The following is a 41358-nucleotide window of genomic DNA, read 5'->3' as shown; positions in this document are numbered from 1 at the left end:
CCCCCAGCCTCGGCGGGCGGGCGTGGCCGATGCACAAGGGGCAGAACAGTCATTCGTACAACGGCTTTCACCGCGCTTATTTACCCGAAGTACTCAAACCCGACGCGTCCAAACCAGACGAGCTCAAGGACAAGGAATAACCATGCCGGTCATCCAGTCTCAGGTAGATCCGTTCAGCGAACCGTTTGCCCGTAACCGCGCGGCCATGCTGGCCGGCATCGAGCAGGTCCGTCAGCTCGAACAGAACCTGCTGAACAAGGCCGCCGAAGCCAAGCCCAGGTTCGACAAGCGCGGGCAACTGCTGCCCCGAGAGCGGCTTAACCTGCTGCTTGACCCCGGTGCGCCGTTCCTCGAACTGGCGAGCCTGGCCGGCTACAAGCTGCACGACGACAAGGACGGCAGCTCGGCCGGCGGCGGTTTGATCGCCGGCATCGGTTACGTGTCCGGCGCACGGGTATTGGTGGTGGCGAACAACAGCGCGATCAAGGGTGGAACCATTTCCCCCAGCGGTTTGAAAAAATCCCTGCGCCTGCAGCAGATCGCCATGGAAAACAAACTGCCGGTGATCACCCTCGCGGAGAGCGGGGGCGCCAACCTCAATTACGCGGCGGAGATTTTCGTCGAAGGCGCGCGCAGCTTTGCCAATCAGGCGCGGATGTCGGCCATGGGCTTGCCGCAAATCACCGTGGTCCATGGCTCGGCCACGGCGGGCGGTGCTTATCAGCCGGGGTTGTCGGATTACGTGGTGGTGGTGCGCGGCAAGGCCAAGCTGTTTCTTGCCGGGCCGCCGCTGCTCAAGGCCGCCACCGGAGAAGTCGCCACCGATGAAGAACTGGGCGGCGCCCAGATGCACGCGCAAACCGCCGGCACCGCCGAATACCTGGCCGAAAACGATGCCGATGGCGTGCGCCAGGTGCGCGAGATCATGAGCCTGTTGCCGTGGAACGATCAGCTGCCATGGTTACCCGAACGTCAGTGGGAAGAACCGCTCTACCCCATCGACGAACTGCTGGGCCTGATCCCGGATGACCCGAAAAAACCCTACGACGTGCGCGAAATCATCGCCCGGATTGCCGACGCTTCGAACTTCCTCGAATTCAAGGGCGAGTTCGACGCGCAAACAATCTGCGGGCATTTGCAGATTCAGGGTCGAGCCTGCGGGTTCATCGGCAACAACGGCCCGATTACGCCCAAAGGTGCGAGCAAGGCCGCGCAGTTCATTCAGCTCTGCGACCAGAGCCAGACGCCCCTGCTGTTTTTCCACAACACCACCGGTTTCATGGTCGGCACCGAGTCGGAACAACAAGGGGTGATCAAGCACGGCGCGAAAATGATTCAAGCGGTGGCCAATGCCCGAGTGCCCAAACTGACGATCGTCGTCGGCGGCTCCTACGGCGCTGGCAACTACGCGATGTGCGGCCGTGGCCTCGACCCGCGCTTCATCTTCGCCTGGCCCAACAGCCGCACCGCGGTGATGGGCGGCGCCCAGGCCGGCAAAGTGTTGCGGATCGTCACCGAAGCCAAACAGCTCAAGGACGGATTGGTGCCCGATCCGAAAATGCTCGACATGCTGGAACAGGTCACCGCGCAGAAACTCGACAGCCAGTCCACCGCACTGTATGGCAGCGCCAATCTGTGGGACGACGGGCTGATCGATCCGCGGGACACCCGCACGTTGCTCGGGTATTTGCTGGACATCTGCCATGAGGCCGAGGTTCGTTCGCTGCAATCCAACAGTTTCGGCGTAGCCCGTTTTTGATGACGCGGAGCGTCTAAGGCTGCATTCCCATGCAAAGCGTGGGAACGATCACAGGAGAACAATAAAAAATGATCTTCACCCAGGAACACGAAGCACTGCGCCGCACCGTCCGCCAATTCGTCGATCACGAGATCAATCCTCATGTCGAGGAATGGGAAAAGGCCGGGCGCTTTCCGATCCATGAGATCTTCCGCAAGGCCGGCGACCTCGGTCTGCTGGGGATTTCAAAGCCGGAAAAATTCGGCGGCATGGGGCTCGACTACAGCTATTCGATTGTGGCCGCCGAAGAGTTCGGCACCATTCATTGCGGCGGCATTCCGATGTCTATCGGCGTGCAGACCGACATGTGCACCCCGGCCCTGGCGCGTTTCGGCTCCGATGAACTGCGCGAAGAGTTCCTGCGGCCGGCGATCACCGGTGAACAGGTCGGCTGTATCGGCGTCTCCGAAGTTGGTGCCGGCTCCGATGTAGCAGGTTTGAAAACCAGCGCCCGCAAGGACGGCGACGACTACGTGATCAACGGCAGCAAGATGTGGATCACCAACTCGCCGAGCGCCGACTTCATCTGCCTGCTGGCCAACACCTCGGATGACAAGCCGCATATCAACAAGTCGCTGATCATGGTGCCGATGAACAGCCCCGGCATCAGTCTCAGCTCGCACCTGGACAAGCTCGGCATGCGCAGCTCGGAAACCGCCCAGGTGTTTTTCGACAACGTGCGCGTGCCGCAACGCAACCGCATCGGCCATGAAGGCGCGGGGTTCATGATGCAGATGCTGCAGTTCCAGGAAGAACGATTGTTCGGCGCGGCGAACATGATCAAAGGCCTGGAGTACTGCGTTGACAGCACCATCGAGTACTGCAAGGAGCGCAAAACCTTCGGCAATGCGCTGATCGACAATCAGGTCATTCATTTCCGCCTGGCCGAGCTGCAAACCGAAATCGAATGCCTGCGGGCGCTGGTCTATCAGGCCACCGAGCAATACATCAAAGGCCAGGACGTCACCCGTCTGGCGTCCATGGCCAAACTCAAGGCCGGGCGCCTCGGTCGGGAAGTCAGCGACAGTTGCCTGCAATATTGGGGTGGCATGGGCTTCATGTGGGACAACCCGGTGGCCCGTGCTTACCGCGACGTGAGGCTGGTGTCGATCGGCGGCGGTGCCGACGAAATCATGCTGGGGATCATCTGCAAACTCATGGGCATCCTGCCGGGAAAAAAGAAATGAGCACCCTCCCCATTTGTCAGACCCTGTTGCTCGAACGGCATAACGGCGTCCTGCACATCACCCTCAATCGCCCCGACAGTCGCAACGCCATGAGCCTGCAAATGGTCGCCGAGCTGCGCGCGGTGCTGGCGGCGGTTCGGGATGACCGGCAGGTTCGCGCGTTGGTGATCGGCGGTGCCGGCGGGCATTTTTGTGCCGGTGCCGACATCAAGGACATGGCCAATGCCCGCGCGCAAGGCGCGACCGCCTACCGCGAATTGAACCGTGCGTTCGGCACCTTGCTGGAAGAAGCTCAGCATGCGCCGCAAGTGGTCATCACGGTGCTGCAAGGCGCGGTACTTGGCGGCGGCTTCGGTCTGGCCTGCGTCAGTGACATAGCCATGGCCGATCATCAGGCGCAATTCGGCCTGCCGGAAACCAGCCTCGGCCTGTTGCCGGCGCAGATCGCACCGTTCGTGGTGCAGCGCATCGGCCTGACCCAGGCCCGCCGACTGGCCCTGACCGCCGCACGGTTCGATGGCACCCAGGCTCGGCGGATGGGACTGGTGCATTTCGTCGAGCATGACCCGCAAGCCTTGGCCGAGCGCCTCGATGAGGTGCTGGCCCATGTGTTGTGTTGTGCTCCGGGGGCGAATGCGGCGACCAAAAAACTCTTGCTGGCGAGTGCGGTGCAACTTTCGGATGGCCTGCTGGATCAGGCGGCCGAGTGGTTCAGTGAAGCAGTGACCGGGGATGAAGGAGTCGAGGGGACCATGGCTTTTGTGCAGAAGCGAAAACCGGGTTGGGCCATTTAAAAGCTTCGCGGGCAAGCCTCGCTCCTACAGGGGTATCACGCAGTCCGTAGGAGCGAGGCTTGCCCGCGAAGGGGCCATCACATTCACCGCAAAAACCAAGGGAACAACCCATGCCCGCCTTCAGCAAAATCCTGATCGCCAACCGCGGTGAAATCGCCTGCCGCATCCAGCGCACCGCGCAAGCGCTGGGCTACCGCACCGTCGCCGTGTTCAGTGATGCCGACGCCGATGCCTTGCATATGCAGATCGCCGACGAAGCCGTGAACATCGGCCCGGCCCCGGTGCAGCAGTCTTATCTGAACATCCCGGCAATCATCGACGCCGCCCGGCGCACCGGTGCCGATGCGATCCACCCCGGTTACGGCTTCCTCTCGGAAAACGCAGAATTCGCCCGCGCCTGCCAACAGGCCGGCATCATCTTCATCGGCCCGAGCCCCGAGGCCATTGAACTGATGGGCAGCAAACGTCTGTCGAAACTCGCCATGATCAAAGCGGGCGTGCCCTGCATCAAAGGCTATCAGGGCAGCGAACAGGACGACGCGACTCTGAGTCGCGAAGCCGAACGCATCGGCTACCCGCTGATGATCAAGGCCAGTGCCGGTGGCGGCGGTCGTGGCATGCGCCTGGTGCACAGCGCTGGAGATTTGCTGGAGCAACTCCGTACCGCACGCTCCGAAGCGCAGCATGGGTTTGGCAGCGACGAACTGATCCTCGAGCAAGCCTTGATCGCCCCCCGTCACGTCGAGGTTCAGGTGTTCGGCGATCAGCACGGCAACCTGATCTACCTTGGTGAGCGCGATTGTTCGATCCAGCGCCGGCATCAGAAAGTCATCGAAGAAGCGCCCTGCCCGGTGATGACTGCCGACTTGCGCCAGGCCATGGGCGAAGCAGCGCTCAAGGCGGGGCGCGCGGTGAATTATGTCGGCGCTGGTACTGTGGAATTCCTGCTGGATACTCGCGGGCAGTTTTACTTTCTGGAGATGAACACCCGGCTGCAAGTGGAACATCCGGTGACAGAGCTGATCACCGGCCTCGATCTGGTGGCCTGGCAGTTACATGTCGCCGAAGGATTGCCACTGCCGTTGCGACAGGAGCAGGTGCAGCTCAACGGCCATGCCATGGAAGTGCGCTTGTACGCCGAGGATCCAGCCCAGGGGTTTCTGCCGCAAACCGGGCGAATCGCAGCCTGGGAACCTGTGTTGCAGGGCAGCGTGCGAATCGACCATGGCCTGATCGAAGGCCAGTCTGTCAGTCCGTTTTATGACCCGATGCTGGGCAAGCTCATCGCCCACGGTGCCACCCGCGAAGAAGCCCGGCGCAAGTTGTTACGGGCGGTGCAGGACAGCGTGCTGCTGGGCGTGCAAAGCAATCAGCGCTTGCTCGCCTGTCTGCTGGAACATCCGCAGTTCATCAGTGGCGAGTTCAGCACCGGGTTCATCCCCACGTACTTCGCCGATCATCCTTGCCTTCATCCCTACCCGCCGAGCAGCGAAGAACTGGCCATCGCCGCGGCGCTGTTTTATCAGGCTTCAGCGCAGGCTCACCGCGCCCCGCTGGCCGGTTGGCGCAACAACGCCAGCGTGCCCTTGCACTACCGAATCGGCCTGGAGGATCAGGATTGGCCGGTGGAATTGAACGCTGAACCTGGCAAACCCTACCGCGCTCAGATCGGTGCTCGTGCCCTCGAACTGAAGGTCATCCAGTGCGACGGACGTTGGGCCACGCTGGAAATCGACGGCATCCGCCAACGCCATGCCTACCGCCTCGAGGCCGGGCAACTGTGGTTGTTCACGCGCCCCGGCAGCCTGCGGCTGGTCGATCGAACCCAGGCACTGGTCAGCAGCCAGGCCAGTGTCAGTTCCGGTACGCTCAAGGCGCCGATGGACGGGGCGATCGTCGATGTACTGGTCAGTGAGGGCAGCCCGGTCAGCAAAGGTCAGCTACTGGTGGTGCTTGAAGCAATGAAAATGGAGCATCCACTCAAATCGGGTATCGACGGAGTCCTCAAACGGTTGCAGATCAAGGTAGGTGATCAGGTCAAAAATCGTCAGATTTTGTTAGAGGTCGAATAAGCCGCTAGGCGGATCCGCCGGGTTTGGCTACGCTCAAGCCCTATCAGGACGCGGATACCAGGAACCCTGCGATGCCTCACTGGTTGGTCATTGATCTGGAAGCCACCACCGATGAGGGTGGCTGGCCAGTAACGGAAATGGAAATCATCGAAATCGGTGCCACCCTCGTGGACCGCAAGGGCCAGGAACTGGATCACTTCCAGTGCTTCGTGCGCCCGTTGCGCCGGCCCTTGCTGACGCCGTTTTGCCGGGAACTGACCCACATCACCCAGGCCAATATCGATGCCTCACAACCGCTCACCGACGTCTGGCCGTTGTTCGAACGCTGGCTCGGCCAACATCACGCGAGCCTGGAAGGCTGGGCCAGTTGGGGCGATTACGACCGCAAACAGCTGCTTCAGGACTGGCAGCGCCTGCAACTCGACAGCGCCCTGAGCCGGGTGCCGCATATGAACCTCAAGCAACGCTTCGCCAAGGCGCGTCGGCTGGAGCGCCCGCTGGGGCTTAATGGTGCCTTGCAGCTGGCGGGCCTGCAGTTCAACGGTCAGCAACATCGGGCGCTGGAAGACGCGCGCAATACTGCGCGTTTGTTACCGCTGGTTTTCCCCGCTAATCCTTGAGTGCAGGAGGTGACGCCTATCGACACCTTGTGCATACTGGCCGGCCCTTTTTAGCCCTTTTCGAGGAACCGCCCATGTTTAAAGTCAACGAGTACTTCGACGGCACCGTCAAGTCGATCGCCTTTGGCACCGCTGAAGGTCCAGCGACCATCGGCGTCATGGCACCGGGCGAATACGAATTCGGCACCAGCCAGCGTGAAATCATGCACGTGGTGTCCGGCGCCCTGACCGTCAAACTGCCTGACAGCGATACTTGGGAAACCTTCGCCGCCGGCAGCCAGTTCAACGTGCCCGCCAACAGCAAGTTCCAGCTGAAAGTGGCTGTCGACACCGCTTACCTGTGCGAATACCGCGGCTAACCCCCGGGGTTTCACAGCGACAAAAAAAATGCCCGTGTCCTTGGACGCGGGCATTTTTTATTTTGAAGGGCTTTTATTCGAGGATCGTCACGGGCATGCCGACTTCAAGCCGACCATTGCCGTCATTGACCAGGTTCTGACCGAACATCGCGCCGTCGGCCTCGGTGCGGTATTTCTGCAACGTGGCCAGCGGTTCACGATCTTCGCTGCGTTCGCCGGTCTGCGGGTCGATGGTGGTCAGAATGCAGCGTGAGCAGGACTTGACCACGCGGAACTCGACATCGCCAATGCGGATGCGCTTCCAGCCATCCTCGGCATAGGCCTCGCTGCCCTCGATCACCAGATTGGGCCGGAAACGCAACATCTCCAGCGGCCGCCCGACCTTGCTCGACAAGTCTTCCAGCGACGCCTGACCAATCAGCAACAACGGAAAACCATCGGCAAAAGCCACCTGATCATCGTCCTTGCCATAACCGGCCTGGGTGGTCCGCGCGCGATCAAGCGGCACTTGCACCAGACGCGTCGGTTTGCCGATGAACTCACTGACCCAGGCGCCCGCCGCATCGCCGGCATCGGGAACGCGCAAAGTGTCGCGCCAGATGGTCACCCCACGCAGATCGACCTCAGCGTCAGGCAACGCAATATCGATCGGTGAATGGCCCGGGGCACTGAGGGTCAAGCCGCCGCCGGCATTCCACAACGCCGACAGCTGACTCATTTTCGCGACCGCGCGCTGGGTCAGAAAACGCCCACTGGCCTCGTCCACCAGCATCCAGCGTCGATCACCGTCCAGTCCCAGCTTGTCCAGGCTGACCTGATTCAGGGTCTCGCCCTTGCCGGATTTCAACGGATAACGATAAAGCGCGCTCAGACGCATGGCCAGCTCCCTGGTAGGTAAAAACGTCACCCTATACGAGCTTGATTGCCGAATCAAAGCCCCCGTGACGAGGGGGGCTTGCGCAGAATCTGTAGGAGCGAGGCTTGCCCGCGAAGAACGATGACGCGTAATACCTGAAAAACCGCGGTGCATTTTTCGCGGGCAAGCCTCGCTCCCACAGGGTTTTCGTCGCGCAAAATTCTTGACTTACCAGCATCGGGGCTTGCCCCCGCTGGGCTGCGCAGCAGCCCCAAACCCTTGCCACTGCACTTTTCCAGATTGTTGTCAGGCAGGTACTGCGTCGAGCATCAGGCGCTGGCGCACCACGTCGACGAGTTTGTCGGGCTGGAACTTGGAGAGGAAGTTGTCGCAGCCGACCTTCTTGACCATCGAGTCGTTGAAGCTGCCCGACAGCGAGGTGTGCAAGACCACATAAAGGCCGCGCAAACGGGGGTCATTACGTATTTCGGTGGTAAGGCGATAGCCGTCCATTTCCGGCATTTCCGCATCGGTGAAGATCATCAGCAGCTTGTCAGTCATGACTTCGCCCGTATCGGCCCAGGCCTTGAGCATGTTCAGCGCCTTCAATCCATCGCTGGCGATGTGCATCTTCACGCCCAACTGACCCAAGGTGTCGCGCAATTGCGACAGGGCCACGTTCGAGTCATCCACCAACAGCACTTCACGACCACGGGCAAGTTCCAGAACCGGATCGTCGAGTTTTTCGCGCGATACCTTGGCGTTGTACGGAACGATTTCGGCCAGGACTTTTTCGACGTCGATGATTTCCACCAACTGATCATCGACCTTGCTAATGGCAGTCAGGTAATGCTGGCGACCGGCGCTGGTTGGCGGCGGCAAAATGGCTTCCCAGTTCATGTTGACGATGCGGTCCACGCCACCCACCAGGAACGCCTGCACCGAACGGTTGTATTCGGTGACGATGATGGTACTGGTGGGGCTTGGCACCAGCGGACGCATGCCGATGGCTTGGGACAGGTCGATCACCGGCAGCGTCTGGCCACGCAGGTTGACCACGCCGCAGACAAAGGGATGACGTTGCGGCATCAGGGTCAGCTTCGGCAGCTGCAGCACTTCCTGGACCTTGAAGACGTTGATCGCAAACAATTGCCGTCCGGCCAGCCGAAACATGAGAATTTCCAGGCGATTCTCACCCACTAGTTGCGTGCGTTGGTCTACCGTGTCGAGAATGCCGGCCATTAATGACTCCTGGGCTTGTTCTGATGAATTCACTAAAGGGAGTTATCGGCTGTTCTTGCCGGACCTTGACCCCCAGACAAAATGCCACGATCAAGCATTGATGTCACATTAACATCATGCTTTACTGGCTCCGTGATTTTCATCTGCTTCATTCCCTGCGGCGCGACCTCGGTTTGCACGTTAGGTTCCCCTGCGTAAGGGATTCCCCTAGTAACAATCAGGCCCAACCTGATATTCGCAATATCCAATAGCCATTAATGTGACGCCATTCTCATTGCATGAACGGAGTCAGGCTTTTGTGTGCGATCGCAGGTCAGTGGCCATCCACCCTCTCGAGTTCCCCAGCCGGCGCTCAAACCTGCCGGAGCGCGATCTCACGAAGGCTTGGCAGCGCCGGGACGCGTATGGTTCCCGTTGGCACACACGACATTCCCTCATCTGACATGACGTTGTGGAGATAAGCATGCCGAACGACACCAAAGAGTGGGCTCAACGATTTCCAGAATTTCTCGTCGAGGCCGAAACACTCTTGGCCAAATCCGAGGAATGCCTGAGTCATTTGCAACTGATCAGCAATGACAAGGACGCCATCGATTGCATGCTCAGCACCCTTCTCAAGCTGTCCAGCAAGGCTGATGCCTTGGCCCTGGCGGCGGTCTCGGAGTTCTCGCTGCATATTCATGGATTGCTGAGCCACGCGCAGAACCACATGGATCTGCACGATCAAGCCCTGGACGCGCTCAAGGACTGCTTCACCTTAATGGCCTGGCAACTCGAACTCATCGATCAGACTACCGGCCAGCTCGGTCTGGATGACAGTGAACAGACCTCACTGATTGAAGCGTTTGCGTTTCAAGTGGGACATAGTCAGTTTCAACCGCCCAGCCACTCCAGACCGTTCAGGCTCGTTTCGTTCGCGGAACGACAAGCCTGAGATCACCTTGCCTCTGGCTGTGTTGCAGTTTTTATGGTCATGTTGCTGCCATATAACTTGGTGCGCTCATGTCGCAATTGAATATTTCTGACCATTCGACGACAGCGCGAAACAAATAGTTATCCCTGTCTCGACTTCAGATAATGCCAGTCCAATAAAACCAAAATGCCTGGCAATCGATATCTTCCTACGATAAAAACTCGACAGTTTTTCCATTATGGAACCATCGTCCAAAAACTATATTTCCTGACTGTATAGCGTTATATACCGAACGCGACCGACGGTATCTTAAGTGTTATTATGCCGACCATTAATTGACGTCCATTAATGACAGAGTGACTCCAGACGAGCACATTGAAGTCTGTATTTCGAGCACTGCACCGCAGTCATTGAAGCTGACTTCGCACAACGATTTCCACACACAGACCCGTCAGTCCTTACGGCCGGTCTGCCCGCAGCGAACATCCATTGGCTCCATCCGCTATGTACGCCAGCCTCAAGTCAAATACCCTGTGGCCACCTTCCCGAAAAAACGCGCGCCGGTTTACGCTTTTACTGTGCATCTGCTCGGCGCTTGGCAGCCTGCTGGTCTATAGCTTGTCCATACCTCTGCCGGTGAGTCTGCTGGTGCTCAATGGTGCGGCGCTGACCTGTGTCTGGGTGGGGCATTGCCTCTCGCGCAAGTCGATAAAGTTTCAACCTCAAGAACTGGCTGACCGTCTGCTGCAAGTGCAGGAAAACGAACGCCACCGGCTCAGTCGGGAGCTGCATGATGACATCGGTCAATTACTGACCGCCGCAAAACTTCAAAGTGAATGGCTCAAACGTCGATTGCCCGAAGAACTACAGGGTCAGTGTTCGATACTCAGCGATACGCTAGACGAAACCCTGACCAAGGTTCGTGACGTCTCGGCCATCCTCAATCCGCGGCAACTGGCCAGTCTCGGGCTGGAAGCCAGTCTGCGTGCGCATTTAGTCAGGACGATGGCCAATACCTCCGTGAACTGGAGCCTGGAATGCCATCAGCGCTTGACGGGTATACCGGAAGAAATGGCGGTGGCAGCTTTTCGAATCACTCAAGAAGCAATTACCAATATACTGCGTCACGCCGAGGCCAGTAATCTGTTGGTCCGCCTGCAACGCCTGCCCCAAGGCCTGACGCTGTTGATCAGCGACGATGGCCTGGGTTTCGCACCTGCGGCAGATCCCGCTCGCGAGGGGCAACGGGGAATGGCCGGAATGTCGGAACGGATCGATCAGTTAGGTGGCACGCTGACCGTGACCAGCGAACCAGGCAAAGGCACTCAAATAGAAGCACTCTTCCCCTGGGCGCCCCGTGCGCTAGAACGGGCCAGTACGAATAAGGTTATGCATTGACTTGTAACTTACTTCTGGTGGACGACCACTCGCTGATCAGGGCTGGCGTGCGCGCCCTGGTGCTGGATATTCCCGGCTATGCGGTAATCGGGGAGGCCAATGATGGCTCGCAGTTGGTCGAGATGGTCGAGCAGCTATCCCCGGACATCATTCTGCTGGATATTTCCATGAAGGAAACCGGTGGCCTTGAAGCCTTGCAACGACTCAAACGAGTACGCCCGCAGTGCAAAGTGCTCATTCTGTCGATGCACACCGACCCGGCACTCATCATGCAGGCACTGGAGTCAGGGGCTCATGGCTATCTGCTCAAGGACACCACAGCCACCGAACTCGAACATGCCCTGGATGCCTTGCGCAATAACGAACGCTACCTGAGCCCGGCCATTGCCCATACCGTTATCAACCAGGCGCTGACCCGAACCCAGAAAAATCAGACGCAAACCCAGGACTCGCACAATCTGACGGCACGTCAGCTGGAAATCCTGCGACTGATTGTTCGCGGCAAATCCACCCGGGAAATCGCCAATGGCCTGGGTCTGAGCATCAAGACTGTCGAAACCCACCGCTCGCAGATCATGAAACGCTTGCAGATCTACGATGTGGCCGGCCTGGTGCTGTTCGCCGTGCGCGAGCAAATTATCAGTCTGGACGATTAGCTGGATACGAGACGCTCAGCAGCGGCGAGCCCTCGGGCAAATGCACCCGTAATGCCGCCGGGCGCACCGAGAAACGCAGACTATCGCCCTCCAGAGGTTCACCATCAAGGTTGATATAAAGGCCCTCCGAGGCTTTGATCTCGACCCACGGCAAGCGAGCTCGCACAAACATGTTGTCGATGCCAAAGCCATCGGCCAGCAAATCTTTCAAGGTACCGACCACTTCCTGTGGCGCGGGCAAAATGCTGATATCCAGCAGACCATCGTCAGCCAGCGCCTGCGGGCACAACACATGACCACCGCCAGCCTGTCGACCATTGCCAATGCCCAATGCCAGCAATTCGCCGCTCCAGTGAAAATCCGGCCCCTGCAACTCGCCATAGGCCGCATGCAACTCACTGAAGCGCGATAAACCCGTGAAAAGATAAGCGGCGCCTCCAAGAATTTTTTTCAGATCCTCGGAGGTATTGGCCGTGACCTGACTGCCAAAGCCGCCGGTGGCCATGTTCAGGAAAACCTGACCGCCGACTTCTCCCAGATCAATGGTTCGCGGAGCGACCTCCAGAAGATCCAACGCCTGAGCGGGCTCCAGAGGCACACCGGCAGCGCGAGCAAAATCGTTGGCGGTGCCCAAGGGCAAAAGTACCAGACTGGCCTGAGTCGAATGCGCCGCCATGGCTTCGGCGATATCACGCAAGGTACCGTCGCCGCCGCCGGCAATCAGTTGCGTATAGCCTGCCGTCAGCGCTTCTTCCACCAATCGCTGCGCATCACCGGCCTCCCAGGTCAGCCGAACAGCCAGTTTCCAGCCCTGCTGGCGTTTGCCTTCGACGGCTGCACGGACCTCCTCATTGAGTGCCTGCTTGCCATGCAGAATCAACAGTGCCTTGCACTCGCTCATTTTTGCCACTCCCATATCCGCAATTCCATGGGATATGTTGACCTCGCGGCGCCTCATAAAAGTCGCAAGAATTTGAATTATTTCCTGGGAAAGGAAAGGTGAGTCCTACAGAGCGGTATTTTTTCTTACAAAACGTGAGGAATCGGCTCAATTGACCCAACAGGGCAATTGGTACACCGTTGTGTCTCGGTTATCAGTCATCACCCGTTAATTTACACAGGGACGTGAAAACAATGAATGGAACCCCCTTAAGGGCCTCAAAAAGCGCAGGCAACAACGGCATCGGCCACTTGAATGGTTTTAACGCAAGGAGCCAGTTACTCCATGCAAAGCCATGACCTCAGACTACCGGTAACTCCGGTGGCGCCGTTCGCAGAAAATCGCGCCAATCATCAGGCTGAACTCAAAAACAGCGCAAAGCCCGCCGGAGAAGTTGATATGGAACCTCGCGTCATTGAACTGGAGACACACCTCAAATATATCCGAAGAGACATGGATGAAGTCCGGGGTGACGTCAAATCCATCAAACACAGACTTGCCTATTCAGCTGGCGGAACAGCCGTGATCCTGGGACTTCTGACCTGGATCGCCAACAGCCGCTTCGACCAGGTCGTGACACTTCTGGCACATTAAGGAATGGTCATGCACGCAAGCCCAATGCGATCAACCGGGCTTGCGTGACAAAACCAGCGCCTGTATCAGCTCAAGACTTCACTCAGCGGGATGAAGCTCACACAATCACCCTCGATCAGCGTACGGTCTTCCAGCACTTCAACCAGACCGTCAGCCCAGGCAGCACTGCGCAGTACGCCAGAGCTCTGATTCCTGTAGATGATTGCCCGGCCATTCTCCAGACGTCCGCGCAAGTACTCACGTCGGTTACCAGCCTTTGGCCAGACAAACCCTGCCGGCACCTGAAACTTCAAGGGCTCGACCTCTTGTACGCCTAGACGGCGCAAGAGGTAGGGCCTTGCCAACAGAGCAAACGTCACCAGGGTCGATGCCGGATTGCCGGGTAAACCAATCACAGGCACGCCGCGAAAATGCCCGAACGTCAGTGGTTTGCCTGGTTTGATGGCAAGCTTCCACAGAGTCAATTCGCCCTCTTCCCGCAAGGCAATACCCAGAAAGTCAGCCTCTCCCACCGATACGCCACCGGTCGAGAGAATCAAGTCGACATCCTTTAGCTCACCAAGGCGGGCACGAGTGGTCGCTAAATCATCGGGAAGAATACCGGCATCGATCACCTCACAACCCAAGCGCTGCAACCAGCTACAGAGCAATACCCGATTGCTGTTGTAGATCTGTCCCGGCCCAAGGGCCTGACCTGGCTCAATCAACTCATCACCGGTAGACAAGACCGCAACACGAATTTTGCGAACCACGTCCAGCTCAGCGCATCCCAGCGATGCCGCCAGCCCCTGCTCGATAGGCCCCAGACGTGTTCCGGCGGGCAAGATCAGCTCACCGACGGTGGCTTCCTGACCTTGTGGACGGATGTTCTGTCCCGGGGTCATGGTCTCGGTGAAACGTACCCGCTCATCTGCCTGAACCTCGGCGTTCTCCTGCATCTCGACACAGTCGGCACCTGCGGGCACAGGCGCGCCTGTGAAGATCCGCGCACAGGTACCCGGCTTCAAGGGCTCCGGGGCCTGGCCTGCAAAAATCTTCTGACTGACCACCAACGGCTCTCCCGTCCAGTCGGCCAGATGCAAGGCGTAACCGTCCATGGCACTGTTGGGCCAAGGCGGCAAATCAAGTGTCGAGACCAGGTCAGTGGCCAGTACACGCCCCTGAACCTGCGCCAATGGCAAGCGTTCGTGCTCACGAATCTTCGTGGCGTCGGCCATTTCCAGTAAACGCGCCAGTGCCACCTCGACAGCCATCAGACTGCCAGTCTTGCCTGGCTTACCCACGCGATTCACAGGGTGCCGCCTGTTTCAGGTGGGCCACGAAATTGCACGGACGGTGGCGCGAATCCAGTTGCTCGGCAAGAATGCCGTCCCAACCGGTGCGCACCGCGTTGGTCGAGCCCGGCAAGCAGCACACCAGCGTGCCATTGGCCAGACCGGCCAAGGCCCGGGACTGCACTGTCGAGGTGCCGATATCCGCTACCGATATCTGCCGGAACAACTCACCAAAACCATCGACCTGTTTATCCAGCAGGCAACTCACGGCTTCGGGCGTGCTGTCGCGACCGGTGAACCCGGTACCGCCGGTGATCAGCACCACTTGCACGACCTCATCGGCGATCCAGTTGGCGACTTGCGCGCGAATTTTGTAGAGGTCATCTTTAAGCAGTACACGGGCCGCCAGGTTATGACCGGCAGCGCTTAAACGGTCAACGAAGACCTGGCCTGAGGTATCGGTTTCCAGGGTACGGGTATCGCTGACAGTCAGCACCGCGATGTTGAGCGGTGCGAAAGGTACATCAGCCTTGGCTTTCATAGGCTCGTCCAGTTGTAGGAGAAACAGCCCGGTGTTATATCACAGCGCCTCATTTTTTCGCCGCCCCCATGGAGAAGTGCGATGACCTCGAATACACCTCTGGCGCCCTGCTCCATACTGCTCCTGGCCGGCGGTCGCGGCCAACGCATGGGTGGTCAGGACAAGGGTTTGCTGGATTGGCACGGCGAGCCACTGATCGCGCATCTGCACCGTAAGACGCGCCCATTGAGCGATGACCTGATTATCTCCTGCAACAGAAACCTGGAAAAATATGCGCCTTATGCGGATCAGTTGGTCCATGACGACGAAGGCGACTTTCCGGGGCCGTTGGCGGGTATTCGCGCAGGCCTGAAGGCGGCCCGTCATGCCTACTTACTTGTACTCCCTTGCGATGTGCCACGCATCGATGCCGCACTGCTCCAGAACATGCGTGAAACTGCCGGGCAGCATCCGGACAAACCGCTGATGCTGCGCCACGGCGAACACTGGGAACCCTTGCTGTGCATGATTCCTGTCGCCCTTTCAGCGGCTTTCGAGACGGCCTGGAACGAAGGTGAGCGCAGCCCGGGTCGCCTTATGCGCAAACTGGGCGCCACAGCCCTGCAATGCCCGGATAACGACCCTCGCCTGGCCAATCTCAATACGCCGGAACTGTTAAGCGCACACCACACTGTGTCAGACTGACACGCGAAGGAACTTGCGCGCGTTGTATACGTCTCAAGCTCAGCAACCAAAAGAATTCCCATTCGGAGACACACCCATGACCCAACGGACCCTCGCCACTTTCATGCTCGCACTGGGCCTTGCGACCCTCGCCGGTTGCGCATCGCCTACAGTGATCACCTTGAATGACGGTCGAGAAATCCAGGCCGTCGACGCGCCTAAGTACGATGAAGAATCGGGCTTTTACGAATTCGAACAACTGGATGGCAAGCACACCCGCGTCAATAAAGATCAGGTCCGTACCGTTAAAGATCTGTAATCTTTACGGCGACAACCAGATACAGAAAAGCCCGCTTTAAAAGCGGGCTTTTTCGTGGTTTAAGAAAAGTAGGACATTAGCCCTGTGATCACCACTGCAAGGTGATAGTGCTTTCGAATTCTCTGTCCTGCCCCGTGACCGGATCGACAAATCGCAACCCCTGAGCCAACAGCTTCAAGGGGTTGGCATAGTCATCTTCTACGTCCTTGAGCACCTGCGGATAGAACGGATCATTGCAGATGCTGGCCCCCAGGGCTGTCATGTGCACTCGCAACTGATGTTTCTTACCCGTCACCGGGTACAGCGCATAACGCCAGAGTTCACCGTTTTTTTCCCTGACCTCGACAGCCGTCTCGGTATTGCTGATGCCCGGACCTTCTTGCATGCGAAAAAACGGCTCGCCATCGATAAGTCGACTTTTATGGACCAGCGGGAAGGAGTGTTCAGGCAATGCCCGGGCGATTGCTTCATAGCGCTTTTCGATCTGGCGTGTAGGAAACAATGATTGATACGCCGACCGACTCTGAGGGTTGGCTGAAAACAGCACCAACCCCGCCGTATGTCGGTCGATGCGATGCAATGGCACCAGATGCGGGTTATCCAGTCGACGGATCAGCCGTCGCAGCAATGTCTGCTCCACGTATTCACCCGCCGGAGTCACAGGCAGAAAGTGCGGCTTGTCCGCCACCACCAGATGCTCGTCGGCATAGAGGATCGACTCCACTACCGGGATCGGTTTTTCGTCCGGCACCTCACGGAAATAATGAATCCGCAGACCTTCCTTGTAAGGCAGGTCCAGGTCAATCGGCAGGCCGTGCCCATCGAGGACACGACCGCGAGCAATTCTGTCCAGCCATTGTTCACGACCGATGGCGCTGAAGTGTTCACACAGGCAATCGAGCACGGTCTGCCACGGCCCCGGCGGCAGATAGAGCGTGCTGGCCTGGTTATGTGCAGCAGAAAAAGATGAAGTGGACATACGAAAAGCTCTAACCCCTCAATGCAGGGCGGCATTATCCAACAGTGGCCGGAACGAACCTAGAAGAGAATCCTCAGGCCGGTATCGACTGTGTTCGAGCGGCCGCTTCGGTGAACTCCTTGAGCCAGCGCAGCACATCGACCGCTTCCCAGCGCCCCGGATCATAAAGCGCATACAACAAACCCTGATAGCCCACGACATCCAGTTGCCGGTGATAGCCCGCGCGCTGGAACAAAGCTTCGATTTCGGCGAAACAGGTATTGAAATGCAATTTATTGAAGGGCGTTTTCCCCTCCGTGACCAGGCCATCCAAACGTAATTCGAGGACGGCCTCGCGCACCACGTCCGCCGACATCCGGTTCACGCTGTTCTTCAATTGCTCGACATTGACCAAGGTTCATCCCTCTGACGTCCGGGATCGCCTGCGTAAACCCGAAACCGGGGAAAGCATGGCAGGCAATCGGAGTAACTGTATGAACATACAGTAACCGAATAACCTGTCTTTGGCCAATGGATGAAACGAGGATCGCGACAGGTGGGGTGCATCGCCAGCAGCGTCAGGGTTCGCGCAGGAACGCCACCACTTCATCGGCACCGAACGGCCAGCCCAACTCAGCGCCGGTATCGACCCGTCGCAACACCGGAATACGCAGACTGTAAGCTTCGAACCAGGTTTCATCGTCAGCGATATCCACCAGCTCCACCAACAGACCACGCTCGACAAACTCCATCAGCATGGCTTCGGCGACTTCACAAAGATGGCAACCAACGGTGCCGAACAGCTGACATTCAGGAGGCATGACGACAAGACCCATCGAAGTAAGCGCTCATTCTAGGCCCGCTATCAAAAGCAGTCGAGCCGATGCCCCATCTGTCTGAGCAATGGCTGATATCAAGAGATTTCGGCAAACTCCTGACGCACATCATTCGCCTCAACTGCCATTTACGCGATGCTTGCGTCTTTTTTGCCTCTACGCTTGAGTAGCCAGAACCCTCACCGGAGCTTTTTGTGTTCGCCAATCTGCTGATCATCTTCACCTCCTCCCTGGTGGTGATTGCACTGTTCCAGCGCCTGCGCTTGCCGCCGGTGCTGGGCTACCTGTGCGTAGGGCTGATGATCGGCCCGACAGCGTTCAACTGGGTGAATGAAAGCGAAGAGCTGCCCGACCTTGCCGAGTTGGGCGTGGTGTTCTTGCTGTTCTCCCTCGGGCTTGAATTTTCCCTGTCGAAAATGCTCGCACTGCGCCAGGTGGTATTTGGCCTGGGCAGCCTGCAAGTCCTGGGTTCCGGGATTGTACTGGGGGGGTTGCTGATGCTGTTCGGCATGCCGACCACGCCTGCACTGTTACTCGGCACCGGTTTGGCGCTGTCATCCACTGCCATTGTCAGCAAGGAGTTGAGCAGCCTCGGCGAGCTCTTCAGCCGCCACGGCCAGAATGCCATCGCCGTGCTGTTGTTCCAGGACGTGGTCGCAGTGCTGCTACTGACCCTGGTGCCGGTGTTCGCCGGTAACAGCGACCAGGTCTGGTATTGGGCTCTGCCATTGACGCTGGGCAAGACGATCGTGCTGTTCGTCGGTCTGCTGCTGGTCAGTCGCTGGTTTTTGCCACGGCTGTTTCATGAAGTCGCCGCGTCCCGGTCCGCAGAGTTGTTCGTGCTGTTGGCGCTGGTGATCGTTTTGCTGACGGCCTGGCTGACTCACCTGCTCGGCCTCTCCCCAGCCCTGGGCGCCTTTCTCGCCGGCATGCTACTGGGGGAAAGTCACTACCGACATCAGATCGAGGCGGACATCCGTCCGTTCCGCGACATTCTGCTCGGGGTGTTCTTCGTCAGCATCGGCATGCTGATCGACTTGCGGTTGTTTGCCAGCCACGGCCTGCTGATTCTCGGTCTGACGCTGGGGTTGCTACTGATCAAAGGCACCGTGGTCGCGCTGCTGGTCAAATGGCGCGGCAGCGATGTCGAAACCGCCTGGCGCAGCGGCCTGGCATTGGCTCAAGGGGGCGAATTCTGCTTTGCCCTGATGGCGCAGATGCAGCAGAGCAAACTGATGCCCGCCGACTTCGGTGGCCTGCTGCTGGCCGCCACGTTCTGCTCGATGCTGGTGACGCCTTTACTGCTGCGCGCCGCTCCCTACATCGCCACTCGCCTGCACCACAAGCCCAACGAAGAAGCCGAACTCGAAAAAATCAGCGCGCTCAACGCAGGCCTGCACAATCACGTAGTGATTTGTGGCTACGGCCGCGTAGGCCAGTCCATCGGACGCGTCCTGCGTAATATAGATCAACCTTACATCGCGCTGGATACCGACCCGATGCGGGTTCAGGAAGCAGCCGTCAATGAAAGCTGTGTTCATTACGGCGACTCACGTCGCGGCGAGCTGCTGGTCGCGATAGGGCTGGAACGCGCCCGACTGCTGGTGGTCGCCGTGGACAAGACGGACATAGCACTGTTGATACTCAAGGAGGCACGCCGGTTCAACCCGAGTGTGTCGATCCTGGTGCGCACGCGGGACGACAGTCAGTTGGCCGAGTTGAAGGCGGCTGGCGCCAGCGAAGTCGTACCCGAGTTGCTGGAGTCCAGCCTGATGCTCGCCTCCCACGCGCTGATCATGCTGGGCATACCCGGCCAGCAGGTGCGAGACCGGGTCGACCAGGTACGGCGTGACCGCTATCGCCTGCTGCATGGCTTTTACCCCGGTGCAGACGATGAGGAACAGTGATTCAATCCTGACTCACGGCACCAATCTTGTGCACCGACAAGTCCGCGCCGTAATACTCCTCTTCCTGGCTCAGGCGCAGACCAAACAATGCATTGATCGCGCCATACACCGCAAAACCGCCGGCCAGCGCCACGATCACCCCCAAAGAAGTGCCGATCAACTGGCTGATCAGGCTCACGCCCCCCAAACCACCCAAGGCGGTTTGACCAAAGATGCCGCAAGCGATCCCGCCCCAGACACCACACAGCCCATGCAAAGGCCAGACGCCCAGCACATCATCGATACGCCATTTGCCTTGAGCCGCGGTAAAGCACCAGACAAACAGTGCCCCGGCGATGGCACCGGTTACCAATGCGCCCACCGGGTGCATCAGATCCGATCCGGCGCAGATCGCCACCAACCCGGCCAATGGGCCGTTATGCAGGAAGCCCGGGTCATTGCGCCCGACGATCAACGCCGCCACAGTGCCGCCGACCATGGCCATCAGCGAATTCACCGCCACCAGCCCGCTGACCCCTTGCAAGGTCTGGGCGCTCATCACGTTGAAGCCGAACCAGCCGACGATCAAAATCCACGAACCCAACGCCAGAAAGGGAATGCTCGACGGTGCGAATGCCACGAGTCGCCCATCGCGATAACGACCTTGCCTTGGGCCGAGCAACAACACCGCCGCGAGTGCCAGCCAGCCGCCCATGGCATGAACCACCACGGAGCCTGCGAAGTCATGGAAGCTGGCGCCAAAGCGCTCCAGCAACCAGGCCTGCAGACCAAAGTTGCCATTCCAGATCATGCCTTCGAAGAAGGGATAAATGAACGCCACGATCAGCGCCGTCGCACACAACTGCGGCACGAACCGGGCGCGCTCGGCGATGCCTCCGGAAATGATTGCCGGGATTGCCGCAGCAAAGGTCAGCAGAAAGAAAAACTTCACCAGCCCATAGCCATGATCGGCGGTGATCACCGCCGCCGGCTGCATAAAAGTGACTCCGTAGGAAATCCAATAGCCTATAAAGAAGTAGGCTAGGGTCGAAATGGCGAAGTCGCTGAGGATCTTCGACAAGGCGTTGACCTGGTTTTTTTGTCGAACCGTACCCACCTCGAGAAAGGCGAAACCGGCGTGCATGGCCAGGACCATGACCGCACCGATAAGGATGAACAACGTGTTGGAGCTATGGACCAGACTGTCCACAGCACTTTGCAGATTTTCCATGGATTGGCAGACCTGAAGGCTGAAAAAAAAGCACCAAAGCAGTTCGCGCAGAAGGCTGACGCACCAAGTTGCAGCCGATCCAGACTGAAGCGCTGATCCGGATGAACCGCTTTGGCGCACAAGAACGGAACCTTTGCGCGAGTTTTGATTATTTGAGTTAAGGTTTTCCTGAAATCATGCCCGGCAACAGCGCAACGGCGCAGGCTGACGCACCACGACATAGCAAAAGTTGTACCAGTCATTTGTACTGAACCTTCACGCAAGGCTCATACTCGAACGCTTCAGTAGCCACTCACGGAGATCACCAATGGCACGCACCACAGCAAAGACTGCTCAAGAAGTTTTGATGGAAGATTTTCAGACACTGGTCACCGACACTGAAAGGTTGCTGGAACACACCAAATCCCTGGCTGGCGATCAAGCCGATGAGTTGCGCCAGCAGATCCATGACAGTCTGCTGCGCGCGCGGGAAACCCTGAAGTTGACCGAAGACTCTGTGCGCGAGCGCGGCAAAGCCGCTGTCACCGCCACGGAAGATTACGTCCAGGCCAACCCATGGCAATCGGTCGGAATCGCGGCTGGCGTGGGCTTCCTGATCGGCCTGCTGGCCACTCGGCGCTAATATGGCGATCGGCGAATCCGGCCCGTCCGCGACGGGCACCGGCTCATCCCCGCGGCGCCTCGGTGCCGCGTTTCTTGGACTGCTGCACAGTCATGTCGAACTGTTTGGCATTGAATTGCAGGAACAAAAAGCACGCACGGTAAGCCTGTTGTTGTTTGCAGGCCTGACGCTGGTCTTTGCCTTGTTATTGCTGGTGGGCTTGTCGACGCTGGTGTTGATCCTGTTTTGGGACACCTATCGCCTGGCAGCAATCATCGGGCTCTGTGTGTTCTATACCCTCGCCGCGTTGTTCTGTGCGATGCGCTTGAGAGCAGCGATTTTCGATGAATCCTCGCCCTTCCACGGCACCCTGGAAGAGTTGGCCAATGATCGGGAGCGTCTGTTGCCATGAGCCTGTCTGAACTTCCCCGCAACAGCTCGCGCACGGAAATGCGCAAGGCGCTGATTCGCCTGCGCATGGAAATGCATCGCCAGGAAATTCGCCACGAATCCCAACAGCTGCTGCATCCCCTGCAACGGGTGCGTGGCATGACACAAAACCTGCAAGACGGTCTCGGCATCAAACACGCCCCGCTCTGGGGCATCGCGGCCGTGATCGGGTTGGGCTTTCTGACCGGCAAAGGTGCCAAGGGTGGCGGTATCGGCAGCCTGACTCGGCTGGCTCGCCTGGGCGTCACGCTGGGGCCACTGATCAAACTGATCATGCAGAACTCGCGCAAACACTAATCAGTACTGTTTGGCTGCATTCTTGCAATACCACCGGGATTAACCTCTTTATCGAGAGGTTGATCCTGTGTGCCTGCCTGATGTCCAGGTTTACCCAGAACAACCCCTCACTAAGGAGGCCTCGTGATCGACGGGCAACCGCTCGCCTGCTTTCAGCCGTTCATCGATACCGCGACGGGCCGCATCGCTGGCGTCGAAGCGCTGGGTCGACTGCGTCAGGCCGACGGTCAACTGACCTCGGTAGGACCGCTGTTCGCCGACCCGCGAACCCCCGCCATCGCCCTGCGTCGTCTCGATCGCCAGATTCGCGATGATGCGCTGAGCCGTCTGCATGAAGCCCCCCCGGACTGGTTTCTCAGCCTGAACATATCGCCCCGCTGGATCAGTCGCTTGCGCCGGGACCAGGCACTGCCAAGCCTCAAGCAGCTGAGCAGGCATGGCGTCGACGCGCAGCGAATCGTATTCGAAATCACCGAACTGGGCGGCGACAGCCAGCGTCTGGCCGAAGTCGTTGCCCGCTACCGACAAGCCGGGGCGCGGATCGCCATCGATGATTTCGGTGCCGGTTACTCTCAGCTCGATCGCGTGCTGGCCCTGCAACCGGACATTCTCAAGCTCGACATGCGATTGTTCCAGGCCGCCGCGTTGGGAGGCCCCAGCAGCGACGTGGTGAAGGCACTGGCGCAAATGGCGGAGAAAACCGGTTGCTGGATTATCGCCGAGGGCGTGGAAACAGAAGCTCAACTGAATTTCGCCCTGGAGTGTGGTTCACGCTACGTACAGGGCTTTCTGTTCGCCCGTGCGCAAGCTGATTTCTTCGCCACTGATGCCTTTGTCGAGCGTTTCGCGCAACTGCGCCAGCGCTATGTTCAGCAAAAACTGGCTGAACGCGCTCGCCTGATGATCATGCGCCAGCAACTCAGCGAACTGATGACCATCCTGCAAGCCTGGGCTCAAGCCAGCGCGCCCCTCAGTACCTTGCCGCAACTGGAAGCGTTTCCCTGGTTATTGCGTTTTTATCAATGCGACCGCCACGGCACGCAGCTGACCCCCAACCTGGAATGGCGCAACAACGGCTGGGAAGCCGATAACCGCTACCTGGGCCATAACTGGTCATGGCGCCCCTACTTTTATCACTTGCTGGCCGAGGGTTGGGATGAGCGCCGGCTGACGCTTTCCAACACCTACCGCGATGCCACCAGCAATCAGTACTGCCTCACCGCCGGGCAGTTTTTCGATAACGGCGAACGACTGCTGCTCATCGATATCGATGCCGCAGGGCTTTAGGGTCTGTTGACGTATGGTGGCGGTCGTCACCATACGTCAACAGACCCTGGTTCCTCTTGCAGGTATCGGCGCGAACCGGGAAGCTAGGGGATCAGTCACCTGACGGAGAAACCAGCCTTGGATTGGCAAACCCTGCTTACCCGCGAACGCCTCGGAAAGCCTGTGCACAGCCCGGAAGAACTAGGCCGCAGCCCTTTTCATAAAGACCACGACCGCATCATTTTTTCGGGCGCGTTTCGCCGTCTCGGGCGCAAGACCCAGGTCCATCCGGTCTCCAGCAACGATCACATCCACACGCGCTTGACCCACTCGCTGGAAGTCAGCTGCGTCGGCCGTTCGCTGGGCATGCGCGTTGGTGAAACCATCCGCAGCGCCCTGCCCGACTGGTGCGAACCGAGCGATCTGGGAATGGTGGTGCAATCGGCTTGCCTGGCCCATGACATTGGTAATCCGCCTTTCGGTCATTCCGGCGAAGACGCGATCCGCCACTGGTTCCAGCAGGCCGCAGGCCGTGGCTGGCTGGATGCGATGAGCGAAGCCGAACGCAATGACTTCCTCAATTTTGAAGGCAATGCCCAAGGTTTCCGGGTACTTACCCAGCTTGAATACCACCAGTTCGAAGGAGGGACCCGCCTGACCTACGCCACGCTGGGCACCTACCTGAAATACCCGTGGACTGCTCGGCACGCCGACTCACTGGGCTACAAGAAGCACAAGTTCGGCTGCTATCAGAGCGAACTGCCGCTGCTGGAACAGATCGCTCATAAACTCGGTCTGCCCCAACTGGACGAACAACGCTGGGCGCGCCATCCGCTGGTGTACCTGATGGAGGCCGCCGACGACATCTGCTACGCGCTGATCGATCTGGAAGATGGCCTGGAGATGGAGTTGTTGGAGTACGCCGAAGTCGAGTCCCTGCTGCTGGACCTGGTAGGCGACGACCTCCCGGAGACCTATCGCCAGCTCGGCCCGCAAGATTCGCGTCGGCGCAAACTGGCGATCCTGCGGGGCAAAGCCATCGAACACCTGACCAACGCAGCAGCCCGAGCGTTCGTCGAGCAACAGGACGCGCTGCTGGCCGGCACGCTGGCTGGCGACCTGGTGGAACACATGCACGGCCCAGCCAAACGCTGCGTCTTGAATGCCAAGGACATGGCGCGCAAAAAAATCTTCCAGGACAAGCGCAAGACACTCCACGAAATCGGCGCCTACACCACCCTGGAAATCCTGCTCAATGCCTTTTGCGGCGCGGCACTGGAGCAGCACAACGGCCGTACGCCATCCTTCAAGAACCGGCGCATACTCGACCTGTTGGGTAATAATGCGCCCGATCCTCATGGCCCTTTACACACCTCCTTCTTGCGCATGATTGATTTCATCGCCGGCATGACCGACAGCTATGCCAGTGAAATGGCACTGGAAATGACCGGTCGTTCAAGCCACGGATAGAAGCGTATCGGTCAGCCGTGCCAGAGCACTCTGAACGGCTGATCGAATGTCTCGACATTCAACTGTATTTCAACGTCGACAGAATCGCCCTACACCTTGTGCAGAGCGGACTGATCGATTGTTCGACCATCTCGCGAAATAATCACACTCCCCTGCTCGACAGATGACGCATGAAAACTCCTATGTTCAAACATGATTGGCGCATCTTGCTGGTGGAAGATCATCCCTTTCAGCTACGGGCGACTCAGTACCTGCTCGAGAGTTATGGCTTCACCCAACTGACCGCCACTGACAGCGCCGAAGGCGCCTTGCAGCAAATGCTCAAGGCTGCGCAACCGTTCGATATCCTTCTGTGCGACCAATGCCTGCCCGACCTTGCAGGCCTTGATTTGATCGAATACGCCAGTCACCGGGGGATGATCAGGCAGGCGATACTTCTGAGCAGCCTGACAACTGTCGAACTGGACAAACTTAAAGTAATGGCCTACGAACATGGACTGCCCTTGCTCGGTTACTTGATAAAGCCATTGAAACAATCAGACTTCAGAAACTTATTGACCTTGGCCTCAGCATAAAAACGCAAAAACCCAAACACACTAAAAACATGACCAAATCATAGCTTCACACCTCTAACTCAATGCTTTCAATCTCTCGACTAGCCCTACCGAACTTTTGCTCTTCCTCATGCAAAACCTAGTTGATACGTAGCCCTATTCTTCTTCGGTTGTAGGACTTTTCCTATATTGCTGCTACAGGCCCCTCAGTTCATGCGGCCCCTCAACTATCTGAGCTAAGGTGCGCGCTTTATTTGTGCACGTATGGGATTTGATTATGAACTCCGTTTTTATTGTCGACGATCACCCTGTTATCCGCCTTGCCGTTCGAATGCTGCTGGAACATGAAGGTTACAAAGTCGTCGGCGAAACTGACAATGGGGTCGATGCAATGCAGATGGTTCGCGAATGCATGCCTGACCTGATCATCCTCGACATCAGCATTCCCAAACTGGATGGGCTGGAAGTTCTTTCCCGTTTCAACGCCATGAGCACACCTTTAAAAACACTGGTATTAACTGCACAGTGTCCGACACTTTTCGGTATTCGCTGCATGCAGTCCGGCGCATCGGGCTATGTATGCAAACAAGAAGATCTTAGTGAACTGATGAGTGCGATCAAAGCGGTCTTATCAGGTTACAACTACTTCCCCAGTCAAGCCTTGAACCCTGTTCGTCGTGACGACGCGCGCTGGGCCGACCTGGAGTTATTTAAATCCGTTAACGATCGAGAGCTGATGGTATTACAGCTTTTCGCTCAAGGCCGTACCAACAAAGAAATTGCCAAGGGCATGTTTCTCAGCAACAAGACGGTTAGCACTTATAAAAAGCGACTCATGCAGAAACTCAAGGCCAAGTCCCTGGTTGAACTCATCGATATGGCAAAACGTAACGCGTTAGTGTGAGAAACAGGATGCCCAGCCGTCTCAAGGATTATCTAATACTCATGGCCGCTGGTTTATGCCTGAGCACCTCAGTACTCGCGGCTCAGACGGCCAGCGAGCACTACACCCTGCTCAGTCGCTCGACGACCGGGCACATGGAAGTCCAGCTGGATACCTCACAACGACAATGGGTCAAAGACAAACGTGAATTGATCCTCGGTACATCGGCCCCGGATTATCCTCCTTTCGACTTGACCCTCAGCGGCCATGACTATGAAGGTTTCACCGCCGATTACGCAGGTATCCTCGGCAAGGCCATAGGGTTGCCGGTCAAGGTTCAGCGCTTCGCATCCCGGGGGGCCGCGATCGAGGCGCTGGAAAAAGGCCAGGTCGATATGCTCGGCACTGCCAATGGGTTCGAGGCCGACAATGCCGACATTGCCCTGTCCGCGCCTTATGCAGTGGATCAACCCGTACTGGTGACACGAGAAGGAGAAACCAGATCGCTGACCGATGGACTTGCCGGCATGCGGCTCAGCATGGTGTATCACTATTTGCCTCTGGATGAGGTCAGGGCGCTGTATCCGAAGGCAATCATCACCTCCTATCCGTCCTACCAGAATGCAATCAATGCGGTTGCCTTCGACCAGGCCGACGTTTTTCTCGGCGATACCATCTCAACCCACTACATGATCAACCAGGGGTATCTGAACAACATCCGCATGGCCAACTTCGGTAAACACGAAGCCCATGGTTTCAGTTTTGCCGTGCAGAAGGACAACCCGGATCTGCTCGGGATCATCAACGCGGTACTCAAGTCCATCCCCACCAGCGAGCGAGAAAACATCGCCAAACGCTGGAGTGCCGGCAGCGACATTCTTCTCACCGATCACAAACTGCAACTCAGCCACCGTGAAGAACGCTGGCTGGCACAACATCCGGTCGTGCGCGTCGTGGTCAATGAAGCGTTTGCGCCGCTGACGTTTTTTGACAGCGACGGCAACTTTCGAGGTGTCACGGCTGATCTGCTCGAGCTGATCAGATTGCGCACCGGTTTGCGTTTCGAAATCCAGCGCAGCCGAAGCGATGACGCGATGATCGAACAGATCGCCAACCATCAGGCCGATCTGATCGCCGCCCTGCTTCCCAGCGTCCAACGTGAAACGACGCTGAACTTCAGCCGCCCCTATCTGGAAAACTCCTTTGTGCTGCTGACGCGCAAAGCGGCCGACAGCCCGACAAACCTCACGCAATTGCAAGACAAACGCCTGGCCATCGCCCAAGGCAATCCACTGGTGGATTACCTGCGCAGCGAGTTTCCGCGGATCAATTTGGTTGAAACCCCGGACACGTTCAGTGCCGTGGAGTTGCTTGCCGAGGGCCAGGCAGAAGGTGCGGTGAATTCACTGGTGATCGCCAACTACTTCATCTCATCGAGGATCTTCGAACAGACACTTCAGATCAGCACCACCATCGGTACCAGACAGGCAGCGTTTTCGCTGGCGACCGGGCGCGACGCCAAAGAACTGAATGCCATCCTCGACAAGGCACTGCTGAGCATTGCACCGGAAGAGCTGGGCATCATCAATAACCGCTGGCGCGGCTATTCAGCGGCCTCGCAAAGTACCTGGCGCAACTATCACCGTGTGTTCTATCAGATCGTTATCACTGCCGGCGTGTTACTGCTGATATCCATTGCCTGGAACGCCTATATGAGGCGCCAGATAAAACAGCGGCAGGCGGCCGAGCGCGCCTTGAACGATCAACTGGAATTCATGCGATCACTGGTCAATGGCACGCCTCATCCCATTTATGTGCGTGATCGCCAGGGATTGCTGCAAAGCTGCAACGACAGCTACCTGGAAGCCTTCCGTGCAAAACGCGAAGACATCATCGGTAAAGGCGTCATACCGGGCGCCCTTGGCAATGCCTTCGAAGCACGGGAATATCAGGCGGATTACCAGCGCGTCATGGCCGAGGGGACGCCGCTGATTCTCGACCGTCCGTTGCACATCGACGACCGCAAGCTGACGATCTATCACTGGATTCTTCCCTATCGCGACTCGAGCGGCGACGTGCAAGGCATCATTGGCGGCTGGATCGACATCAGCGAACGGCGGCAACTGTTCGATGAACTGCGGGCCGCGAAAGAGCAAGCCGATGCTGCCAACCGAGCTAAAAGCACCTTTCTGGCAACCATGAGCCATGAAATCCGCACGCCCATGAATGCAATCATCGGCATGCTCGAACTGACGCTCAAACGTATCGATCACAGTCATCCGGATCGGCCAGCCATCGACGTCGCGTACCACTCGGCGAAAGACCTGCTGGAATTGATCGGGGACATTCTCGATATTGCGCGCATCGAATCCGGACGTCTGAGCCTGAGCCCGGAGCGCGTCAATCTGGCTGAAACCGTAGCCTCGGTGGTGCGAATTTTCGACGGGTTGGCCCGGCAGAAAAATCTCGGACTGCATCTGGAGTTCAGCCCTGCCAAACCTGCGACCGATGTCGTCCTGGACCCGATGCGCTTCAAGCAGGTGCTGTCCAATCTGATCAGCAATGCCATCAAGTTCACGCAACAAGGCCAAGTCAGGATCAGCGTCGAGTTGCAGACGACCGACGAGCCCGACCGGGTCCAGTTGCAGTTGCGGGTTGAAGACAGTGGCGCAGGGATCAGCGAACAGGATCAACAGCGATTGTTCGAGCCTTTCGTCCAGGCCGATAACTCCGGCCAGTCAGCCAGAGGCGGTGCGGGGCTGGGCCTGGTGATCAGTCGCAATCTGTGTGAAATGATGGGCGGCAGCCTGCAATTGAACAGTCAGCCGGGAGTCGGCACGCAGGTCCGGGTTTCGCTGAACCTGGCCACCCTGCCGACAGAACGGATGCCGGAACCTGCCGAGCGGCAAATCCACCCAAGCACCGCCCCCTTGAACGTGCTGGTGGTCGATGATCACCCGGCCAACCGCTTGCTCATGTGCCAGCAGCTGGAGTTTCTGGGGCATCGGTTCAACGTCGCAGCGGATGGCGAGGCGGGGTTCGAGGCGTGGAAGAATCAGCCATTCGATCTGGTGATTGCCGATTGCAACATGCCAATCATGAATGGATATGAGCTGGTCCGTGCCATTCGCCAACATGAACAGCACCTGCAGCGCCCTCCCTGTACCGTTCTGGGTTTCACCGCCAACGCGCAGCCGGAGGAAAGACAACGCTGCAAACTGGCCGGGATGGACGATTGCCTGTTCAAGCCCCTCAGCCTGACGGCCTTGAGCCAATGGGTCGAAGGCATCACGCCGACGGTCCGCGAGACGGCCTTCAGTCTGGAGGGGCTGCACCTGTTGACCGGTGGCAACCCGACACTGAACCAGCGATTGTTGACCGAACTGCTTAACAGCAACCGCCTGGACCGCACAGCGCTGCTGGCGTTATCCGAGTCAAAGGACCGGCAGTCACTCCTCGACATTGCCCACAAAATCAAGGGAGCGGCCCGAATCGTCCAGGCATCCCGACTGATCGCCAGCTGCGAGGCGCTCGAACAGGCCTGCAATAACAGGCTCCACCACGATGAAGTGGCCGACTGCAGCAAGTCCTTGGAGCGCGCCATGCTCGAACTGGAGCAGGCATTGCAACAACAGATGGCACGCCATGACAAAAGCACAATGAAGGAGCATTAACTATGCTTGGGGGCTGAGCAGTGTGTTAATCATCATGGAGAAAGCTGCAATGCCCAGCCCACTGCGCCCGGATCAACGCCGGTTCCCTCTGCACATCCATATCAGCGTGATGTTCACCTTTCTGTTGTTGCTGACCGGGGTGGTACTGGGCATTTTCAACTATCGGCAAACCACCCAGATCATCCTTTCCAGCAGCGAAAAACTCTTCAACCGCATTGAGCAGGATGTCCGTCTGGACCTGCATCGCACCTATCAGCCGATCCGTCATCTGCTGAACCTGCTGGCGGACAATCCAGCGACCCAGGCGCCCGACCTTGAGCAACGCCTGGCGTTGCTCAAGCCCTTCAGCCAATCGCTCAAGGACAACCCCGATCTGGCCTCGCTGTACCTGGGCTATGGCAATGGCGACTTCTTCATGGTTCGGCCTTTGCGCACCGGCGCCCTGAAAACGCTGGTCAAGGCACCGCAGACGGCGGCGTTTCAGGTATGGAGCATCGAGCATCCAGGCAGCGGTCAGATCCGCTCCCAATCATTGTTTTTCGATCAGAACCTGGCCCTCATCAGCCGTCAGGACAACCCCGACGAAACCTACGATCCCCGTACCCGCACCTGGTTCTCCAGCGCCCGCAGCGACCGTGATCAGATCACCACCGAACCCTACCTTTTTTTCTCCACCCACAACGTCGGCACCACACTGGCCCGGCGCAGTGGCGAGCATGCGGTGATGGGGGCCGACCTCACGCTGGCTGAACTGTCGGCGACCCTGGCCAAACATGTGGTGACCCCCAATACCGAAATTGTGCTGTTCGATGCCGAGGGTAATGCCATCGCCTACCCCGACAGCAGCAAACTGATCGTCGACGACCAGACTGCCCGACTGGTCAAAGCCGCCGACCTGAGCCCCAGCCTCGCGGCCCTGCTCACCAGTCCCCCCGAGGTCAATCGCCTGAACACCGCGGGCCGCCAATGGATCGTGGCACGTAGCAGCATTCAGGAGGGGGGCCCGCAGGGACTGCAACTGGCGCTACTGGTGCCGGAGGATGAATTGCTCGTCGATGCCTACCGTATGCGCTGGCAAGGCGCATTGATTACCCTGGCGACGCTGCTGTTGTGCCTGCCGATGGGTTGGTTGACCTCGAGAGTCCTGGTCAAACCCTTGCGCGCCCTGGTGCAGGAAGCCGATGCGATTCGCAGTTTCGATTTCAATTTTCCGGCCTCCCGTCGCTCGCCGGTGCTTGAAGTCGACCAACTGAGCGTGTCGATGGCGCGCATGAAAGACACCCTGGCGAGTTTTTTCCAGATTACCGACAGCCTGAGCGCCGAGACCCGCTTCGCCCCGCTGCTGCAACGGGTGTTGTTTGAAACTGTGAAAATCGGCCAGGCCCAGGCCGGTCTGCTCTACCTGCGGGAAAGTGATGACGATCGCGTGGAGCCTCATGCGCTGGTCATTAACGGCAGCTCACAGGCATTGTCATCATTCGATATTCAAGGACACACGCCGCAGGATCCGCTGAGCCCTCAATGGATGCAGGATCTGTCGAATACCAACAATGTTGTCAGCCACCTCGGCTTCGAACAGGCAGGGGACCTGCAGAAGGTTTTGCTCGCACTGGAGTGCCCTCGGGTTCATCTGATCGGTATCCGGCTGCACAATCGTCATAACGAAACCGTCGGGTTGCTGGTCCTGCTGCTGGCCGACAGCGGCACGCAAGAGGACCTGGAAAAACTTCGCCCGGACCGCATCGCGTTTCTCCAGGCGGTTTCCGGTGCCGCCGCCGTGAGTATCGAAAGTCAGCGCTTGCAAGCCAAACAGAAACAGTTGCTGGACTCTTTTATTCAACTGCTGGCTGGCGCGATCGATGCCAAAAGCCCCTATACCGGCGGGCACTGCCAGCGGGTGCCAGCACTGACGCTGATGCTGGCGCGGGCTGCCGCGGCCAGTCAGGACCCGGCTTTCAGCAGCTATCGGCCCACCGAAGATGAGTGGGAAGCCCTGCACATCGCTGCCTGGCTGCATGATTGCGGCAAGATCACCACGCCTGAATACGTGGTCGACAAAGCCACAAAGCTTGAGACCCTGAACGACCGCATCCACGAAATCCGCACCCGTTTCGAAGTGCTCAAGCGTGATGCCTGGATCAACTATTGGCAGGCCATCGCGCTGGGAGGTGACGAGCAGCCTCTGGCGCAATTGCGCGATACGAGCCTGGCGGCGCTGGATGATGATTTCGCGTTCATCGCCCGCTGCAACCTCGGCAGCGAGGCCATGGCCGAGGCCGATCTGCAACGACTGAATACTATCGCCAAACGCACCTGGACCCGAACCCTGGATGATCGACTGGGAGTTTCATGGGAAGAGAACCGTCGCCAGGCCCGGACCCCGACGCCGACCCTGCCGGTCAGCGAGCCACTGCTGGCGGATAAACCCGAACACCTGATCGAACGCGCCGACAGTGAACTGATTCCGGCCGACAATCCCTGGGGATTCAAGCTTGACGTGCCACGCTACAAGTACAACCGGGGCGAGCTCTACAACCTGAGCATCACCCGAGGCACCCTGACCCGCGAGGAGCGTTACATCATCAATCACCACATGGTGCAGACGATTCTGATGCTCAGTCACCTGCCCTTCCCCGACCACCTCAATAACGTCGCGGAGATCGCCGGCGGCCACCACGAAAAAATGGACGGTACCGGTTATCCCAAACGGTTGAAGCGCGAAGACATGAGCCTGCCGGCGCGGATGATGGCGATTGCCGATATTTTCGAAGCGCTGACCGCCGCCGATCGCCCCTACAAGAAAGCCAAATCCTTGAGCGAAGCGCTGGGCATCATGGCCACCATGTGCCGTGACGCCCACATTGACGCTGAATTGTTCGGGTTGTTCATCAACGATGAGGTCTATTTGCAGTACGCCAACCGTTTTCTCGACCCCCGACAGATTGATGCGGTCGACCCGTCAAGCCTGCTGATCAAGGCCGGCTTGATGGCCTGATCAGCAGTCGGTCAGACGCAGGAAAATCGCCGCCAGTTGCTCGATACCGGTCTGATCGTCAGCGGTAAAACGCGCGAGTTTCGGGCTATCGAGGTCCAGCACACCGATCAGTCGACCGTCCTTGACCAGCGGCACCACCAGCTCACTGTTCGAGGCACTGTCGCACGCGATGTGCCCAGGGAATGCATGTACGTCTTCGACCCGCTGGGTCTGCAAGGTGGCCGCCGCCGCCCCGCACACACCGCGACCGAATGGAATCCGCACACAGGCGATCTGCCCCTGAAACGGGCCAAGCACCAGTTCTTCATTGCGATTAAGGTAGAAACCGGCCCAGTTCAGGTCATCGAGCTGGTTGAACAGAAACGCCGAAAATTGTGCGGCATTGGCGATAAAATCACGCTCGTCTGCCAGCAGTGATTCCAGCTGCGCCCACAGCATGCCGTAGCCCTCCAGACCCTGGCCGCTCTTTTGTAAATCGATCATGCCTTGTGCTCCAACAGCTTCAGCCCGACCCAATAGCGGGCAAATTGATACGCGCAACGTCCGTTGCGATTGCCCCGGCCTGTGGCCCACCGCACTGCGAGGATGTCCAACTCTTCGTCGCGCTGCCACTCAAGGCCGGCCTTGTCGGCCAATTGGCCGATCCAATGCTCGACGACGTTAAGGAAATGCTCCTGAGTAAACGGATAGAACGACAGCCACAGACCAAAACGGTCCGACAGCGCGATCTTGTCTTCCACCGCCTCACTGGGATGGAGTTCGCCATCGACCCTTTTCCAGTTCTCGTTATCGCTTTCCTTTTCCGGCACCAGATGGCGGCGGTTGGAGGTGGCGTACAGCAGTACGTTGTCTGGCGCCTGTTCGAGCGAACCGTCGAGCACGCTCTTGAGCACGCGGTAATCGCCCTCGCCCGATTCGAACGACAGGTCATCGCAAAACAGCACAAAGCGCTGAGGCAATTTGGCGATCTGCTCGACCACGCGCGGCAAGTCCGCCAGGTGATCACGTTCGATCTCGATCAGCCGCAGGCCGCTCTTGGCGTGTTCCGACAACAAGGCGCGCACCAGCGACGATTTACCGGTGCCACGCGAGCCCCAGAGCAAAGCGTGATTGGCCGGCATGCCGTCGAGAAACTGTCGGGTGTTGCGGCCCAGTTGCTCCAGTTGCCGGTCAACGCCGATCAAGTCGGACAAACGCGTGTCCAGGCTGACTTGCAGCGGCAACAGAAAACCGCTGCGCCCCTCGCGCTGCCAGCGCGCGGCCAGGCAGTGCGTCCAGTCGATGGTTTGCCGAGGCGCGGGCAGCAGCGGCTCGATACGGGCCAGAACGGCATCGGCGCGTTCAAGAAAAGCATTCAATCGGGAATCCACGTCTTCTCCTCGGGCACGTTCACGGTAATGATGGCGGTACAACGACGAAACACAGCATTTACACCCCTACAGGTGTTTTGCGAGAACATCGGTATCCATTGATGATCGACTATGCTTGAGCAGCGAAGGGAAACGGAAGTGGTTCAACATCCCATGGATATCAAGTTCAGCCACCGGCTGTCGTACAAACAAGCCAGGATTACGGTGCTGGCCGGTTTCATTCTGGGCACGCTGCTCAGCCTGCTGCAAATAGGCATCGATTATGCCAGCGAAGACGCCTCCATCAACCGCGAAATACTGTCCTTGCTGGAAATCAGCCATAACCCGGCATCCCGCATCGCCTACAACATCGATGCCGAACTTGCTCAGGAACTGGCCCTAGGTCTATTGCGCTCCCCGGCAATCATTGGCGCGCAATTGATCGACAACAACAATACCGTGCTGGCCGCCGTCAAACGTCCGGGCCTGGAAAACAATGACCGGATGATCAGCGACTTCCTGTTCGGCGCCAACCGGCAGTTTGAAGACCGCCTTTATCTCGACCACTTGCCGGACGAATCCCTCGGGACCTTGCGCCTGGAAGTCGATACCTACACCTTTGGCAGTCGTTTCCTGCGCCGGGCTGAAGTGACCCTGCTCAACGGCTTCGCGCGCAGCCTGATTCTCACAGGCATTCTGCTGGCGCTGTTTTACGTGATGCTGACCAAACCGCTGGTGCGGGTTATCCGCGAACTCAGTGGCCGTGATCCGCGCAGCGCGGAACCGACATTGCTGGAGTGTCCGACGGGGCATGAAAACGATGAAATCGGGGTCTTGGTCGAAGTCGCCAATCAGCAGTTCGAAAATATCGCCACCGAAATCCAGCAACGACGCAACGCCGAAAACCGCCTGACAGACTACCTCTCGCAACTGGAAAACATCGTCTCGGCCCGCACCGCGGAACTCAAGGCGATCAATACCCGCCTCAGCCAATCCAACGAGGAATTGGAAGTCGCCCGCAGCACTGCCCTGGACATGGCCGAAGCGCGCTCGGTGTTCCTGGCCAACATGAGTCATGAAATCCGCACGCCCCTCAACGGTCTGCTGGGGATGATCGCGCTCTCGCTGGACGGCCCGCTCAATGCCGAGCAGCAGCAACAGCTGTCCATCGCTCATGACTCGGGCAAAGTGCTGGTGGAACTGCTCAACGATATTCTCGACCTGTCGAAGTTCGATGCCGGCCAGCTCGAACTCGAACACATTCCATTCGACCTTGGTTCGCTGATCGAAGATACCGCCAACCTGCTGTCCCAGAACGCCGCGCCGAGTGTCGAGCTGGCATGCCTGATCGACCCGCAATTTCCCGCACTGGTGCTCGGTGATCCGACCCGGGTCCGGCAGATCGTCAGTAACCTGTTGTCCAACGCCCTCAAGTTCACCCGTTTCGGGCGGGTCGATGTGCGTCTTTCAACGTTCGAAGACGGTGTACGAATCGAAGTCTGCGACACTGGCATCGGCATCGCCCAGGACGCGCAGGTCAAGATCTTCCAGCCGTTCACCCAGGCCGGTGCCGGCATTACCCGGCAATTCGGCGGGACCGGGCTGGGCCTGGCGCTGACTTATAGCCTCTGCGAAGCCATGCAGGGGCGTCTGACGATCAGCTCGGAAGCGGGCTTCGGCAGTCAGTTCTGCGCCGACCTGCCCCTGCCCTGCCATACCCGGGCCATTTCCCCGGCGGCACTGCGGGGCAGTATCGTCGCGATTACCGCCGCCAGTAGCGGTCTGGCGGAACTGTTGAGCAGCCTGCTGCCCGGCTGGGGGCTCGATTATCAGCAGCGTTCCATCGATGACCGGCTAATCGGCCTGGAGCCGGATGTACTGATCACCGATTGTCCCGAATGCCTGTTTGGCCTGCGCCCTACCTTCACCGCGCCGATTCTGTTGGTGACCGCTTACGGCAGTTTCCTGCCCGGCGAGCAAGCCAACGCCCTGGCGCCTTTGCAGCAGCAGGCGCGGCCTTTGGCGCGCAACGCGCTTTATCAGGCATTGCGACGGATCTTGCAGCCGGAACTCACCACGATCAACGGTGCCCGGATCGAAGCCATCTCACCCCAGCGACGCGGACGCATCCTGCTGGTGGAGGACAATCCGGTCAATCAGTTGGTGGCCAAGGGTATGCTCGGAAAACTCGGTTGCGAGGTGAGCGTCGCAGCCCACGGCGGCGAAGCGCTGGATCAACTTGAACTGAGCGAATTCGATCTGGTGCTGATGGACTGCAACATGCCAGTGATGGATGGCTATGAAGCCAGTCGGCAGATTCGTCGCAGTGGGCGCTGGCCACAGTTGCCCATCGTCGCCCTGACCGCCAACGCCATGTCCGAAGAGCGTGAACGCTGCCGTGCGGCGGGCATGAGTGACTACCTGGCCAAGCCTTTTCGCAGGGAGGAACTGGCCGCCCTGCTCGACTTGTGGATACCCACTACGACAGCGCTTTGATTTGCCCCAGCAGGTGATCGAGGCCATCGCGCAGATCATTCAGACGATCAAGATCGACGCCGCTATCGCACAACAGCCGGGCCTTGAGCGGCCCGACCTGATCGCGCAAAGCCTTGCCGGCGGGCGACAGGCTCAAGTGCACCTCACGCTCATCTCGCGCCGAACGCTGACGCTGCACCAGTTGCAGTTGCTCAAGGCGCTTGAGCAGCGGCGTCAAGGTTCCAGAGTCCAGCGCCAGGCGCTCACCCAAGGCCTTGACCGTCGGCTGCTCTGGCGCCGTCTCCTGCCATTCCCACAACACCAGCATCGCCAGGTATTGCGGGTAAGTCAGGCCCAACTGATCGAGCATCGGCTTATAGGCACGGATTACCGCCCGAGAAGCGGCGTACAGCTTGAAGCAGAGCTGACTGTCGAGCTTCAGCGAATCAACTGACAACGTGTTCATTTGAGCAGGGCTTCGATCTCGCGGCTCAGGTCCTGCGGCTTGGTCGCCGGAGCGAAACGCTTGACCAACTGGCCGTCCTTGCCGATCAGGAATTTGGTGAAGTTCCACTTGATGCCTTGGGAACCCAGCACGCCCGGTGCGCGCTTTTTCAGCTGAACGAACAGTGGATGGGCGTCGGCACCGTTCACTTCAATCTTCTTGAACAGCGGGAAGCTCACCCCGTAATTCAACTCGCAGAACTCGGAAATCGCCCCCTCGTTGCCCGGCTCTTGTTTGCCGAACTGATTGCAGGGAAAACCGAGCACGACCAGGCCTTGATCCTTATAGGTCTGCCACAACTCTTCAAGGCCTTGGTACTGCGGGGTGAACCCGCACTTGCTGGCGGTGTTGACCACCAGCACCGCTTTGCCGGCGAAATCGGCCAGGGTCTTTTGCTCGCCCTTGATGGTAGTGCAAGGGATGCTCAGCAGGTTGTCGCTCATGGCACGAACTCCGAGTGGAAGAACAAAGACCAAACATAGCGAGCAATTGAATTGTGTGCAATTTAAATTGTGAGACGCTGATCCTCTGTAGGAGCGAAGCTTGCTCGCGAAAGCGTCTTAACATTCAACACTGATGAAGACTGACCCGACGCCTTCGCGAGCAAGCTTCGCTCCTACGGGGCTCGCCTTACTCGCGGGGAACGAGGTCCAGGCACACCGAGTTGATGCAATAACGCAGGCCTGTGGGCGGCGGACCGTCTGGGAACACATGCCCGAGGTGCGCATCGCACTTGGCGCAGACCACTTCGGTGCGGATCATGCCGTGGCTCACATCACGGATCTCGACCATGGCGCTGTCGCCGATCGGCGCGTAGAAGCTCGGCCAGCCGCAACCGGAATCGAATTTGGTCTTGGAGTCGAACAGAGGCGCGTTGCAGCAGATGCAGTGGTAGACACCGTCGGTTTTGGTGCCGTTGTATTTGCCGGAGAATGGCCGCTCAGTGCCCTTGAGGCGGCAAACGTTGTACTGCTCCGGATCGAGCATTTCACGCCATTCTTCCAGGGTTTTTTCCAACTTTTCCATCGTTACACCTCAGCAGCTGAAAAAGCCCGATCTGTACCTTTTCCACGGATCGGTCGGCACGTATGATTGCGCCTCGTCAAACGCCAGTCTGGCAGCCAGACCACGCGCATTCAAACGGATTTATGAGTGCCGCCACTCAAGGCGTCAGGCCTGTGTGAATACGCAGGATTCCCAGTACGGTCGTTCATACGCCGCCTGGATCGTTCATTTTCGGGAACACATCGCCATGCAGGTCAGCAAATCGAACAAGCTCGCCAACGTCTGCTACGACATTCGCGGCCCAGTGCTCAAGCACGCCAAACGCCTGGAAGAGGAAGGCCATCGCATCCTCAAGCTGAACATCGGCAACCCGGCGCCCTTTGGTTTCGAAGCGCCGGATGAAATCCTTCAGGACGTGATCCGCAACCTGCCGACCGCCCAGGGCTATAGCGACTCCAAAGGCCTGTTCAGCGCCCGCAAGGCCGTGATGCAGTACTACCAGCAAAAGCAGGTGGAAGGCGTCGGCATCGAAGACATCTACCTGGGCAACGGCGTTTCCGAACTGATCGTGATGTCAATGCAGGCCCTGCTCAACAACGGCGACGAAGTGCTGGTGCCGGCTCCCGACTATCCGCTGTGGACTGCCGCAGTAAGCCTGGCGGGCGGCAACCCGGTGCATTACCTGTGCGACGAGCAGGCCAACTGGTGGCCGGACCTGGCCGACATCAAGACCAAGATCACCCCGAACACCAAAGCGCTGGTGATCATCAACCCGAATAACCCGACCGGCGCGGTGTATTCGAAGGAAGTTCTGCTAGGCATGCTGGAACTGGCGCGCCAGCATAATCTGGTGGTGTTCTCCGACGAGATTTACGACAAGATCCTGTACGACGACGCCGTGCACATCTGCACTGCTTCACTGGCGCCGGACTTGCTGTGCCTGACCTTCAACGGCCTGTCCAAGTCCTATCGCGTGGCCGGTTTCCGTTCCGGCTGGATCGCCATTTCCGGTCCGAAACATCATGCCCAAAGCTACATCGAAGGCATCGACATGCTGGCTAACATGCGCCTGTGTGCCAACGTGCCGAGCCAGCACGCCATCCAGACCGCGCTGGGCGGCTATCAGAGCATCAACGATCTGGTGCTGCCGCAAGGGCGTCTGCTGGAACAACGCAATCGTACCTGGGAGCTGCTGAACGACATTCCGGGCGTGAGCTGCGTCAAGCCGATGGGCGCGCTGTATGCGTTCCCGCGGATCGACCCGAAAGTCTGCCCGATCCACAACGACGAAAAATTCGTGCTTGACCTGTTGCTCTCGGAGAAGCTGTTGGTGGTACAAGGCACGGCCTTCAACTGGCCATGGCCGGACCACTTCCGTGTGGTCACCCTGCCACGACTCGACGACCTGGATCAGGCGATTGGCCGGATCGGTAACTTCCTCAAATCCTATCGCCAGTAAGTGGCCTGTCACCGTGCGACGCTGGTTAATGTCGCACGGTGATTAATTCAGCAACATATCTTTGCACCCTGCCCTGCGTCGTTGTTTCAAGCGCTGACTGACGACACGTTTCATGCCCGAGCCTAACAACGACGGGGGTCTGCGACGCTAATTGGCTGACAACCGTTTCCCATGCCGACGTCGGAAATGCCCTTCAAGCCGCTAGACTGTTGCTGTAGGACACAGTTTGAAATAGTCACTCGGTTGAATAGCCCGGTGCAGCACCTTATATACCCCGCAGTACGCTACATATTTAGCACGAGGAGATTTCTACAACCATGATGCGCATCTTGCTGTTTTTGGCCACTAACCTGGCGGTCGTGCTGATTGCCAGCATCACCCTGAGCCTTTTTGGCTTCAACGGGTTCATGGCGGCCAATGGGGTTGATCTCAACCTCAATCAGCTGCTGATTTTCTGTGCGGTCTTTGGTTTCGCCGGTTCCCTGTTCTCGCTGTTCATCTCCAAGTGGATGGCGAAAATGAGTACCAGCACCCAGATCATCAGCCAGCCGCGCACCCGGCACGAGCAATGGCTGCTGCAAACTGTCGAGCAATTGTCCCGCGAAGCCGGGATCAAGATGCCCGAAGTCGGGATTTTCCCGGCCTATGAAGCCAACGCCTTCGCCACCGGCTGGAACAAGAACGACGCACTGGTCGCGGTCAGCCAGGGCTTGCTCGAGCGTTTCTCGCCGGATGAAGTGAAAGCCGTTCTGGCCCACGAAATCGGCCACGTGGCCAATGGCGACATGGTTACCCTGGCGTTGATCCAGGGCGTGGTGAACACCTTCGTGATGTTCTTCGCCCGGATCATCGGTAACTTTGTCGACAAGGTGATCTTCAAGAACGAAGAAGGCCAAGGCATTGCCTACTACGTGGCGACCATCTTCGCCGAACTGGTCCTGGGTATTCTGGCTAGCGCCATTGTCATGTGGTTCTCGCGCAAACGTGAGTTCCGTGCGGACGAAGCCGGCGCACGCCTGGCCGGTACCAGCGCAATGATCGGTGCCCTGCAGCGTCTGCGTGCAGAACAAGGGCTGCCAGTGCACATGCCGGACACCCTGAATGCCTTCGGCATCAACGGTGGTCTCAAACAAGGGTTCGCCCGTATGTTCATGAGCCATCCGCCGCTGGAAGAACGCATCGACGCATTGCGTCGTCGGGGCTGACAGGCTCCGCAATCGAGTAGGAGGCGGCTTCAC

At 58.4% G+C, this 41358-nt stretch carries 39 protein-coding genes and 1 pseudogene; 26 read left to right on the top strand and 14 right to left on the bottom strand.

Going from position 1 to position 41358, the window contains the following annotated elements; translation table 11 throughout:
* The 7 genes and pseudogenes from PMI18_RS31390 to ppnP form a co-directional block, all read left to right on the top strand.
* Window positions 1–140 (top strand): annotated as a pseudogene (locus PMI18_RS31390) (2,4-dienoyl-CoA reductase); the annotation flags it as partial.
* 2 nt (window positions 141–142) lie between these two features.
* On the top strand, window positions 143–1759 hold the full coding sequence (atuC, locus tag PMI18_RS27230; protein ID WP_007895081.1) for a geranyl-CoA carboxylase subunit beta: 1617 nt from the start codon (window positions 143–145) through the stop codon (window positions 1757–1759).
* Window positions 1760–1827: 68 nt separating this feature from the next.
* Window positions 1828–2985 (top strand): citronellyl-CoA dehydrogenase, encoded by a 1158-nt coding sequence (gene atuD / locus PMI18_RS27235; RefSeq protein ID WP_007895080.1) that lies wholly within the window; start codon window positions 1828–1830, stop codon window positions 2983–2985.
* Window positions 2982–3779 (top strand): enoyl-CoA hydratase/isomerase family protein, encoded by a 798-nt coding sequence (locus PMI18_RS27240; RefSeq protein WP_007895078.1) that lies wholly within the window; start codon window positions 2982–2984, stop codon window positions 3777–3779. The genes atuD and PMI18_RS27240 overlap by 4 nt, the downstream gene beginning before the upstream one ends.
* Before the next feature lie 110 nt (window positions 3780–3889).
* Complete coding sequence (locus PMI18_RS27245) at window positions 3890–5851, top strand: acetyl/propionyl/methylcrotonyl-CoA carboxylase subunit alpha (protein WP_007895076.1); 1962 nt, start codon at window positions 3890–3892, stop codon at window positions 5849–5851.
* 71 nt (window positions 5852–5922) lie between these two features.
* Window positions 5923–6471, top strand: coding sequence for an exonuclease domain-containing protein (locus PMI18_RS27250; RefSeq protein WP_007895074.1), 549 nt, complete (start codon window positions 5923–5925; stop codon window positions 6469–6471).
* 74 nt (window positions 6472–6545) lie between these two features.
* On the top strand, window positions 6546–6830 hold the full coding sequence (gene ppnP / locus PMI18_RS27255) for a pyrimidine/purine nucleoside phosphorylase (protein WP_007895072.1): 285 nt from the start codon (window positions 6546–6548) through the stop codon (window positions 6828–6830).
* 73 nt (window positions 6831–6903) lie between these two features.
* On the opposite strand, the gene PMI18_RS27260 is transcribed toward ppnP, so the two are convergent.
* Together PMI18_RS27260 and PMI18_RS27265 are read right to left on the bottom strand one after the other, a co-directional pair.
* A complete protein-coding gene (locus PMI18_RS27260; protein ID WP_007895070.1) occupies window positions 6904–7707 on the bottom strand; it encodes an MOSC domain-containing protein in 804 nt (267 codons plus the stop codon).
* Window positions 7708–7992: 285 nt separating this feature from the next.
* Window positions 7993–8928: a chemotaxis protein CheV gene (locus PMI18_RS27265; protein ID WP_007895068.1), complete on the bottom strand. Its 936-nt coding sequence runs from the start codon at window positions 8926–8928 to the stop codon at window positions 7993–7995.
* A gap of 463 nt (window positions 8929–9391) precedes the next feature.
* On the opposite strand from PMI18_RS27265, the gene PMI18_RS27270 reads away from it, so the two are divergent.
* From PMI18_RS27270 to PMI18_RS27280, 3 genes are all read left to right on the top strand, one after another.
* Window positions 9392–9862: a hypothetical protein gene (locus PMI18_RS27270; protein ID WP_007895067.1), complete on the top strand. Its 471-nt coding sequence runs from the start codon at window positions 9392–9394 to the stop codon at window positions 9860–9862.
* 483 nt (window positions 9863–10345) lie between these two features.
* Window positions 10346–11239 (top strand): sensor histidine kinase, encoded by an 894-nt coding sequence (locus PMI18_RS27275; RefSeq protein ID WP_007895066.1) that lies wholly within the window; start codon window positions 10346–10348, stop codon window positions 11237–11239.
* A complete protein-coding gene (locus tag PMI18_RS27280) occupies window positions 11236–11895 on the top strand; it encodes a response regulator (RefSeq protein ID WP_007895065.1) in 660 nt (219 codons plus the stop codon). Before PMI18_RS27275 ends, PMI18_RS27280 begins: the two co-directional genes overlap by 4 nt.
* Here the strand turns inward: PMI18_RS27280 and yegS are convergent.
* On the bottom strand, window positions 11879–12796 hold the full coding sequence (gene yegS, locus PMI18_RS27285; protein ID WP_007895064.1) for a lipid kinase YegS: 918 nt from the start codon (window positions 12794–12796) through the stop codon (window positions 11879–11881). The two genes, PMI18_RS27280 and yegS, sit on opposite strands and share 17 nt — an antisense overlap.
* 324 nt (window positions 12797–13120) lie before the next feature.
* On the opposite strand from yegS, the gene PMI18_RS27290 reads away from it, so the two are divergent.
* On the top strand, window positions 13121–13429 hold the full coding sequence (locus PMI18_RS27290; RefSeq protein WP_007895062.1) for a hypothetical protein: 309 nt from the start codon (window positions 13121–13123) through the stop codon (window positions 13427–13429).
* Window positions 13430–13494: 65 nt separating this feature from the next.
* On the opposite strand, the gene PMI18_RS27295 is transcribed toward PMI18_RS27290, so the two are convergent.
* Window positions 13495–14682, bottom strand: a complete 1188-nt coding sequence (locus PMI18_RS27295) for a molybdopterin molybdotransferase MoeA (protein ID WP_162131366.1) — start codon at window positions 14680–14682, stop codon at window positions 13495–13497.
* Window positions 14683–14704: 22 nt separating this feature from the next.
* Window positions 14705–15244, bottom strand: a complete 540-nt coding sequence (gene moaB, locus PMI18_RS27300) for a molybdenum cofactor biosynthesis protein B (RefSeq protein ID WP_007895059.1) — start codon at window positions 15242–15244, stop codon at window positions 14705–14707.
* Between the two features lie 81 nt (window positions 15245–15325).
* Between moaB and mobA the strand changes: the two genes are divergently transcribed.
* Together mobA and PMI18_RS27310 are read left to right on the top strand one after the other, a co-directional pair.
* A complete protein-coding gene (gene mobA / locus PMI18_RS27305) occupies window positions 15326–15928 on the top strand; it encodes a molybdenum cofactor guanylyltransferase MobA (RefSeq protein WP_007895057.1) in 603 nt (200 codons plus the stop codon).
* A 76-nt stretch (window positions 15929–16004) separates the two neighbouring features.
* Window positions 16005–16226 (top strand): YgdI/YgdR family lipoprotein, encoded by a 222-nt coding sequence (locus PMI18_RS27310; RefSeq protein ID WP_007895056.1) that lies wholly within the window; start codon window positions 16005–16007, stop codon window positions 16224–16226.
* 88 nt (window positions 16227–16314) lie between these two features.
* On the opposite strand, the gene PMI18_RS27315 is transcribed toward PMI18_RS27310, so the two are convergent.
* The 3 genes from PMI18_RS27315 to PMI18_RS27325 form a co-directional block, all read right to left on the bottom strand.
* Complete coding sequence (locus PMI18_RS27315; RefSeq protein ID WP_007895055.1) at window positions 16315–17205, bottom strand: pseudouridine synthase; 891 nt, start codon at window positions 17203–17205, stop codon at window positions 16315–16317.
* 73 nt (window positions 17206–17278) lie between these two features.
* Entirely contained in the window at window positions 17279–17599 is a 321-nt protein-coding gene (locus PMI18_RS27320; protein WP_007895054.1) for a hypothetical protein, read from the bottom strand.
* A 163-nt stretch (window positions 17600–17762) separates the two neighbouring features.
* Window positions 17763–18005 (bottom strand): glutaredoxin family protein, encoded by a 243-nt coding sequence (locus tag PMI18_RS27325; protein WP_032835369.1) that lies wholly within the window; start codon window positions 18003–18005, stop codon window positions 17763–17765.
* 209 nt (window positions 18006–18214) lie between these two features.
* Here PMI18_RS27325 and PMI18_RS27330 point away from each other — a divergent pair, with 209 nt between their 5' ends.
* Window positions 18215–19927, top strand: a complete 1713-nt coding sequence (locus tag PMI18_RS27330; RefSeq protein ID WP_007895052.1) for a cation:proton antiporter — start codon at window positions 18215–18217, stop codon at window positions 19925–19927.
* A 1-nt stretch (window position 19928) separates the two neighbouring features.
* On the opposite strand, the gene PMI18_RS27335 is transcribed toward PMI18_RS27330, so the two are convergent.
* A complete protein-coding gene (locus PMI18_RS27335) occupies window positions 19929–21137 on the bottom strand; it encodes an ammonium transporter (RefSeq protein ID WP_007895051.1) in 1209 nt (402 codons plus the stop codon).
* Window positions 21138–21444: 307 nt separating this feature from the next.
* On the opposite strand from PMI18_RS27335, the gene PMI18_RS27340 reads away from it, so the two are divergent.
* From PMI18_RS27340 to PMI18_RS27380, 9 genes are all read left to right on the top strand, one after another.
* On the top strand, window positions 21445–21759 hold the full coding sequence (locus PMI18_RS27340; protein WP_007895050.1) for a DUF883 family protein: 315 nt from the start codon (window positions 21445–21447) through the stop codon (window positions 21757–21759).
* 1 nt (window position 21760) lies between these two features.
* Complete coding sequence (locus tag PMI18_RS27345) at window positions 21761–22150, top strand: phage holin family protein (protein ID WP_007895049.1); 390 nt, start codon at window positions 21761–21763, stop codon at window positions 22148–22150.
* The gene (locus PMI18_RS27350) at window positions 22147–22485 is read left to right on the top strand and encodes a hypothetical protein (RefSeq protein ID WP_007895048.1); all 339 of its coding nucleotides are present in this window, start codon (window positions 22147–22149) and stop codon (window positions 22483–22485) included. Before PMI18_RS27345 ends, PMI18_RS27350 begins: the two co-directional genes overlap by 4 nt.
* A gap of 123 nt (window positions 22486–22608) precedes the next feature.
* Window positions 22609–23772 (top strand): EAL domain-containing protein, encoded by a 1164-nt coding sequence (locus PMI18_RS27355; protein ID WP_007895047.1) that lies wholly within the window; start codon window positions 22609–22611, stop codon window positions 23770–23772.
* A 117-nt stretch (window positions 23773–23889) separates the two neighbouring features.
* The gene (locus PMI18_RS27360) at window positions 23890–25221 is read left to right on the top strand and encodes a deoxyguanosinetriphosphate triphosphohydrolase (RefSeq protein ID WP_007895046.1); all 1332 of its coding nucleotides are present in this window, start codon (window positions 23890–23892) and stop codon (window positions 25219–25221) included.
* A 170-nt stretch (window positions 25222–25391) separates the two neighbouring features.
* A complete protein-coding gene (locus PMI18_RS27365; protein WP_033035668.1) occupies window positions 25392–25796 on the top strand; it encodes a response regulator in 405 nt (134 codons plus the stop codon).
* Between the two features lie 256 nt (window positions 25797–26052).
* Window positions 26053–26679: a response regulator gene (locus PMI18_RS27370; RefSeq protein ID WP_007895044.1), complete on the top strand. Its 627-nt coding sequence runs from the start codon at window positions 26053–26055 to the stop codon at window positions 26677–26679.
* An 8-nt stretch (window positions 26680–26687) separates the two neighbouring features.
* Window positions 26688–30332, top strand: a complete 3645-nt coding sequence (locus tag PMI18_RS27375) for a transporter substrate-binding domain-containing protein (protein ID WP_007895043.1) — start codon at window positions 26688–26690, stop codon at window positions 30330–30332.
* Window positions 30333–30381: 49 nt separating this feature from the next.
* Entirely contained in the window at window positions 30382–33327 is a 2946-nt protein-coding gene (locus PMI18_RS27380; protein ID WP_007895042.1) for an HD domain-containing phosphohydrolase, read from the top strand.
* Here PMI18_RS27380 and PMI18_RS27385 read toward each other — a convergent pair whose 3' ends face one another.
* Window positions 33328–33810, bottom strand: coding sequence for a GAF domain-containing protein (locus PMI18_RS27385; RefSeq protein WP_007895041.1), 483 nt, complete (start codon window positions 33808–33810; stop codon window positions 33328–33330).
* Window positions 33807–34697 (bottom strand): ATP-binding protein, encoded by an 891-nt coding sequence (locus tag PMI18_RS27390; RefSeq protein ID WP_007895040.1) that lies wholly within the window; start codon window positions 34695–34697, stop codon window positions 33807–33809. Before PMI18_RS27390 ends, PMI18_RS27385 begins: the two co-directional genes overlap by 4 nt.
* 153 nt (window positions 34698–34850) lie before the next feature.
* Here PMI18_RS27390 and PMI18_RS27395 point away from each other — a divergent pair, with 153 nt between their 5' ends.
* A complete protein-coding gene (locus PMI18_RS27395; protein ID WP_007895039.1) occupies window positions 34851–37172 on the top strand; it encodes a hybrid sensor histidine kinase/response regulator in 2322 nt (773 codons plus the stop codon).
* On the opposite strand, the gene PMI18_RS27400 is transcribed toward PMI18_RS27395, so the two are convergent.
* From PMI18_RS27400 to msrB, 3 genes are all read right to left on the bottom strand, one after another.
* Complete coding sequence (locus tag PMI18_RS27400) at window positions 37156–37617, bottom strand: MarR family winged helix-turn-helix transcriptional regulator (RefSeq protein WP_007895038.1); 462 nt, start codon at window positions 37615–37617, stop codon at window positions 37156–37158. The two genes, PMI18_RS27395 and PMI18_RS27400, sit on opposite strands and share 17 nt — an antisense overlap.
* The gene (locus PMI18_RS27405; RefSeq protein ID WP_007895037.1) at window positions 37614–38099 is read right to left on the bottom strand and encodes a glutathione peroxidase; all 486 of its coding nucleotides are present in this window, start codon (window positions 38097–38099) and stop codon (window positions 37614–37616) included. The genes PMI18_RS27400 and PMI18_RS27405 overlap by 4 nt, the downstream gene beginning before the upstream one ends.
* Window positions 38100–38286: 187 nt before the next feature.
* Window positions 38287–38682 carry a peptide-methionine (R)-S-oxide reductase MsrB gene (gene msrB / locus PMI18_RS27410; protein ID WP_007895036.1) on the bottom strand — a complete coding sequence of 132 codons (396 nt, stop codon included), beginning with the start codon at window positions 38680–38682 and terminating at the stop codon, window positions 38287–38289.
* Window positions 38683–38908: 226 nt separating this feature from the next.
* Here msrB and PMI18_RS27415 point away from each other — a divergent pair, with 226 nt between their 5' ends.
* Both PMI18_RS27415 and htpX read left to right on the top strand, forming a co-directional pair.
* The gene (locus tag PMI18_RS27415; RefSeq protein WP_007895035.1) at window positions 38909–40120 is read left to right on the top strand and encodes a pyridoxal phosphate-dependent aminotransferase; all 1212 of its coding nucleotides are present in this window, start codon (window positions 38909–38911) and stop codon (window positions 40118–40120) included.
* Window positions 40121–40437: 317 nt separating this feature from the next.
* On the top strand, window positions 40438–41325 hold the full coding sequence (gene htpX / locus PMI18_RS27420; protein ID WP_007895034.1) for a protease HtpX: 888 nt from the start codon (window positions 40438–40440) through the stop codon (window positions 41323–41325).
* The last annotated feature ends 33 nt before the right edge of the window (window positions 41326–41358 follow it).

Source organism: Pseudomonas sp. GM102, from assembly GCF_000282555.1.
In the GTDB taxonomy this organism is placed as follows: Bacteria; Pseudomonadota; Gammaproteobacteria; order Pseudomonadales; family Pseudomonadaceae; genus Aquipseudomonas.
Note: the sequence above shows the minus strand (reverse complement) of the source record. Positions and strands in the feature narration are given on the sequence as shown.

Excerpts from the sequence above, each read along its gene's own strand:
- atuC (WP_007895081.1), top strand. The coding sequence starts at position 143 with ATGCCGGTCATCCAGTCTCAGGTAGATCCGTTCAGCGAACCGTTTGCC.
- atuD (WP_007895080.1), top strand. The coding sequence starts at position 1,828 with ATGATCTTCACCCAGGAACACGAAGCACTGCGCCGCACCGTCCGCCAA.
- PMI18_RS27240 (WP_007895078.1), top strand. The coding sequence starts at position 2,982 with ATGAGCACCCTCCCCATTTGTCAGACCCTGTTGCTCGAACGGCATAAC.
- PMI18_RS27245 (WP_007895076.1), top strand. The coding sequence starts at position 3,890 with ATGCCCGCCTTCAGCAAAATCCTGATCGCCAACCGCGGTGAAATCGCC.
- PMI18_RS27250 (WP_007895074.1), top strand. The coding sequence starts at position 5,923 with ATGCCTCACTGGTTGGTCATTGATCTGGAAGCCACCACCGATGAGGGT.
- ppnP (WP_007895072.1), top strand. The coding sequence starts at position 6,546 with ATGTTTAAAGTCAACGAGTACTTCGACGGCACCGTCAAGTCGATCGCC.
- PMI18_RS27260 (WP_007895070.1), bottom strand. The coding sequence starts at position 7,707 with ATGCGTCTGAGCGCGCTTTATCGTTATCCGTTGAAATCCGGCAAGGGC.
- PMI18_RS27265 (WP_007895068.1), bottom strand. The coding sequence starts at position 8,928 with ATGGCCGGCATTCTCGACACGGTAGACCAACGCACGCAACTAGTGGGT.
- PMI18_RS27270 (WP_007895067.1), top strand. The coding sequence starts at position 9,392 with ATGCCGAACGACACCAAAGAGTGGGCTCAACGATTTCCAGAATTTCTC.
- PMI18_RS27275 (WP_007895066.1), top strand. The coding sequence starts at position 10,346 with ATGTACGCCAGCCTCAAGTCAAATACCCTGTGGCCACCTTCCCGAAAA.
- yegS (WP_007895064.1), bottom strand. The coding sequence starts at position 12,796 with ATGAGCGAGTGCAAGGCACTGTTGATTCTGCATGGCAAGCAGGCACTC.
- PMI18_RS27290 (WP_007895062.1), top strand. The coding sequence starts at position 13,121 with ATGCAAAGCCATGACCTCAGACTACCGGTAACTCCGGTGGCGCCGTTC.
- PMI18_RS27295 (WP_162131366.1), bottom strand. The coding sequence starts at position 14,682 with ATGGCTGTCGAGGTGGCACTGGCGCGTTTACTGGAAATGGCCGACGCC.
- moaB (WP_007895059.1), bottom strand. The coding sequence starts at position 15,244 with ATGAAAGCCAAGGCTGATGTACCTTTCGCACCGCTCAACATCGCGGTG.
- mobA (WP_007895057.1), top strand. The coding sequence starts at position 15,326 with ATGACCTCGAATACACCTCTGGCGCCCTGCTCCATACTGCTCCTGGCC.
- PMI18_RS27310 (WP_007895056.1), top strand. The coding sequence starts at position 16,005 with ATGACCCAACGGACCCTCGCCACTTTCATGCTCGCACTGGGCCTTGCG.
- PMI18_RS27315 (WP_007895055.1), bottom strand. The coding sequence starts at position 17,205 with ATGTCCACTTCATCTTTTTCTGCTGCACATAACCAGGCCAGCACGCTC.
- PMI18_RS27325 (WP_032835369.1), bottom strand. The coding sequence starts at position 18,005 with ATGCCTCCTGAATGTCAGCTGTTCGGCACCGTTGGTTGCCATCTTTGT.
- PMI18_RS27335 (WP_007895051.1), bottom strand. The coding sequence starts at position 21,137 with ATGGAAAATCTGCAAAGTGCTGTGGACAGTCTGGTCCATAGCTCCAAC.
- PMI18_RS27340 (WP_007895050.1), top strand. The coding sequence starts at position 21,445 with ATGGCACGCACCACAGCAAAGACTGCTCAAGAAGTTTTGATGGAAGAT.
- PMI18_RS27345 (WP_007895049.1), top strand. The coding sequence starts at position 21,761 with ATGGCGATCGGCGAATCCGGCCCGTCCGCGACGGGCACCGGCTCATCC.
- PMI18_RS27350 (WP_007895048.1), top strand. The coding sequence starts at position 22,147 with ATGAGCCTGTCTGAACTTCCCCGCAACAGCTCGCGCACGGAAATGCGC.
- PMI18_RS27365 (WP_033035668.1), top strand. The coding sequence starts at position 25,392 with ATGAAAACTCCTATGTTCAAACATGATTGGCGCATCTTGCTGGTGGAA.
- PMI18_RS27370 (WP_007895044.1), top strand. The coding sequence starts at position 26,053 with ATGAACTCCGTTTTTATTGTCGACGATCACCCTGTTATCCGCCTTGCC.
- PMI18_RS27375 (WP_007895043.1), top strand. The coding sequence starts at position 26,688 with ATGCCCAGCCGTCTCAAGGATTATCTAATACTCATGGCCGCTGGTTTA.
- PMI18_RS27380 (WP_007895042.1), top strand. The coding sequence starts at position 30,382 with ATGCCCAGCCCACTGCGCCCGGATCAACGCCGGTTCCCTCTGCACATC.
- PMI18_RS27385 (WP_007895041.1), bottom strand. The coding sequence starts at position 33,810 with ATGATCGATTTACAAAAGAGCGGCCAGGGTCTGGAGGGCTACGGCATG.
- PMI18_RS27395 (WP_007895039.1), top strand. The coding sequence starts at position 34,851 with ATGGATATCAAGTTCAGCCACCGGCTGTCGTACAAACAAGCCAGGATT.
- PMI18_RS27400 (WP_007895038.1), bottom strand. The coding sequence starts at position 37,617 with ATGAACACGTTGTCAGTTGATTCGCTGAAGCTCGACAGTCAGCTCTGC.
- PMI18_RS27405 (WP_007895037.1), bottom strand. The coding sequence starts at position 38,099 with ATGAGCGACAACCTGCTGAGCATCCCTTGCACTACCATCAAGGGCGAG.
- msrB (WP_007895036.1), bottom strand. The coding sequence starts at position 38,682 with ATGGAAAAGTTGGAAAAAACCCTGGAAGAATGGCGTGAAATGCTCGAT.
- PMI18_RS27415 (WP_007895035.1), top strand. The coding sequence starts at position 38,909 with ATGCAGGTCAGCAAATCGAACAAGCTCGCCAACGTCTGCTACGACATT.
- htpX (WP_007895034.1), top strand. The coding sequence starts at position 40,438 with ATGATGCGCATCTTGCTGTTTTTGGCCACTAACCTGGCGGTCGTGCTG.